This is a genomic window from Neptunomonas sp. XY-337 (assembly GCF_004959845.1).
Classification (GTDB): domain Bacteria; phylum Pseudomonadota; class Gammaproteobacteria; order Pseudomonadales; family Balneatricaceae; genus Neptunomonas; species Neptunomonas marina.
This window is the reverse complement of sequence record NZ_SPLL01000002.1, coordinates 173,015-229,639: the sequence shown is the minus strand read 5'-3', so window position 1 is coordinate 229,639 and position 56,625 is coordinate 173,015. Positions and strand designations below refer to the sequence as shown.

General features: G+C 49.6%; 64 protein-coding genes (2 of these 64 only partly in view). 28 read left to right on the top strand and 36 right to left on the bottom strand.

What is annotated here, in order from left to right:
* The 5 genes from E4L36_RS04735 to E4L36_RS04715 all read right to left on the bottom strand — a co-directional run.
* Positions 1-1,225: the 5' portion of an FdhF/YdeP family oxidoreductase gene (locus E4L36_RS04735; RefSeq protein ID WP_136679443.1), read on the bottom strand. The gene continues 1,052 nt to the left of window position 1, outside the view; 1,225 of the gene's 2,277 nt are visible here — the first part of the coding sequence; it begins with the start codon at positions 1,223-1,225; its stop codon lies beyond the left edge, outside the window.
* 238 nt (positions 1,226-1,463) lie between these two features.
* A complete protein-coding gene (locus tag E4L36_RS04730) occupies positions 1,464-1,847 on the bottom strand; it encodes a RidA family protein (protein WP_136679442.1) in 384 nt (127 codons plus the stop codon).
* 64 nt (positions 1,848-1,911) lie between these two features.
* Entirely contained in the window at positions 1,912-3,453 is a 1,542-nt protein-coding gene (locus E4L36_RS04725) for a BCCT family transporter (RefSeq protein ID WP_240770689.1), read from the bottom strand.
* A gap of 135 nt (positions 3,454-3,588) precedes the next feature.
* Positions 3,589-4,587, bottom strand: a complete 999-nt coding sequence (locus tag E4L36_RS04720; protein ID WP_206064509.1) for a dipeptidase — start codon at positions 4,585-4,587, stop codon at positions 3,589-3,591.
* 30 nt (positions 4,588-4,617) lie between these two features.
* Entirely contained in the window at positions 4,618-6,063 is a 1,446-nt protein-coding gene (locus E4L36_RS04715; protein ID WP_136679440.1) for an aldehyde dehydrogenase family protein, read from the bottom strand.
* A 120-nt stretch (positions 6,064-6,183) separates the two neighbouring features.
* On the opposite strand from E4L36_RS04715, the gene E4L36_RS04710 reads away from it, so the two are divergent.
* From E4L36_RS04710 to E4L36_RS04695, 4 genes are all read left to right on the top strand, one after another.
* Positions 6,184-7,074 carry a LysR family transcriptional regulator gene (locus E4L36_RS04710; RefSeq protein WP_136680027.1) on the top strand — a complete coding sequence of 297 codons (891 nt, stop codon included), beginning with the start codon at positions 6,184-6,186 and terminating at the stop codon, positions 7,072-7,074.
* Between the two features lie 326 nt (positions 7,075-7,400).
* Positions 7,401-9,134: a hypothetical protein gene (locus E4L36_RS04705; RefSeq protein WP_136679439.1), complete on the top strand. Its 1,734-nt coding sequence runs from the start codon at positions 7,401-7,403 to the stop codon at positions 9,132-9,134.
* Positions 9,131-9,871 (top strand): DUF3726 domain-containing protein, encoded by a 741-nt coding sequence (locus E4L36_RS04700; protein ID WP_346763625.1) that lies wholly within the window; start codon positions 9,131-9,133, stop codon positions 9,869-9,871. The genes E4L36_RS04705 and E4L36_RS04700 overlap by 4 nt, the downstream gene beginning before the upstream one ends.
* A 58-nt stretch (positions 9,872-9,929) precedes the next feature.
* Complete coding sequence (locus E4L36_RS04695) at positions 9,930-10,655, top strand: sulfite exporter TauE/SafE family protein (protein ID WP_136679438.1); 726 nt, start codon at positions 9,930-9,932, stop codon at positions 10,653-10,655.
* 50 nt (positions 10,656-10,705) lie between these two features.
* On the opposite strand, the gene torD is transcribed toward E4L36_RS04695, so the two are convergent.
* The 14 genes from torD to E4L36_RS04625 all read right to left on the bottom strand — a co-directional run bounded on the left by torD (position 10,706) and on the right by E4L36_RS04625 (position 23,534).
* Complete coding sequence (gene torD, locus E4L36_RS04690; protein WP_136679437.1) at positions 10,706-11,401, bottom strand: molecular chaperone TorD; 696 nt, start codon at positions 11,399-11,401, stop codon at positions 10,706-10,708.
* Between the two features lie 24 nt (positions 11,402-11,425).
* Positions 11,426-13,888 carry a trimethylamine-N-oxide reductase TorA gene (gene torA, locus E4L36_RS04685; protein WP_136679436.1) on the bottom strand — a complete coding sequence of 821 codons (2,463 nt, stop codon included), beginning with the start codon at positions 13,886-13,888 and terminating at the stop codon, positions 11,426-11,428.
* A gap of 55 nt (positions 13,889-13,943) precedes the next feature.
* Complete coding sequence (gene torC, locus E4L36_RS04680; protein WP_136679435.1) at positions 13,944-15,128, bottom strand: pentaheme c-type cytochrome TorC; 1,185 nt, start codon at positions 15,126-15,128, stop codon at positions 13,944-13,946.
* Between the two features lie 47 nt (positions 15,129-15,175).
* Complete coding sequence (locus tag E4L36_RS04675) at positions 15,176-15,343, bottom strand: periplasmic nitrate reductase, NapE protein (protein ID WP_136679434.1); 168 nt, start codon at positions 15,341-15,343, stop codon at positions 15,176-15,178.
* A gap of 623 nt (positions 15,344-15,966) precedes the next feature.
* Complete coding sequence (gene dbpA / locus E4L36_RS04670) at positions 15,967-17,352, bottom strand: ATP-dependent RNA helicase DbpA (RefSeq protein WP_136679433.1); 1,386 nt, start codon at positions 17,350-17,352, stop codon at positions 15,967-15,969.
* A gap of 109 nt (positions 17,353-17,461) precedes the next feature.
* Positions 17,462-18,289: a hypothetical protein gene (locus E4L36_RS04665; RefSeq protein ID WP_136679432.1), complete on the bottom strand. Its 828-nt coding sequence runs from the start codon at positions 18,287-18,289 to the stop codon at positions 17,462-17,464.
* Complete coding sequence (locus E4L36_RS04660; RefSeq protein ID WP_136679431.1) at positions 18,286-19,164, bottom strand: metal ABC transporter permease; 879 nt, start codon at positions 19,162-19,164, stop codon at positions 18,286-18,288. Before E4L36_RS04660 ends, E4L36_RS04665 begins: the two co-directional genes overlap by 4 nt.
* Complete coding sequence (locus tag E4L36_RS04655; RefSeq protein ID WP_136679430.1) at positions 19,152-19,853, bottom strand: metal ABC transporter ATP-binding protein; 702 nt, start codon at positions 19,851-19,853, stop codon at positions 19,152-19,154. The genes E4L36_RS04660 and E4L36_RS04655 overlap by 13 nt, the downstream gene beginning before the upstream one ends.
* Positions 19,850-20,785 carry a zinc ABC transporter substrate-binding protein gene (locus tag E4L36_RS04650; RefSeq protein WP_136679429.1) on the bottom strand — a complete coding sequence of 312 codons (936 nt, stop codon included), beginning with the start codon at positions 20,783-20,785 and terminating at the stop codon, positions 19,850-19,852. Before E4L36_RS04650 ends, E4L36_RS04655 begins: the two co-directional genes overlap by 4 nt.
* Entirely contained in the window at positions 20,778-21,272 is a 495-nt protein-coding gene (locus E4L36_RS04645; protein WP_136679428.1) for a hypothetical protein, read from the bottom strand. The genes E4L36_RS04650 and E4L36_RS04645 overlap by 8 nt, the downstream gene beginning before the upstream one ends.
* On the bottom strand, positions 21,262-21,549 hold the full coding sequence (locus E4L36_RS04640) for a hypothetical protein (protein WP_127694365.1): 288 nt from the start codon (positions 21,547-21,549) through the stop codon (positions 21,262-21,264). The genes E4L36_RS04645 and E4L36_RS04640 overlap by 11 nt, the downstream gene beginning before the upstream one ends.
* The gene (locus E4L36_RS04635; RefSeq protein WP_136679427.1) at positions 21,549-22,397 is read right to left on the bottom strand and encodes a DUF4198 domain-containing protein; all 849 of its coding nucleotides are present in this window, start codon (positions 22,395-22,397) and stop codon (positions 21,549-21,551) included. Before E4L36_RS04635 ends, E4L36_RS04640 begins: the two co-directional genes overlap by 1 nt.
* A 2-nt stretch (positions 22,398-22,399) precedes the next feature.
* Positions 22,400-22,894 carry a DUF2271 domain-containing protein gene (locus tag E4L36_RS04630; RefSeq protein WP_136679426.1) on the bottom strand — a complete coding sequence of 165 codons (495 nt, stop codon included), beginning with the start codon at positions 22,892-22,894 and terminating at the stop codon, positions 22,400-22,402.
* Between the two features lie 4 nt (positions 22,895-22,898).
* Entirely contained in the window at positions 22,899-23,534 is a 636-nt protein-coding gene (locus E4L36_RS04625) for a PepSY-associated TM helix domain-containing protein (RefSeq protein WP_136679425.1), read from the bottom strand.
* 206 nt (positions 23,535-23,740) lie between these two features.
* On the opposite strand from E4L36_RS04625, the gene E4L36_RS04620 reads away from it, so the two are divergent.
* The 3 genes from E4L36_RS04620 to E4L36_RS04610 are packed head-to-tail and all read left to right on the top strand — an operon-like array spanning position 23,741 to position 27,787.
* Positions 23,741-24,454, top strand: a complete 714-nt coding sequence (locus E4L36_RS04620) for a response regulator transcription factor (protein WP_136679424.1) — start codon at positions 23,741-23,743, stop codon at positions 24,452-24,454.
* A 47-nt stretch (positions 24,455-24,501) separates the two neighbouring features.
* Positions 24,502-25,803, top strand: coding sequence for an ATP-binding protein (locus E4L36_RS04615; protein WP_169051471.1), 1,302 nt, complete (start codon positions 24,502-24,504; stop codon positions 25,801-25,803).
* Between the two features lie 55 nt (positions 25,804-25,858).
* Positions 25,859-27,787 carry a TonB-dependent receptor gene (locus tag E4L36_RS04610; RefSeq protein ID WP_136679422.1) on the top strand — a complete coding sequence of 643 codons (1,929 nt, stop codon included), beginning with the start codon at positions 25,859-25,861 and terminating at the stop codon, positions 27,785-27,787.
* A gap of 59 nt (positions 27,788-27,846) precedes the next feature.
* On the opposite strand, the gene E4L36_RS04605 is transcribed toward E4L36_RS04610, so the two are convergent.
* Complete coding sequence (locus E4L36_RS04605) at positions 27,847-28,731, bottom strand: LysR family transcriptional regulator (protein ID WP_127694179.1); 885 nt, start codon at positions 28,729-28,731, stop codon at positions 27,847-27,849.
* 113 nt (positions 28,732-28,844) lie between these two features.
* On the opposite strand from E4L36_RS04605, the gene E4L36_RS04600 reads away from it, so the two are divergent.
* The 4 genes from E4L36_RS04600 (at position 28,845) to E4L36_RS04585 (ending at position 32,883) form a co-directional block, all read left to right on the top strand.
* Entirely contained in the window at positions 28,845-29,498 is a 654-nt protein-coding gene (locus E4L36_RS04600) for a glutathione S-transferase family protein (RefSeq protein ID WP_136679421.1), read from the top strand.
* A 113-nt stretch (positions 29,499-29,611) separates the two neighbouring features.
* A complete protein-coding gene (locus E4L36_RS04595; protein ID WP_136679420.1) occupies positions 29,612-30,457 on the top strand; it encodes a MoxR family ATPase in 846 nt (281 codons plus the stop codon).
* Positions 30,457-31,632, top strand: a complete 1,176-nt coding sequence (locus tag E4L36_RS04590) for a VWA domain-containing protein (protein WP_136679419.1) — start codon at positions 30,457-30,459, stop codon at positions 31,630-31,632. Before E4L36_RS04595 ends, E4L36_RS04590 begins: the two co-directional genes overlap by 1 nt.
* Positions 31,633-31,779: 147 nt before the next feature.
* The gene (locus tag E4L36_RS04585) at positions 31,780-32,883 is read left to right on the top strand and encodes a branched-chain amino acid ABC transporter substrate-binding protein (RefSeq protein WP_136679418.1); all 1,104 of its coding nucleotides are present in this window, start codon (positions 31,780-31,782) and stop codon (positions 32,881-32,883) included.
* 71 nt (positions 32,884-32,954) lie between these two features.
* Here E4L36_RS04585 and E4L36_RS04580 read toward each other — a convergent pair whose 3' ends face one another.
* From E4L36_RS04580 to E4L36_RS17790, 5 genes are all read right to left on the bottom strand, one after another.
* Complete coding sequence (locus E4L36_RS04580; RefSeq protein ID WP_127694184.1) at positions 32,955-33,365, bottom strand: OsmC family protein; 411 nt, start codon at positions 33,363-33,365, stop codon at positions 32,955-32,957.
* 19 nt (positions 33,366-33,384) lie between these two features.
* Positions 33,385-34,200 (bottom strand): indole-3-glycerol phosphate synthase TrpC, encoded by an 816-nt coding sequence (trpC, locus tag E4L36_RS04575; protein WP_127694185.1) that lies wholly within the window; start codon positions 34,198-34,200, stop codon positions 33,385-33,387.
* A 13-nt stretch (positions 34,201-34,213) separates the two neighbouring features.
* Complete coding sequence (trpD, locus tag E4L36_RS04570) at positions 34,214-35,230, bottom strand: anthranilate phosphoribosyltransferase (protein ID WP_136679417.1); 1,017 nt, start codon at positions 35,228-35,230, stop codon at positions 34,214-34,216.
* An 18-nt stretch (positions 35,231-35,248) separates the two neighbouring features.
* Positions 35,249-35,830 carry an aminodeoxychorismate/anthranilate synthase component II gene (locus tag E4L36_RS04565; RefSeq protein WP_127694187.1) on the bottom strand — a complete coding sequence of 194 codons (582 nt, stop codon included), beginning with the start codon at positions 35,828-35,830 and terminating at the stop codon, positions 35,249-35,251.
* 202 nt (positions 35,831-36,032) lie between these two features.
* Entirely contained in the window at positions 36,033-36,200 is a 168-nt protein-coding gene (locus E4L36_RS17790; RefSeq protein ID WP_164847075.1) for a hypothetical protein, read from the bottom strand.
* A 94-nt stretch (positions 36,201-36,294) separates the two neighbouring features.
* On the opposite strand from E4L36_RS17790, the gene E4L36_RS04560 reads away from it, so the two are divergent.
* From E4L36_RS04560 to E4L36_RS04550, 3 genes are read left to right on the top strand one after another with little or no spacing between them, the layout of a single operon-like run.
* Positions 36,295-36,747: a hypothetical protein gene (locus E4L36_RS04560; protein WP_136679416.1), complete on the top strand. Its 453-nt coding sequence runs from the start codon at positions 36,295-36,297 to the stop codon at positions 36,745-36,747.
* Entirely contained in the window at positions 36,744-37,244 is a 501-nt protein-coding gene (gene sodN, locus E4L36_RS04555; protein WP_136679415.1) for a superoxide dismutase, Ni, read from the top strand. The genes E4L36_RS04560 and sodN overlap by 4 nt, the downstream gene beginning before the upstream one ends.
* Before the next feature lie 5 nt (positions 37,245-37,249).
* The gene (locus tag E4L36_RS04550) at positions 37,250-37,561 is read left to right on the top strand and encodes a S24/S26 family peptidase (protein ID WP_346763624.1); all 312 of its coding nucleotides are present in this window, start codon (positions 37,250-37,252) and stop codon (positions 37,559-37,561) included.
* Positions 37,562-37,584: 23 nt separating this feature from the next.
* Here E4L36_RS04550 and E4L36_RS04545 read toward each other — a convergent pair whose 3' ends face one another.
* The gene (locus tag E4L36_RS04545) at positions 37,585-37,836 is read right to left on the bottom strand and encodes a hypothetical protein (RefSeq protein ID WP_136679413.1); all 252 of its coding nucleotides are present in this window, start codon (positions 37,834-37,836) and stop codon (positions 37,585-37,587) included.
* A gap of 260 nt (positions 37,837-38,096) precedes the next feature.
* Between E4L36_RS04545 and E4L36_RS04540 the strand changes: the two genes are divergently transcribed.
* The gene (locus tag E4L36_RS04540) at positions 38,097-38,627 is read left to right on the top strand and encodes a DUF1043 family protein (protein ID WP_136679412.1); all 531 of its coding nucleotides are present in this window, start codon (positions 38,097-38,099) and stop codon (positions 38,625-38,627) included.
* Positions 38,628-38,669: 42 nt separating this feature from the next.
* Here E4L36_RS04540 and E4L36_RS04535 read toward each other — a convergent pair whose 3' ends face one another.
* Positions 38,670-39,431 carry a Nif3-like dinuclear metal center hexameric protein gene (locus E4L36_RS04535; RefSeq protein WP_136679411.1) on the bottom strand — a complete coding sequence of 254 codons (762 nt, stop codon included), beginning with the start codon at positions 39,429-39,431 and terminating at the stop codon, positions 38,670-38,672.
* A gap of 90 nt (positions 39,432-39,521) precedes the next feature.
* On the opposite strand from E4L36_RS04535, the gene E4L36_RS04530 reads away from it, so the two are divergent.
* The gene (locus tag E4L36_RS04530; RefSeq protein WP_276606060.1) at positions 39,522-40,664 is read left to right on the top strand and encodes a trypsin-like peptidase domain-containing protein; all 1,143 of its coding nucleotides are present in this window, start codon (positions 39,522-39,524) and stop codon (positions 40,662-40,664) included.
* 61 nt (positions 40,665-40,725) lie between these two features.
* Here E4L36_RS04530 and hisD read toward each other — a convergent pair whose 3' ends face one another.
* The 9 genes from hisD to E4L36_RS04485 all read right to left on the bottom strand — a co-directional run bounded on the left by hisD (position 40,726) and on the right by E4L36_RS04485 (position 47,285).
* The gene (gene hisD, locus E4L36_RS04525) at positions 40,726-42,033 is read right to left on the bottom strand and encodes a histidinol dehydrogenase (RefSeq protein ID WP_136679409.1); all 1,308 of its coding nucleotides are present in this window, start codon (positions 42,031-42,033) and stop codon (positions 40,726-40,728) included.
* A 4-nt stretch (positions 42,034-42,037) separates the two neighbouring features.
* Positions 42,038-42,688, bottom strand: coding sequence for an ATP phosphoribosyltransferase (hisG, locus tag E4L36_RS04520; RefSeq protein WP_136679408.1), 651 nt, complete (start codon positions 42,686-42,688; stop codon positions 42,038-42,040).
* An 11-nt stretch (positions 42,689-42,699) separates the two neighbouring features.
* Positions 42,700-43,962 carry a UDP-N-acetylglucosamine 1-carboxyvinyltransferase gene (gene murA, locus E4L36_RS04515; RefSeq protein WP_136679407.1) on the bottom strand — a complete coding sequence of 421 codons (1,263 nt, stop codon included), beginning with the start codon at positions 43,960-43,962 and terminating at the stop codon, positions 42,700-42,702.
* Positions 43,963-43,987: 25 nt separating this feature from the next.
* Complete coding sequence (locus E4L36_RS04510) at positions 43,988-44,230, bottom strand: BolA family protein (protein WP_127694198.1); 243 nt, start codon at positions 44,228-44,230, stop codon at positions 43,988-43,990.
* 81 nt (positions 44,231-44,311) lie between these two features.
* Positions 44,312-44,581, bottom strand: a complete 270-nt coding sequence (locus E4L36_RS04505; protein WP_136679406.1) for an STAS domain-containing protein — start codon at positions 44,579-44,581, stop codon at positions 44,312-44,314.
* Between the two features lie 2 nt (positions 44,582-44,583).
* Positions 44,584-45,204 carry an ABC transporter substrate-binding protein gene (locus tag E4L36_RS04500; protein WP_136679405.1) on the bottom strand — a complete coding sequence of 207 codons (621 nt, stop codon included), beginning with the start codon at positions 45,202-45,204 and terminating at the stop codon, positions 44,584-44,586.
* A gap of 17 nt (positions 45,205-45,221) precedes the next feature.
* Positions 45,222-45,680 (bottom strand): outer membrane lipid asymmetry maintenance protein MlaD, encoded by a 459-nt coding sequence (gene mlaD / locus E4L36_RS04495; protein WP_127694201.1) that lies wholly within the window; start codon positions 45,678-45,680, stop codon positions 45,222-45,224.
* 1 nt (position 45,681) lies between these two features.
* On the bottom strand, positions 45,682-46,464 hold the full coding sequence (mlaE, locus tag E4L36_RS04490; RefSeq protein ID WP_136679404.1) for a lipid asymmetry maintenance ABC transporter permease subunit MlaE: 783 nt from the start codon (positions 46,462-46,464) through the stop codon (positions 45,682-45,684).
* The gene (locus E4L36_RS04485) at positions 46,461-47,285 is read right to left on the bottom strand and encodes an ATP-binding cassette domain-containing protein (protein ID WP_136679403.1); all 825 of its coding nucleotides are present in this window, start codon (positions 47,283-47,285) and stop codon (positions 46,461-46,463) included. Before E4L36_RS04485 ends, mlaE begins: the two co-directional genes overlap by 4 nt.
* Before the next feature lie 325 nt (positions 47,286-47,610).
* Here E4L36_RS04485 and E4L36_RS04480 point away from each other — a divergent pair, with 325 nt between their 5' ends.
* From E4L36_RS04480 to mgtE, 12 genes are all read left to right on the top strand, one after another.
* Positions 47,611-48,588: a calcium/sodium antiporter gene (locus E4L36_RS04480; RefSeq protein WP_240770673.1), complete on the top strand. Its 978-nt coding sequence runs from the start codon at positions 47,611-47,613 to the stop codon at positions 48,586-48,588.
* 16 nt (positions 48,589-48,604) lie between these two features.
* Positions 48,605-49,579, top strand: a complete 975-nt coding sequence (locus tag E4L36_RS04475) for a KpsF/GutQ family sugar-phosphate isomerase (protein ID WP_136679402.1) — start codon at positions 48,605-48,607, stop codon at positions 49,577-49,579.
* Positions 49,579-50,115: an HAD hydrolase family protein gene (locus E4L36_RS04470; protein WP_136679401.1), complete on the top strand. Its 537-nt coding sequence runs from the start codon at positions 49,579-49,581 to the stop codon at positions 50,113-50,115. Before E4L36_RS04475 ends, E4L36_RS04470 begins: the two co-directional genes overlap by 1 nt.
* Positions 50,116-50,691 (top strand): LPS export ABC transporter periplasmic protein LptC, encoded by a 576-nt coding sequence (lptC, locus tag E4L36_RS04465; RefSeq protein ID WP_136679400.1) that lies wholly within the window; start codon positions 50,116-50,118, stop codon positions 50,689-50,691. It begins immediately after the preceding gene.
* Complete coding sequence (lptA, locus tag E4L36_RS04460) at positions 50,675-51,166, top strand: lipopolysaccharide transport periplasmic protein LptA (protein WP_136679399.1); 492 nt, start codon at positions 50,675-50,677, stop codon at positions 51,164-51,166. The genes lptC and lptA overlap by 17 nt, the downstream gene beginning before the upstream one ends.
* 3 nt (positions 51,167-51,169) lie before the next feature.
* Positions 51,170-51,898: an LPS export ABC transporter ATP-binding protein gene (gene lptB / locus E4L36_RS04455; RefSeq protein ID WP_127694208.1), complete on the top strand. Its 729-nt coding sequence runs from the start codon at positions 51,170-51,172 to the stop codon at positions 51,896-51,898.
* Positions 51,899-51,936: 38 nt separating this feature from the next.
* Entirely contained in the window at positions 51,937-53,448 is a 1,512-nt protein-coding gene (locus tag E4L36_RS04450) for an RNA polymerase factor sigma-54 (RefSeq protein ID WP_136679398.1), read from the top strand.
* 46 nt (positions 53,449-53,494) lie between these two features.
* On the top strand, positions 53,495-53,785 hold the full coding sequence (gene hpf, locus E4L36_RS04445) for a ribosome hibernation promoting factor (RefSeq protein WP_127694210.1): 291 nt from the start codon (positions 53,495-53,497) through the stop codon (positions 53,783-53,785).
* Between the two features lie 18 nt (positions 53,786-53,803).
* Positions 53,804-54,259 carry a PTS IIA-like nitrogen regulatory protein PtsN gene (gene ptsN, locus E4L36_RS04440; protein ID WP_136679397.1) on the top strand — a complete coding sequence of 152 codons (456 nt, stop codon included), beginning with the start codon at positions 53,804-53,806 and terminating at the stop codon, positions 54,257-54,259.
* Positions 54,260-54,272: 13 nt separating this feature from the next.
* Positions 54,273-55,130, top strand: coding sequence for an RNase adapter RapZ (gene rapZ / locus E4L36_RS04435; protein ID WP_127694212.1), 858 nt, complete (start codon positions 54,273-54,275; stop codon positions 55,128-55,130).
* A 28-nt stretch (positions 55,131-55,158) separates the two neighbouring features.
* Positions 55,159-55,428, top strand: coding sequence for an HPr family phosphocarrier protein (locus tag E4L36_RS04430; RefSeq protein ID WP_127694213.1), 270 nt, complete (start codon positions 55,159-55,161; stop codon positions 55,426-55,428).
* An 89-nt stretch (positions 55,429-55,517) separates the two neighbouring features.
* Positions 55,518-56,625: the 5' portion of a magnesium transporter gene (gene mgtE, locus E4L36_RS04425; protein ID WP_127694214.1), read on the top strand. 242 nt of this gene lie beyond the right edge of the window; 1,108 of the gene's 1,350 nt are visible here — the first part of the coding sequence; it begins with the start codon at positions 55,518-55,520; its stop codon lies beyond the right edge, outside the window.

Genomic DNA, 56,625 nt, shown 5'->3' with positions numbered 1-56,625 from the left:
GGCGCTCGTTGATGCCCATGGTACGATCACCTTGTACGTTGCTATGTCCGCGCACTGGGCATAAGCCCGAACCGGGCTTGCCTATGTGCCCCCCAAGCGCCATAAAATTAACGATTTCATGGATCGTCGCAACCGAATGGTAATGCTGTGTAATCCCCATCGCCCATGTACTGATGACATGCTTGGACTCAGCAAATAAACGCGCAGCCAGCTCGATCTCGTCATGAGAGAGGCCTGATTGTTCATAGATTTGCTGCCACTCGGTATTTTGGACTCGTGTTAGGTAGCCCTCTAACCCGGTGGTGTGTTGATCAAGAAAGTTCTGATCAATACTTTCTTGGTGCTTTTCGAGTAACACTTTCACAATGCCGCGAACAGCCGCCATATCACCTCCCAGTTTTGGGGTGAAGTAGTAGCTATGCATCGTGGTAGAACTGTTGGACAACATCTCTATGGGATTTTGCGGATGCTGAAACTTCTCCAGCCCTCGCTCTTTCAGGGTGTTAAAGATAACAACGTTGCAGCCACGCTTCATCGCACTGCGCAGCGTATCTAGCATGCGGGGGTGATTCGTGCCGGGGTTTTGACCAAACACAAAGATCGTATCGGCTTTGTCAAAATCGTGAAGGGTAACAGTACCCTTACCAATACCGATACTGTCTCCAAGTGCTACGCCGCTCGCTTCGTGGCACATATTGGAACAATCAGGAAAATTATTAGTACCGAAAGCGCGGCCAAACAACTGATACAGAAAAGCCGCTTCATTACTTGCCCGACCAGAGGTATACAACTCAAGTTGGTTTGGATCGTTCAACTGCTGCAAGTGCTGCGCAATCAATGAAAAAGCGCTTTCCCAACTGATCGGCAGATACTTATCTGTCGCGGCGTTATAGCGCATGGGCTCTGTTAAACGCCCCTGAAACTCAAGGAAGTAGTCCGTCTGTTCATTTAACCAACGAACCGTATGCTCGGCAAAAAACTCACGGCCAACACCTTTCGATGTCGCTTCCCAGTTGATTGCCTTAGCGCCGTTCTCACAAAAGCGTATACGAGAAGGATCTTGCTCCTCCCCCCACGCACAGCCAGGGCAGTCAAAGCCCTGACTTTGGTTAGCACGCAATAAAGACTTTATGTTTTTAAAAACATTCTTACTTTTGATGAGATGTTCGGTTGTGCTCTTTAGAGCCCCCCAACCACCAGCAGGCGCAGTGTAGTTATTCTTCATCAGTGACTCAGGCTATGTTGCATGTGATTGGCGGCGCGGAAGAGGTGTGTAGTATTGCCCTATCGAGCTGGAGCTAAATGCGCAATTATCATAAGTACGCCACCTCGCAACTTAATCGCGTTGGAATTCAGCAAGCCTGTTCTAGCTAGTTTCAATACCGGCGTAGCCTAACTCCAAGCGGAAAACACAACAGGCCCCCTGCCAAAATCAGCAGGGACCCTGTGGCTTTAGGCTTTGGTTACGCACTTTTAGGAACGGCTGCATACGCAACAATTTCACAAAGCATCTCTTCACGTGCTAATCCGGCAACCACCATTGCAGCACGGTTCGGGTAAGGCGCTTCGAAGTATTCCGCATACACTTTATTGAATACAGGTAGCTGATCGCGGTCTGTTACGTAGATCAGTACTTGGGTTACGTCAGCCATGGTGAGTTCAGCCGCTTCAATCGTGTGCTTAAAATTATCCATCGTTTGACGAGCTTGCGCTTCAATACCGCCTTCAACTACTTTGCCCTCGGTATCAATTGGGATCTGAGCAGTAGAAAGTTGACCATTTGCAATAATCGCCCACTCCAGTGGAGCCTTAGAGGCAAAGAGATCCGTTTTAACAGCTTTTTTCATATTAAATATTTCTCTAAAAAGGTCGGGAAGATTACTCCTCCCGACAGACTAGGTTGATGAGAGATTAAAGGCCTTGGTCATCGGCCATCTTGCGAGCGATCTGCGGAGCGGTCCATAACGATGGGAGTAGTACCAAAGACACCGGAACCGCCGTCACAACAATGAACGACTGCAACGCTGAAATGCCACCCGACCCGATAGAGATCAGCAATGCTGCAACAACCCCCATCATAATGCCCCAGAATACGCGCACAGAGGTCTGGGGGTGATCCGTACCCGTCATTACCATCGAAACGGCATAGGTCATCGAATCGCCTGTGGTGGCAACAAAAATCGTGGTTAAGATTAAGAACATTACCGAGATAACAAAGCCCATCGGCAGTTGTTCAGTGATGGCTAACAGTGCAGCCGGCAGGTTAAAACCTGTGAACGGCTCGGAGATCACTCCCGGATTCGCCAATTCAAACGCGAGACCACTTCCGCCAACAATCGTGAACCAGAAACACGTGATAATGGGAGCGACAACAGAGATCAGCAGCACCATCTCACGAATCGTACGACCCTTAGAGATACGCGCCACAAACATCGCCATCAGTGGACCGTAGCCTAAAAACCAGCCCCAGAAGAACACCGTCCACCAGTCCAACCAACCTGGGCTCGCTCGGAACGTAGCCATTGGAATAAACTGATCAAGGTAAATACCGAAGCTATGTAGATAGCTATCCATGATGAAGGCTGTTGGACCAAAGAAAAGAATAAATGCCATCAGAATAAACGCGAGAATAACGTTGGCTTTACTCAGAATCTGGATACCTTTCGTCACACCGCTCACAGCCGATAGCGTGTAAATACAGATTAAGCCCACTAAGATCGTCAACTGGGTTGTGTAAGTATTGGGAATACCAAACAGCTTCTCCAAACCAAAGCTCACCTGCAGACCCAAAAATCCAATTGGCCCTACCGTCCCAGCAACAACTGCCAGCACACAGCTTGCATCAACAATGACGCCTAACGGCCCAGTCATTACTTTGTCGCCAAAAACAGGGTACAACAGTGTACGCGGCTTCAGCGGCAGACCTTTTTCGTAGTGCAGGTACATAAAAACAATACCCGTCAAGCTACCCAAGATCGCCCACGCGAGGAAACCCCAGTGCATAAAGCTCTGCGCCAATGCGTTGTATGCCGCCTGCACCGTGCCCGCTTCGGCCTGCGCAAACAACGGTGGTGCCGAAGTAAAGTGAGCCATCGGTTCAGCAGCTGCCCAAAATACGCCACCGCCCGCAAGCAGTGTGCACATAATCACAGAGATCCACTGAAACGCTGGCATTTCTGGCGTTTTAATGCCGCCTAAAACAACAGAGCCTGTGCGGCCCAATGTTAGAAATAAACCGATCAAGAACGTGAGCAGCAGCAATACCTGCCAGTATGCTCCAAAGTATTTGGTCGACGTAGCAAAGGCTGCATTCACCCAACCAGACATCATATCGATATCGTATAGCGCGAGCGCTGCAAACAGCACTAAAACGCCACCGCTGACTAAAAGTACCGGAAGATCGATCCCTGATGCTGGCTTTTTGAGGGACGCTCCTGCCACGCTCGACACCATCGGCTCTGCAACAGAAGCCTGAATTGTATTACTCATGTTAGTCTCCTGATGGATCTTTATATTTATTGGTTATCAGGCAAAAGCTGCAATCTCACGCATTTTTGAGGCGAAATTGCAGACGCTAAGAACAATTTACTATTGTGGCTGGAGACCCTCTTCTAGGAATGCCAGCCAGTTTCTACCCATGATTTTCATAACATCCTCGTGACTAAAGCCTCGCGCTAACAAGCCCTCAGTTAGATTCGGAAAATCACGACTATCGCGGAACCAAGACAACGGACGAGGCCAATCGGCGTTTGACTTAGAGCCCTCGCCATAGTCCATAGCTTTCGACCAACGCCCGTTACGCATCCACTCCAAAACAGACAACGGCTGCTCTTGGCACAGGTCCGTACCGATACCGATATGGTCAATACCCATCAAGTCCGCAGTACTGGCCACCATGTCGCAGAAGTCTTCCAACGTGCAATCCGGGCCGTTCTTCAAGTGGAAGGGGTAGAGGCTGAAACCTAGCAAGCCACCCGACTCACCTAACGCTTTCAAAACGGTATCTGACTTATTGCGTTTAGCCTCGTGGAAGCTCAGCGGGTTGGCATGTGAGATCACGATGGGACGCTCAGATATCTCAATGGCATCCAGCGTGCTGCGCTCGCCGCTATGGCTCATATCCACAATCATGCCAACCCGATTCATCTCCTGAATAGCTTGGCGACCAAAGCGGGTAACACCGCTATCTTCAGATTCATAACAACCACAGGCCAACAAGCTCTGGTTGTTATAGGTCAACTGCATAATCATCAGATTCAGCTCGCGCATCACCTCGATCATGCCGATATCATCTTCGATAGGTGAGCAGTTCTGCGCTCCGAACATGATGCCAACCTTGCCTAGCTCTTTGGCGCGACGAATATCAGCCGCACTTTTAACAGGCATTATCAGATCAGCGTTCATCTCGAAATGGCGGTTCCACTCAGCGATACGCAACAAAGTCTCTCGAATCTGCTCGTGATAAACGATGGTGGCATGCACCATCGTTACCCCACCTTCGCGCAGCTGTTCGAAGATCTGGCGGTTCCAGTTGGAGTACTGGAGCCCGTCAATCACGATCATATTGCTGTGTAGTTCGTTATGCATAGCCTTACCTCCAGCTCTGAGTTTTCAGGTTCAGGCGCTGATATAGGTTGTCTTCACAACGGTATAAAACTCTTTCGCATACGTACCTTGTTCGCGTGGGCCGAAGCTGGAATCTTTGCGGCCCCCAAATGGCACGTGGTAGTCGGTTCCGGCCGTTGGCAAGTTCACCATGACACAGCCCGTTTTAGCGTTACGCTTGAAGTCAGACGCGTACTTCAAAGATTGCGTGCAGATACCACCGGTCAAGCCAAAGTTAGTATCATTCAGAGTCGCAAGTGCTTCGTCGTAGTCTTTAACCTTGATCACGCATGCAATCGGCGCGAACGCCTCTTCACGGTTGATGGTCATATCGTTGGTCGTCTCAGTGAACAGTGCAGGCTGCATGTAATAGCCCTCTGTATCTTCGGTTAGAACTTCACCGCCGCAGACCAGATTTCCGCCCTCTTTCTTGGCCAATTCCAGATATTCCAAGTTCTGTTCCATCTGTCGCGCATCTGCTACAGCACCGATATTGACGCCTTCCTTTAGAGGATGTCCGACTACCAGCTTCTTCATGCGCTCTACCATCGCTTCAACAAAGCGATCATGAATACCTTCCGTCACAATAAGGCGTGAAGATGCTGTACACTTCTGGCCTGTACCGCCGTAAGCACCACCGACCGCGCACTCAACAGCGTTTTCTAGATCCGCATCATCCAAAACGACCAATGCGTTCTTACTGCCCATCTCCAACTGACACTTCACCAAATTAACTGCCGTTGCAGCAGCCACTTTACGGCCCGTTTCAAGAGACCCTGTGAACGTAAGCGCGTTGATATTGCGGGAGTTGATCAGTACATCACCCACCTCAGCACCCGGCCCCATAACGAGGTTGAACGTACCAGCAGGCAAACCCTGACGAGAGATAATTTCAGTTAGCGCCCAAGCGGATGCCGGCACCTGATTAGCGGGTTTCCACACAATCGCATTACCGAAAGCCAGAGCCGGGGCAATCTTCCATGCACCCGTTGCTGTTGGGAAGTTCCAAGGTGTGATGATACCCACAACACCCACTGGCTCGCGGCGGGTTTCAATCTCAATACCTGGGCGCACAGAATCGGCCGTTTCACCCATCTGACGCAGCACTTCTGCCGCATAGTAGTGAAAGAACTGCCCAGAACGGTAAGTTTCACCAACACCTTCAGCGAGCGTTTTACCCTCTTCACGTGCCAAAATCTCACCTAGCTCATCTTTGCGTGCAATCAGTTCATCACCGATGGCCATCAGCACAGAATAACGCTGTTCAAGGCCGCTCTTTTGCCACTCTTGTTGGCCTTGCCGAGCCGCTGCAATCGCAGCTTCAGTCTGAGCCTTATCGGCCTGAGCATATTGACCAATAACGTCGCTAGTATCAGCAGGGCTGATGTTCGCCACGCTGCCGTTGTTGCCTTCAACCCACTCACCAGCAATGTAATTACGAAAAACTGAATCAGACATACAAACCTCCCGAATATAGATGGATCCATCTTAAGCCCCGTGTTTTAATAATAAAAATTAATAAATAATATCTAGCGATAAGGCTTACTTATCGAATGAGAATTCATGAGGGGAAGTAAGGTGCTGCCAGAGTTTAAGATCGCTCAACTACGCCACTTTATTTGGGTTGCAGAGCTGAAGGGGTTCCACGCGGCAGCAGAGAAAGCACACCGAACCCAACCGGCCATCTCGCTTTCAATCAGAGACCTAGAAAATAAGTTAGGTGAAGCTTTGTTTGAAAAGCGGAATGCGAAAACAACCAAAGCCGAGCTAACACCCTTTGGCCAACTATTCCTACCCAAAGCCAAAGAGCTGATTGATCACCACGATCGAGTCTCGGAAGATATGGCACTACTGGCTGACAACAAAACCGGCCACTTACGGTTAGCCTCGGTCCCCTCTATCGCGAGCCAAGTGTTGCCTGAACTTCTTCAGCAGTTCATTACTAAAAGCCCTGAATTGCATATTAGCTTTTATGACGACAACTCCGATGCTGTGCTAAAAATGGTCGAGAACCAAAAAGTCGACTTCGGAATAAGCCATCTTTTCCATGAGTTCGAGCACCCTGATAAAACCTTCACCCAAATATGGGAGGACCAAATAGGCGTGGTTTGCCCCGTTGACCACCCACTAGCAAAGGAACAAGCACTCCACTGGAAAGCTCTACGCCAACATAGACTGATCGGCAACGGCACCTCCCGGCTGCTCGAGGATAGCGAGGCGAACCCTCTTTTAGGCCAGTCTCAATTCTATGTGTCCAACATGATTTCTCTGATTGCACTACTGGAGGCAGGTTTTGGAGTCACCACTCTGCCCTACTACGCATTCCCGCGCGATAGCCAAACCCTGAAATTCATCCCTTTTATGACGCCCAACGTTATCCGAAGAATTGGTATCGTCCGCTTAAAAGAGAAGTCACTCACGCCACCCGCCCAAGCATTAGTCGACTTTATTTTGGAAAACGGCTGCTAAATTTCGCAGCCTCAAAACCTCTAAAACCATAGAAAATATAATAGTTTCACACGTCCTGATAAGCTCTGCTTATCAAACGATATAACCTTCTGATTTGTACGCAATCTGCGTTTTATTGATGATGTATTCAGATCAAGTCAGCTGGTGCTCGTTGTTATTGATAACTCACCTCACCATTAAACGTGACTTGATTGCTCAATCTGCAAAAGACTATAAAAGAAGTAACCGGCAGAAACTTGAGTATGAAACCCGCATTAGCGGCCCAGGTTACCGACATCTCTGTGCTGTAAATCAAGATTGTGCTGATTAGTATGAGGATAAAAATAATGACGACGCCAGCTGCTATCAAAGCCGCTTTAAGAGGTGACAACGCGCTCCCGCTTCGCCCGGTTAATCAAGTCATGGATTTAGAGCGCCTAGGCTCGATCCACCAAAGCCGATTGAGTTTTATGCGCACGCTAGTACGCCGAATTATGAGAGAGCGCTGGCAAATTGAGCCTGTACGCTTTGATCTCGACAATCAGGGTTACGGTACCGTCGTTTACGAAATCAATACGCCCAACAAACGCTATAACTTCGTCCTTTTCTCTAGCTACCTCTCGCCTAACGAGCGCAATGATCGCGTCATAGCGACAAAGTGGGATCTCACCATGGCATTAGTAGACGGCGAAGTTGATGAGCTCTACTTAGAAAAGCTACGCCAGAATGTGCCACTGCAGGAAGCGGGCCGTGTTGACGCACGGGTATTTGTGCTGTCTCGCGCCAACCGAAGCGCGCGTAATTTCGATTATGTTGTCGATCAGCTTGCCCACGGTAAGCAACCCGATATCAATCAAATTGCAAAAGTTGGCTATTTGTACCGGACAACCGCCGTCTATGGGAGTGGTAAGTTGGGCATGGCTGACTGGGAAAAAGTATCCTCCCGTCATGCTGACTTCGCACGCCCGTTCGCAGCCGAAATGTTTGTCTGCCTGATGTTAAGAAACTTTAGCCTGTTGCAGGCAGAGCATATCGCTAAGCACCAGTCTCCAGAGACCTTCAAACCGATGAAGCCCGAAATCAAACGTTTTTTCGGGATTGGTAACTCCACAGGTTTAGGTATGGCGCCCTACCTTATTAACCACCCTCTTCTTATCAATCAATGGGTTGAGATGCGGGAGCTAGCGCTCGCACGGATACGTGTATTGGGCAACATTAACGCTCGTATTGAGCAACAGTTTCCAGAGTTGCTGAATCGCTGTGCCGTTCATACCGCAGAGACCGTAACAGAAGACGCGTGGCAAACAGCTAACAACCAACAAGTTCTCAAAGACCTAGACGCTATCAAAGCCTTTACAGAGGCAGGCTTTAATAGCTGGAACGAGCTCATCGAATGGAGCGAGGCAAACTGCTCATTGCAGGGGCAAGAGATGTTGGTGTCGATCATGTTAGAGCTTTATCCAGAGCTCGTGGATGATTTAGAGGACTACCACGCCGCAGAAGAGTTTCTCGACCTTGACCCTATCATGCCACTTGGTGAGCTGAAGCAAGTGATAGAACAACGCTATGAGTGGGCACTGAGTTACGACTTCGATGTAGCAGGTGCAAAAGATACGTTCTGGTACCGCTCTGAAGAAAAAATGGAACCGCGCCTTGGTGATGCCCGTGAAGAGCCGGGTAAAGATAGGGAGATGGCATTAGGTGTCGCGTATGCCGTAAGGCGTTGTTACGACCAGTTATCCGAGTACATGGAAGAGCACCCAGAGCATACAACCGCTCGTTTTATGGTGGCTCAGCCCAAACTACGCGGCATCGTGCGTCGCATCCAAAGCATGAACCGTTGTATCTACGGCGATATACAAGCCAACTTGCTAGATCGTGAGATCCTTCCGATGCACCTATTGCGTGCCAAGCTTGCCTTCTTCGGCGTTGGAAAGTTTGACCCTCGATCAAAGCTATGGGTGCGCAACACTATGTTTCAGGGGGCTCCATTACTGGAAGATATTGGCCATACATTTAACGATGATTGGTTTATGCCACTTGCGCCTTCACAAGACGCTCAGCAAGAAGGAGAAGTATGATGCACGTATCCATGATCGAGCTAAAAGCTGCGCTACGTCGTTGCTTCGAAGCAACAGGTTACTTTGTCGGTAACTACGAAGACGCGGCAAATATGATCCTTTGGCTGGAAAAGCATGGCCTGAATGGGCTGGGTGAACTGGAACGCGCGCTTCCCTATATCAATGAAGACCAAGACAAGCCATTAAGTACGGTGATCTATGAAGATAGTACCTCGGCCATCATTGATAGCCACGGGCGCAGCGCTTTGAATTGCATTGCTGCATCGGTCGACTTGGCGCATGCCAAAGCCTTGGAGAACGGCATTGCAACCGTCACAGTTCATAACTGCCATAACCGGATGTTTATCCTGAAAGCGTTAACGGACTGCGGCCGCCGAGGTATCAGCGTAGCCGCCTACTGGCAAAATGGCAGCCAGAAGATTACTGAACATACTGCTGCTATCAAAGCAGGAGAGCGCTACCCGAGTTACAGCATGGCGAACACCTGCCTTGATGTTCAAGAGGATGACAAGCAGGCGTTGACTATTGTTTGCAGCTCTCGCGTCAATCTCACATCGTCTTTGCAGCACCGAAATGCACACTACCTCAGCGCTACGCAGGTGGAGTTAAACAAAGACCACAGTGTTGATAACGGTATCGATATCGACGAGAGCCTCTGGGCGCAAATCAATAAGATTGGGGAAGGTATTTTGGTTGAAAATACTGAACGTTCGCGACAAGGAGCAGGAGGACGCTAACTAGGTAACGTGATCCGCTTATATCGCTATCGGCTCTGCCGGTAGCGATAGACTCATTATGCCAATCGCTTTTGAATTCAGCGTTTTTCTTATTACGTTCTGCGCGGTGCTGGTGCAGAGCTCTATCGGTATCGGCCTTGCTTTAGTGGCAGCTCCCTTGCTGTTTCTTCTGGATCCGAGATTTGTGCCGGGCCCTATCCTACTCACCGGCTTTTTCCTGTCTTGTATGATGGTGATCCGAGATCGCCAGTCGCTGCAATATAAACGCGTACTTCCCGCAGTATTGGGGAGAATCCCCGGATCATTTATCGCCGCTGGGATATTGCTGTTGCTACCCCTCGCGTGGCTGCAAGTGATCTTTGGTGCAACATTATTGGTCGCTGTTGCGCTCTGCGTTCGCACCATAAAAATACGCCTCACAAGAGTAACATTGGCCATAGCCGGGTTCGTATCCGGCGTACTGGGAACCGCCACATCCATAGGCGGCCCTCCAATAGCCATCGTTTACGCAAAAGAACATCCGATAAAAGCACGCAGTGAGATCGCCTTTTACTTCCTACTCAGTACCCCCATATCCATCGCAACACTGAGCGTCACCGGCTATATGAGCAGCACCGATTACCAACTCACTCTGCAAATGCTTCCCGGCGCGTTAAGCGGGTTCTTAGTATCGCAGTACGTTGAACCCTACCTGAGAGGAAGCCGCTTCAAAAAAATCATTTTATCTATGAGTGCCGCATCGGCGGTTTTGCTGCTGATCAAGGGAATAGCGAACCTATCCTAACGAAAGCCCGCGGATAGGCTTCTCGCCTTTGTTCGAGCCTCAACGCATCATCAGTGCACGAGAAGCTCATGAAGGTAGACTTGCTCAGCCTTAATAAAACTCACCAGATATTCTGTTATCGCGGGATAGAAACCGCATCCTGGAACACGCTCGCACTGCTGCCTAAACGGCACCATCCAAGTCATGATTTTTTGCTCAAGGAAGGCCAATTGACGCCGGTACTGCTCTTGGCATTGCTCTTCTGATTCGGCTTCGATCACCCTTAGGACCTGATTGCCCATAAAATCCAACATAATCGCAAGATGATCAGCAGGCTCATTAAAGTCTGTATTTACGACAAGCCCCTCAGCTTTGAGCAACGCCAGCATTTCATCATGAGGCTGCTGAAAAAGCAGGCCATCAGCCGATAGATAAACAGAAGCGTACGGCGGCGCTGATGTACGTATATCCCCCAAAAAAGTCTGGGTGAAGTCAGCAGCTAACTCAAGTTCAGGAAACTCCAGTTGCTGTAAACGCTTGATCGAACACCTCAGCTTGTCAACGGCGAGGGTGCCTTCTTCTGAGCGCCCTCCCTCCCTTAAAGACGTCAAAAATGCCTGACCCTCAGCACTAAAATAATGCCTAAGTGATTCTCGCTTTATCTCTTGGGCATAAACGGTGGCTAACCACCAATACACCGAAGCGCGCGCTTCTGCATCTTGCGCTGATATCGCTATCACCTCTTCACGCCTCTTTTCTTTTCCCATCGACTCAAAGCCTCACTGTCTGCATCACGACACCTCTGTTGGTCCACCAAATGCCGTCACGGCAGGCGCTTTACCCGTGAACTTTTCTACCTCTACTAAACAGGTATTCGCACTTGTTGCTTGTGCCAACTGAGACGTGCCAATATCTTGCGTCAAGGTATTGGGATCACCGTAGGTATCTAGCGCCCCGTCTGTTTCATCAACTGGGCCATACCATGCCCCCTCTGAAATACGAATAACGCCCGGTGCGTAGTTCTCAGATACATGTGCTCCTGCTAGCAGTTGCCCGCGATCATTGAACACCCTAACAAGATCACCATGAACAATCCCACGCATCTTCGCGTCTTGCGGGCTTAGATAGACCGGTTCACGGCCTTGAATTGTATAGGTCGCTCTGAACTCTTCGGAATCGCAGAGCTGAGAATGTAATCGTTTATCGGGGTGACAAGATTGCATCCATAACGGGTAGCGGCTAGAACCCGGACCTCCGTGGGAGCGTTCACTCTTCTCTAACCAAACGGGGTGCCCTGGACAATCTTTATAGCCAAACCGGTCAATTTTACGACTAAAGATTTCGATAAAGCCCGAAGGCGTCCCTAATGGGCTCACCTCTGGATCGGCACGGAAATCGGCATGGCGCACCCAAGGCTTGCCTTTGGCAAACTCCACAAACCCTTCGCGCCAAAACTCACGAAATGGCGGCATAGGAAACTTAGGTGTGTTTGCCTCTCGGCAACCTTCATACAGCTCCTCTAACCATTCCATCTCATTTTTTTTGCGCGCATATTCTTTATCTCGGCCAAAGCGTCGGCATAACAAGGTAAAGATTTCGAAGTCTGTTTTCGACTGGAATAGCGGATCAACAAGCTTTTTCATCGCCAGTACACCACGGCCACTATAAGAGCCGTAGTAATCTAGATCGTTGCGCTCAAACTGCGTGCATGCGGGGAGTACAATATCGGAGAAACGGCAGGTTGCCGTCCACGTGAAATCAACAGATACGACCGTTTCAAGTTTTCTAAACGCATTTTTCATACGGTTCTTATCTTGATGGTGATGCCAAGGGTTGCAGCCACTCATGACCAGCATTTTGATATCGGGGTACACCACCTTACTACCGTTATATTCAACCTCTTTACCCGGCTCCAACAGCGCATCCACCCAGCGAGCAACGGGGATGGTGCTGCTATATCCTTTGAAATCACTGTTTTCATGGCGAGGCTTCGAAAACTTATCAACATTACGGGGAAAACCACCAGGTGCTGCCGCACCCGATGATGGTACACCGATCGAGCTATAGTGGTGCGCATAACTCACCCCCCCCCCCGGAAGACCAATTTGCCCCAACATGGCTGCCAATACCGCTCCCATCCAGTAGGGCTGTTCACCATGCTGCTGACGTTGGATACTCCAGCCAAATAACAGTTGGGAACGATGTTTAGCTAACGACCGCGCCAACGACCGAATCTCATCGGCTGGCACGCCGCAAATACCCTCGGCCCACTCCGCTGTTTTCTCAGTTGCATCGTCACCTTTACCCAATAAATAGGGTAAAAACTCTTCAAAGCCTAAGCAGTACGTATCTAAGAACGCTTGATCATGTAAACTTTCAGAATAAAGCGTATGGGCTAGCGCCAACATCAGCGCAACGTCAGTTTGCGGATTAATATAGAGCTGTTCGCATCCTAAGAAATTTTGCGTTTTGGAGCGCACAGGATCGATACTAATCACCCTGATGGTGCCAGCCGCCACCTTCTCTTTTAATTGATCAAGATAGGCGTACGCCTCATGGGTTTCGCAGTTCCAGCCCACCTGCAAATTTTTTACCGGGTCCGATGCCCACAGCAAAATGACTTGGCTGTGCTCTAGAATATGTGACCATGATGTACCTTGAGCATACACCTCAGTTGAACCCAGTACGTAGGGCAAAATAGTTTGCCCAGCACCCGTTGAGTAATCCCCAACCTTTTTAACCGAATTACCATGCATCGCGATAGCACGCTGCATGTGGTTACCACAACTATGTAATTGCCCGGTTTGGCGCCAACCACTTTGGCCTGCAAACAAAGCCCAAGGGCCATAATTGGTTTGGACACGTTCTAGCTCTTCATAAAAGAGATCCAGTGCCTCATCCCACGTCACCCGAATAAAACGGTTATCACCTCGCTGGCTGGTATCGCTTTTATGGCGCTTTAGATACCAATCGTAACGTACCATCGGATAACGGATCCGCGAAGGGCTATAGATTAACCCTTTAATCCCGTTGAGCATATTGGTGGGATGGGTATCCATTTCAAACGGCTTCACTTCAACAACCTTGCCGCCATACACTCGCGCCCTAAACGCGCCCCAGTGGGAGCCGGTTATTTTCCAGCGTCCCGTTTGCTCACTGGCATGAGCACCGGCGGAAAGCAGGCTAGGGCCGATCATTGCAACAGCACCAGTCGTCAGCATCCCGCTTAAAAATCTGCGTCGAGAAACAAGCATATTGGCCTCCAAAATCTTCAAATCCTACCGCCTCATCAAAACCAGCCAAGCATGCTCAGTGGCTTTTATCCGAAAAGTCAGAAGAGTGCTTCTGCAGATATTTCAGTACTAGCGCCTGTGTATCACCATCAAGGTTCACGAACGACAGCATGCCGTTAAACATGCCAGGCCACGTATTGGCATCGAAGTGATCTTCATCTGGTTGTGTATGGCATACACTGCAACTGCTCTGGTAGGTCTCTTTTGCGTAATCCCACAAAGGCTCCGTCGATGCAGCTAACGCATTCGGCTTCATCCAAAGACGAACATTGACCCGTTGCCATGTCAGCCCCGTCAATTCATCCACTTGGCTTTCGAAGGTTTCCATACGCTCATCGTTTTGGGCGGCCTCTTTAGTCAACAACCCAGACACAATATTGAAGCCAAAATCTTCGTTGATCACTCGTCCAAAGCCTTTGGTTTTACGCCAACCGCTAAGCTCTACCAATAATTTTTCGTCATGTACCTCAATCACTTTCACCGCCGTAACAGGGTTTAAATGACCAGCATCTGTTTGCAATGCGTCATCCTCAAACAGTGGCAACTGACGTACCGAAAAATATGTTTTTCCCACTTCAAAGCTCGATACCGAAGCCCCTTGCTCTAATTGGGCAAACGCATCTGACGCGCCACCGAGCATATCAGGCAACTGGTGAGCAATTCCCTTATGGCAGTCGATACAACTCTGGTCACGCTCAGCCGCGCGGCGCATTTGGATTTTTGCTTTCTCCGACATGAGATCAAAATTCATGCTCTTATAATCATGGCAATTTCGGCACTCTAAGGAGTTGTTCGCGGAAAAACGTTGCCACTCGTGTTGTGCCAGTTCTAGGCGCTTTTCCAGAAACTTCTCACGAGTCGAGATGGTCCCAAACATAGCTCCCCAAACCTCTTTGCTGGCCTGCATTTTACGAGCAATTTTATCCGTCCATTTATGAGGTACATGGCAGTCAGGGCAGGTAGCACGAACACCTGAATGGTTCGACCAGTGAACCGTATCCTGCAATTCGACGTAAACATTGTCAGCCATCTCGTGGCATCCAATACAAAACTCTTCCGTGTTAGTTGCTTCCAATCCCGTGTTGAAGGCACCCCAGAAAATAACACCGGCAGCAAAGCCGCCTAAGGTGAGCACGCCCAAACTCATGTGAGCGCTGGGTGAGCGGATGACCTTCCACGCTTTTTTCATGAAACGCTTCATGACTCCATTTCCTCCCGATTGAGTTAATGGTTACGGTGAGAAACTACTTAATGACCCGGAGGTCCGAGAAAGAGCTGAGACATCCATATAACAAAACCATACCCCGCAATAAGGGCGACAGTTAGCAATGGAATGGCAACCGCTGCAATAAGAATAAACGCTTGCAGCTCATCGCCGAAGGACACGACATCGTCGTTATCGGAATGATCGTTCATAAGAAGCCTCCTGACAGTAATGCTAAGGCTTAATAGGCAAGTCCAGCTTTTGAGGTCTGAACAAATAGTCTTACTTTTTGTATGAGTATAGCAATCGTTTACAAAATAACCACAAATTTATGAACGAAGACTCAACATCTCTTGCCTTGCCCTCTTTAAAAGCCGAAACATCCCTTTTCACGCCCTCTTAAAACACACTGAAAAACGAACCTTGAGAGGACAGAACAAACCGCGTAATCGAACCATCAGCTCAAATGGCTAAGCGCTTCGAAACAGGCAACATGAGGGATCAGGAGGTTGAGTGTTTGTTTTAGGCCTACAGTGCTATAGACCAATCGACAGCCAGCCTTATGGCTCAAGCACAGTCGACACCAAAGGCAGGAACACGTTTGGCTCCTTTAGGAGCTAGCATGGGAGATCTTTACTGAATTACCGCCCTAAGCCTTCAAAGCCCAGAGCGATGATAATAATTGGAACCCGTTACTCAGTAGATCGGCATGCGGCCTCGCTTAAGCGGGCTTTGTAGACAACGGGAAAAGACAATAGACTCTGCCAAAAACGCTAGGTACAGCGCAGCCGCCGCGCCATTAGCGGTTTAAGCACATGGCCCACCTATCGGACGATTACAAACGACGCACTCGAACGCTTCGCCCTTTGATTTTGCCGTTTTGCAGCTTATCCAGCGCATCTCGCGCGATCTCGTTCGCAACGGAAACATACGCCCATGTCGAGCCAACTTTGATCTTACCAATCTGCTGTGCGCTCAGCTGCTTATCGCCGGTTAGCGCCCCTAAAATATCACCCGGACGAATCTTCTGTTTCTTACCGGCAGCAAGTTGCAGCGTGGTCATCGATGGGATCAAACGAAATCCGCTAGTAAGGTCAGATGAAGGCAGTACATCGGGGCTAGCCACGGGATCAAAGCCATCCGGCAGCTCTAGCTGAGCGATACGGTGCGCCTCTTTTTCACTAAACAGCGTACAAGCCTCCCCACTGCTATCAGCACGGCCGGTACGTCCGACGCGGTGGGTATGCACCTCAGGATCGAACGCCACTTGGTAGTTAATCACCAGATCAATATCATCGATATCAAGCCCACGTGCAGCCACATCGGTAGCGATTAACACCGACAAACTGCGGCTGGCAAAACGTACCAGAACCTGGTCACGATCTTTCTGTTCAAGATCGCCGTGAATCGCCATCGCACTGATACGGCGCTCACTCAAATACTCACACAGCTGCTGCGTCTCTTTTTTGGTATTACAGAAGATAATGCAGCTAGTTGGTTTATGTTTAGCCAGCAGCACATGCGTGGCTGCAACCCGTGCTTGGTCATCCGCAACGCGATAAAACGACTGGGAGATGCTGCTTTGCTCATGCAAAGATTCAACCTTTACCATCACAGGGTTATGCAGCACCCGTTCGGCAATCTTTTGAATCTGCTCTGGGAATGTTGCACTAAACAGCAAATTTTGGCGCTGTGCCGGTAGCTGATCAACGATACGATCTAGGGTGTCTTGAAAGCCCATATCGAGCATTCGATCGGCCTCGTCTAATACCAAGGTGTTCAGCTCACTTAGGTCAAGGCGGCCCTTATCTAGGTGGTCTTCGATACGCCCCGGCGTACCCACAATAATGTGAGCACCATGCTCTAACGATCCAATCTGTGGGCCCATAGGCATACCGCCACACAAAGTCAGCACCTTAATATTGTGGATACCGCGCGCTAATCGGCGCACCTCCACCGCAACCTGATCTGCCAACTCACGCGTAGGACACAACACCAAGGTCTGAATACGAAAGCGCTTGTCGTTCAGGTTGTTTAGCAGCCCTAAACCAAACGCTGCTGTTTTACCTGAGCCAGTTTTACCTTGGCCAATCAGGTCTTTACCAGCGAGCATCTGCGGCAAGCTTTGCGCCTGAATCGGCGTCATAGAGGCATAGCCCAGCGTGGACAAATTGCTGATTAGTTCAGCACGAAGAGGAAGCGAAGCGAAAGAAGTGTTCAAGGCAGGTCATCTCAGTTGTGTGAGCCGCGATTATAACGCGTCTACACCACAAATGCTGCGCTCGCCGTTGAGTTTGGTAAACACCCCCGCGTGTTCGGGAAAGATAGAGTTATGGAGATACAGCAGCTTCAAGACTAGCAAGATTTCTATCAAGCCAAGTGTGAAGGTCACTATTGATTGGCTTATCAAGGGCATTGACGGCCCATCTACCCGCAGCAGAACCCTCTTTTTTAGATGCCTTTAGAATACGGATGGAAGCGTCAGCTTCGCAGCTTTCGGTGGCGGCAGTAATCGGCATATTCAATGAGGTTGCCAACGGCAGCAATTTCTCATCTGCAACGCACAGGTTAAACCGCTCTGTTTCTAGAAGCAGCTCATCACGCTTGAGGGTAAACAAGTTCAAAGATGCTTGTACACGCTCCTGATTCTCAACAATCTGGTTGGCGATCTCCGGCCAGATTGTTGCGTAGTCGCGGGCCAGAATCTGGGACATCGTGATCAGGTTATTGTTATCCAGCCAAAAGAATGCCTGATTAGCCTGCGCTGCTGTGGGCAACGTGATTTTTGAGCCGGTGGGTGACAGCTCATTCGCAGCATCAACAGGAATCACTTTGATATTGGTACTTCTAATAAGCGAGTAGAAAGACAGATCCGGTCTGACAGACTCGATAGTCGCAACGGCTGTATAAAGAGTGCCTGATTTAACGGCTTGGTCTCCCTTGCGTTTGATCCAGTTACCGATACGAGATATCGGCAAACGCTTAGGTGGCAGATAAGCAGCCTCGATACCGGTGTTCTTCAATAGCTCCTGATTCAACAGATGCAGTACCGGTATGGCTGATGCAACCCGAGGCTTGCTTTGAATAGGATCATTGGCGCAAGCGAGCCCTCCCAACATAAGATGCGAAAGTAGCAAACAGATAAGAACGGGCTTCATGTGAGACCTACGATACGATTGAAACTAACGGAGCAGACGAAGCAAATGGCCGCTAACAAAACGATGGCAGCACCGGAGGGGATCGGTAATTCAAGCCACATGGGCAGCAAAATCCCCAACAGACAGCAGGCTGTTGAAATGCCGACATTCAGCCAGAAAAAACTACGTACTTCTGTGGTGACAAGTCGGGCTGCGGTTGCCGGGATAAGTAGCATTGCACCTACCAGTATCGCCCCCGCAATCTTTACCGCAGCGACCGTTATCAAGGCGATAAAAACGATAAATACGTAGTCGTATAACTTAATATTGATACCGCGCACTTGAGCAAGCTCAGGATTTAGCGTGGCTATGAGCGCTTTATTACCAAAGAGCAGAGCGGCGGCCGTACACACAAGCCCAATCACTCCTAGAATGAGCAAGTCTTGATCCTGAACGGTTAAAATGGACCCAAAGAGAACATTTTCTAGAATATGGATGTTCACCATGCGCGCCACATAGAGTAAGAGCGCCGCCCCCATCGCAATAGCAACCGCGAGGAACACGCCCACCAACGCATCATAGGGAACTGCAGTTCGGCTTTTAATCCAATGCAGCAGTAATGCAAAGATTAAGCAGAAACTAAACAGTGACGCGATAGGATGGGCGGGCGGCTCTCCTAATAGAATCCCAATCGCGATCCCTGTGAGTGCCGCATGGCCGACAGCTTCAGAAAAGAACGCCAAGCGTTTAATAACGACTAAACTCCCCATACCGCCAAGTAATGGCCCTATGATCAAAGCCGCGACCAGCGCATTGGTAAGAAAAGCATACTGGAACATTTCCGGCAGCATGCCTTGCTGCTCTAGCGCAAACACCCAACTTCTCAATGCGTCCATACGGGTGCCTCCTGACGCGTTCTACCAGAGAAAATCTCATCGGGAGTCCCTACGCTCTTCAAGCCACCGTCGATTATCAGAATGTTATCCGCCCAGCTTTTTACAAACTCCATATCATGGTGAACCATAATGAGCGTCTTCTGCTCCTCTTTGAGGCGGGCCAAAAAGTCGGTGAAAAACTCGATGCCTTGCGTATCCAAACCTGTGGTCGGCTCATCCAAAAACCACAAGGGAGAGTTAAGGCTGAGGGCCTGAGCAAACATCAGTCTTTGGCGCTCTCCGCCGGACAGTTTGCCAAGTTGCAGATGTTCTTTCCCAGCAAGACCGACTGTTTCTAGCAAAGGCGCAATCATTTTGAGCAGCTGTTTGGTCGGTTTGAAAATCAGTGAGCGGTTACTCAGGCAGCCGATCAGATAGTCCCGCACGGTCACTGGAAGAACCGTATCAAACCGCGGCTGTTGCGGAATATAGGCGGCAGGAACAGGTTTGCCGGGCCAAGCGCGCTCAATGTTGCCCTGGTGAGGGAAAAGCCCAAGCATCGTTTTAAGAAGAGACGTTTTTCCAGCCCCATTTGGCCCTATAAGTACGTGTAACCGCCCGGCTTCAAGGGTGCAGGTGACGTCGTCTAAGATCTGGTTTCCTGCCATATTCAAGCTGACATTTTGCAGCTTGATCGAAGGAGCCGTCATTCTTTTGCCCCTGCGGTTGTGTCTGATGTAGCAACAACAGCGCTAGGGTTGCTCAAAGCCTTTACCAACGTTTCAAGGTTTAACTGCATCTCCCTGAAAACCATCTCTGCATCGTATTGACCATGCGTCATATGGGAGAAGTGGTAGAGCTTAATGCCTGTCGCTTTTTCTATCGTTGTTACATAACGGTTGCCCATGTTCAGCTCGGTGAACATGATATTGATATTGGCAGCCTTGATTCGATCAATAGTGCCCTGTAGCTGGCTGGCGCTCGGCTCAACGCCATGAGCAGGCTCGATAACGGTATCTATCCCAATACCAAACTCCTGCAGAAAATAGCCGTAGGCATTGTGAGTACTAGCAATCTTGACGCCTTTCAAATCAGTGTTTAGCAACGCTTTGGAGTACTGGTGTTTTAGCTTACGCAGTTTGCGAGCATAGATGACCGCATTCTGTTTAAAGAAAGCGGCATTGGCGTTATCTAAATCACCCAGTTTCTCGGCAATCGTATAAATTTGTCGAATAGCGGAATTAATCGAAACAAAGGTGTGAGGACTCCATGCTTGCTGGCTGTTTGCCGCAGCGAGCAGGGGGACATCTTGATTCGCATAGATAATGGTTAAAGGGTTCTTGCGCCCTGCCAGCTGAGGACGCATAGATTCAACGGCTTTAACTGCAAACTCATCATGGCCTATGCCGTTGAGAACCAAAGCATCCATCGTCATGAGACGTGTTAAATCAGCCGGTTGCAGTTCGTAGCTGTGAGGATTGAATCCTGCATCGACCAACGGAACAATATCTGCCCTATCTTTGACGATATTGGCAACATAGCTGTAATACGGATGAAGTGTGATGCCTACCTTAAGGCGATCTGTTGCAGAGCTAATAGCAGAAGCGCAGAGCAACAGTATAAAGCAGCTGAATCTAAGCACGGGGTTTATCTTTAATCCAATCTAAGTTCTGATGGCAATCTGTTACTGGAGCTGTGTCCGTACTCCAATAGATATGAGGTTCACCGTCTAGCAGCAGCATAAAGTGCGGGCTTCCCTCTTGTTGGGATACGCCTAGATAGCAGTCGTGCTCAACCTTATCCCACACGTACTGGCTGATGACCCCCGGTGTTTTCGCGAACGGGGGAAGCGCCCAACGCTGTAACTCGGTAATACTTGGGTAGTTTGTACCCTCAGCTGAAAACTGGATTTCATCGGCGGCATTACGTAGATCTGTCAGCACTCGCTTCGCCTCGATAGAGAGGCCGATATGTTGTGCCTGCGCTGCAGGAGCCGCACGGTTGAGTTTGATACCTATAAAGGCCAGTATCACCATCAAGACAATAGTCAGCGTTACCCAGAGGGTTTCACGCCCGCCGTTGTCAGGCGCGATAACCTCGATGGTCAGCTGTGGTGAATCAGAGCTCACCGTAGTCAACCTCGACCGGGAATTCATGGCCAGAATCGTAATGGATGTAATATTCGCCCTCTGGCTTCTTGAAGCTAACCCGCGAAAACTTATCAGCGACCTGAACAGCAAGCACTTCGTCTTCGTAGGTGATCAGTTGCACTTTTTTCCCAATGGCTTTACTACCATCGCTAAAGCCGACTTCACAGAGGATTTGATCACCATCCAGTTCACAGGTCATGACTGGGTAATGAGCCCACACAGGCAGGCTCACTAGCATGAGTAGCAAAAAACGCATCACTCAGGTTGAACCTCAAATGTCATGTACAGCGATGCATAATTTTCATCAGCCAGTTTGGACTCAGCCGGTGCGGTGTGGTTGGCATAAAACACCCAAGGTCCAGCTTGTTCAGGTGTAAAACGGATCTTCCCTTCAGCGTCGGCCTTGAATTCCAGAACACCGCGCTCGTCGCGATATTTTGTTCCACCTGGGGTCACTTCGACTTTAGCGCCTTCCTTCGGTTGACCATCCACCAGCACAGTCACTTCGACTTCGTCACCTTGAACAATGTCATTGGGGTGTACATTCAGTTTAATTTCTAGCCCTTTTCCTTTTGGCTCAACCTGATCATTCGTTGGCTTGTTGTTGGTGACAAAGGTCATGCTGGTCATTGAGATCAAGTACGTTTTAACGTCACGAGCATCTTTTGGCAGCTGTTGCGCTGCGGTCACCTTGTCAGCTCTCATGCGCTTTACGGTGTCTCTCTTACCTACTTTGTATTCAGTAAAGTAATAAGGCGGACGCTTACCCTCGATACGGTAAGTACCGTCTTGGGTAAGTTGTAGGTCAAAAACACTTCTACGGTGGCCTTTGAAGTAACTGCCCACACGCTGTTTATCACCATCAGGCAGGTGGATAGATACCGTATGAAGAGGTAGGCCCTTATCGTAGTTAAAGTAAGTGTGAGACGCGGTTACATCAAAGGTGACCCACTCAGGTCTTTCACTTGATACAACAAACTCATGTGGCAGTACCCATACAGGGTGAGCGTTGGTGTAGGTACTGACACTAGCAAGCAACAATGACCCAAGCGTTAATGATTTTTTTAACGTAGATGAAACAGACAACAAGCTAGAGCGGCGCATTCTTAGTCTCCAAGACGAATGTTAATGGGGCCAATTTCCTTACCTGCTTCCAGCTCGAAAGACTGTGGCAGAGGATTTGAAAGATCAATGGGTTGCTTTAGTAGTGTGCGGTTGCCGTGTTCGCGAACGGCCTCAATGTACAAGGTATATTTCCCTCCGGACTCCAGTAGCTCCTTAGGAAAGGTATATTTGCGGGTGTAGGTACCGGGTGGCTTAGTGGCGCTGGTAATAGCGTCAATATCCTCTTGGTAGCGGCCTGATTTGCGCCACCAACGGCGTAAATCCTTGAGCCACTTTTTATCCTCGTACCATACTTCAAACGTACGTATCGCCTGTTTTTGTCCGCGCTTTTCAAGCCATATGGCAACATAGGGACGCTGCTTTGGACCATCTGAAAACTCGGGCACAGAGAAGCTCACAACCACATCGCTCGCCGGAGCTAGTGGCGCTGCCAACATCAGAAGAAACGCCACTACACTGATACTTTTTTGTCTCATTGCTTTACACCAATACCGTGAAATAAAACGCTGCCATCAACGCGCAGCCACCCCCGCTCAACATAAATAGACGGGCGCGTTTGCGGCGTTGACCAAGCACCAACCAAAAACCGCTGAGCGTAAACACCAGCAACATGAGAACTGAGAGATCGATAAAGAGGCCCCATATCGGGCCGCTATAGCGCCCCATATGCAGATCGTTAAGCGCGGCGACCACGCCAAACTGGCTATGCTCTAACAACACAGCACCGCTGTGCACATCAACCTCTGCGATGCTCATACCACCGGGCCTGCGTACATCAACCACCAGCCATTGCTCTTCACCATCCCAGTCGTAACCCACTTGGTGGCCGTAAAACTGGTGCTCGTCGCGTAACCAGCGCCTCACATCTGCCGCGGCATCTAACGGCTCGCTTTGCCAGTCCTGCAGGACAAGCCGATCAGGCAACTGCAGTTCGCGCTGAGCAGGCTGTGTTTTACCTTCAAACCAATCGCGATGATTCAGAGTAAGCCCTGTGATGGTGAAGAAGAGCATCACAACCAGCATGAACATGGAGGTGTAAAGGTGAATAGCGCGAGCTAACCGCGCACTGGTTCCTTTGCGAGCAGCGGCAGCCGAACGCGAATTACGGTGTGTCATTGATACGAACTAATTATTAATAATTATTCTCATTATCAATAAAGACACGCGAGTTACTTTCGGTTTTACAACTTTTACATACGCACCCAACAGATGAGCAGCAACCAAAACAAATACAAATGATAATAAAAGTCATTTTCATATTTGTTAATATTATTTAACATAGCACTCCTGTTTTAGTCCCTCAGGAGTATTGGAAGCTATTCATGAATGCCGCTGTTATCCCCGCTATCGAATCACCCCGAATATTGGTGATTGAAGATGACCCAACCCTCAGTGCCCTAGTACGTGAACAGCTTGACCACCACGGTTTCTGCACGACGCAAGCATTTGACGGACTAAGCGGTCTGCAAGAGGCACTGAAAGAGCCCTACCACCTTATTCTGCTCGATGTGCTGCTCCCAAAAATGGACGGCTTTGAGGTCCTTAGTAAGTTGCGTCAACACACCGATACACCCGTGGTAATGCTCAGTGCTCGTGGTGCCGAAGAGGATAGAATTTGTGGGTTTCGCAGTGGCGCTGACGACTACCTACCCAAGCCATTTAACGTCACAGAGTTGTTACTTCGCATCAACGCGATTATGCGCCGCAGCCATGAAGCCCAGCCGCAGAAAAGGTCTAATAAGTTAACGGTGGGAGATGGTTTAGCGCTCTTTGCTCGCGAGCAAGTTGCGATGCTGCAGAGTGAACCGATGCCACTCACAGCCATGGAGTTTCGCCTGCTATGGTTGCTCGCCGAGCAACAGGGCGAAACCCTATCAAAGCCATATTTATATCAGACGCTAATGGATCGGCCCTATAGCCGTTATGACCGCAGCTTAGATATGCATATCAGTAAACTACGCCGCAAACTGCAAGATGTTGGCTTTGATAGTGCGCGTTTGGTTACGCGTCATGGTAAGGGCTATAGCCTGACATGAATCACAAACTCTTCTGGAAGCTCTGCATCTCCCTAGGGATTGGGTGCATGGCGTTGGTTTATCTGATTGCAGAATTAAGCCTACATGTTGAGCGCAAAATGAGCCTCATAGCGCCTGAATACAAGGCCGAAATACGCGCCTACCAGCAACAAGCAAAAGCGTACCTGAATGACGAAGAAGCGCTATTTAACTGGCTAACCAATCTACAAACTGAAGAGCAAACCTTTGCGACCGTCATATCGATCCAACACTCCTCCATTGGCGGGCGCATCGATAACAACGAGATCGCTATCCAAGCAGGTCGCAATCTCGATTATGCGATCCATCTCTACCACGACAACCCGACCATTCACCTGCCTCTCGATAGCAACGGAACAGTGTTCCTATTTCGGCTTCCCGATAGAATGATGCCGGGTGAACTCTGGCCGGCAGTGCACCTTGGTATGCATCTGGCCCTACCGATGATCATTATGGTGATCTTTAGTGTGCTGCTGTATCGCCATGTGATGGCTCCCATTCGCCAGCTAGAGCATGCCACTCAGCGTTTTTCAGCGGGAGATTATGCCACTCGCCTGACACCAGAGATGCGCGGCCGCGATGATGAGTTAGGCCGGCTCGCCACAACGTTTGATCAAATGGCCAGCCGTGTGGGCGAGCTCATTCAAAGCCAACGCCATCTTATTCACGATCTATCGCATGAGCTACGCACGCCGCTACAGCGCCTAGAGCTAAGCTTGCCAACCTTACCTGCGCAGCATGAATCACGCGTACGCCACGAAGTTGAACTGATGCGTAAACTCACCGAGGACACATTGACGCTCGCGTGGATGCAGAATGAGACACGCAGCTCGCTGGAGGATCATCTTGACCTCTGCACCCTGATTGAAGTGATCGCAGATGACTGCCGCTTCGAGTTTCCAAACCATAAGCTCTCACTGCAACTGCCACGCATACTCTGCCTTCAACACACCAGTGAACGGGCTTTGAGCCAAGCGATTGAGAACATTTTACGCAACGCATTGCGTTACACCCCTGAGGGTAAGCGCGTCAGCGTGACACTCCATCACCATTTAGCTCATTGTGAACTCATGATTGCCGACCAAGGCCCCGGTGTGCCGGATGATTTGCTCGGGCAGATCTTCGCCCCCTTCTTCCGAGTCGATAAAGCCCGCGGCCGCTCAGCAGGAGGTTTTGGCTTAGGGCTTGCGTTGGCCAAGCGACATATCGAGTCAGTGGGCGGCACGATCGCAGCATACAATGCCGCTAGTGGCGGCTTGACTGTCGGTATTGAGCTACCCATCAGCAACACAAGTTGTAAAACATGTAAATCTACTGCACCAAATCAATAAAGTTATTGATAATCGTTACCATTATTAATAACCACTAAGATTTAAGAGAACAACCATGACACTACCCACGCATCAACGCCTACTTTACTTGGCTATTGCGACTGCCGTTGCATCTACTGCTCACGCGGACAGCAATGCCGTCAATGCCGAAAAAGTAACCGTCACTGGTAGCGCAAACCCTGCTGAACAGCAGGTCGAGCAAGTGACACTAGAGCGCTACCAAGCGACTGATCTAGAAGATATTTTCCGCCAGACACCTGAAGTATCTGTGGGCGGTGGTTTTAGCACAGCACAGAAAGTGTACGTGCGTGGCGTTGAGGACATTAACCTAAACATCTCTGTTGATGGTGCTCAGCAAGCCGGTTATATGTTCCACCACCAAGGCCAGCTCAACATCGAGCCTGAGCTGATCAAGCGTGTTGAAGTCAATGCTGGTGCTGGCTTAGCTACAGATGGCCCCGGTGCGTTGGGCGGTGCTATTCGTTTCATTACGAAAGACCCAGAAGATCTGCTGCGTGATGGCGAAAAAGCGGGCATGTTGCTAAAAGCAGGCTACTACGACAACGCTGATGGTTACAAAGTGAGTGCCAATGCGTTTGGCCGCGTTAACGATAATATCTCTGTTCTAGCGGCACTCACCCGCCAAGACACGGATAACATTGTCGACGGACGTGGTAACGAGCTAACGAACACAAAATCAGAGATCGATAGCGGCTTATTCAAAGTTGTTGGCCACATCACCCCTGATCAAACTGTACGTTTGAGCCATGAAATTCGTAACGACGATGGCCGCCGTAATGTACGTCCGCACTTCATCAGCGCTGGCTGGAACCAAGACAACCAACAACAGAGCCGCCGTAAAACAACCAACGTGCAGTATGAGTTAACGCCCAACAATCCAAACGTTAACGTACGCGCCAACGTCTACCACACCGATGCGTATATTACGCAGCAACCCGATGGCGAAGCTGAGTACGGAGCGGGCGTAGAATCTTTCGGTTATGACCTGCGTAACACCATGGATCTTGGCCAGCACCGCGTAACGGTGGGTACGGACTACCGCAACGATACCGGCTACTACATCAACCCAGAGGCTGATGGCCCGCAGCTTGATGAAGAACTCGATGTAATCGGTGTATACGTGCAGGATGAGTTCGCACTCAACGCCAAAACAACGCTACATGCAGGTGTACGCTACGACCACTATGATCTGGACGATAACATCGGCCAGAACTTCTCCCACAGCGGCTTTAGCCCGAATGTTGGCGTTGACTATGCTGTTAACGACGCGCTGACACTGCGTGCCGGTTATGCACAAGCGCTGCGCGGTGCTAACGTCAAAGAAGCGTTCCTGCTGAACTGGGCAACAAATGACCCGAACCGTAAAGCAGAAGAAGCTGAAAACTTTGAAGTTGGCTTTGACTACCAGATGGATGCGCTAAGCTTCGGTTCTACTGCTTACGTTATGAGCATTGATAACGCTATCTCGCGTATTTCTCGCAGCGTGGTTGGTAACGCAGGCGACGTTAAAGTGAAAGGTATCAGCGCATACCTTGGTTACCGCTTAGATAATACTGAGTTCAACCTCGGCTACAGCCATAACCGCCCTGAACTGGATGGCGAACCGCTGGACGATGGCAACATGGGTATCGGTACGTCTATTGGCGATACACTGACTGCATCTTTAACGCACGAAATGCCAGCACTGAACCTAGAACTGGGTTGGTCAACGGAGCTGGTTAAGCGCCTGACACGCCTCGATGCAGAGCGTGCTGAAAAGCCAGGCTACGGTGTGCATGACGTTTACGCTAAGTGGTTACCAACAGGCAGCGAAGACCTATCGCTGACGCTAACGGTGAAGAACTTGTTTGATAAGCAGTACTTGAACCATGCAAGCTACGGCGTGTCGACAAGCTCGGGCAACATCATCGGTCTACCAGAGCCAGGCCGCGATATTCGCCTAACACTAGCAACTCGCTTTTAAGTAGGTCTGCAAAGAAGCCGCGCTCCCCTTCCGCGGCTTTTTTGCTTTTATATTTTCGGCTAAACCGCCTGTTGGATCACCACCTGTTGCGCTTCTAGCGTTTGTTGCTGCAACACAACTTTGGCCACACTGGCCACCTCTGATGCGCTGAGTAACGGATGCGTCAGCGAAGAGAGTGCCAGCACAATATCCACTGCGGGTAGTTCAGGTAATTCAGGGCGCTCGACAATAAACATATCAGGGCTGAGGCTTGAAACAGCCATCGCACTGACCGCTAAACCTTCGCGCAGTAGGGCTTTAATCGCCGTAGCACTGGATGATGCTGCTAACAGATGATAGGGCCGCAGCGCCTTCTCTAACCCATCAATGGCAGTGGTATGAAATTTACACTGGGCTTCATACAACGCCAGCGGCAGCACTTCTCGATCAAATAACTCAGCATGACCACCATGCACCCAAACGCCGCGTTCGTGGTGCAAAAGGTAGCCCTCATCATGCTCTGGGGCACGGGTAAGAATCGCCGCATGGATCTCGCCATTGTCTAGCATACGTCGCAGGTTCGTACTGTTATCACACAGGAGCTTAAACGTTTGCGTTGGATGCCGAGCGACCAACTGGGCCATCACTTTCGGCAACACAGATTCTGCGTAGTCATCGGGGCTGGCAATGATGATAGGAGGGTGCTCATGCCCCCGTTGCAGATCGCCCAGCGCATCATCGTGCATGGCCACAATACGCCGCGCATAACTGACTAACTTACGCCCATGTTCGGTCAACGCTAACTGACGTCCCTCTTTAATAAACAAAGACTTACCCGCCTCCTCTTCGAGCCGTTTCATCTGCATACTGATCGCACCTTGAGTACGATGTAGCTGCTTTGCCGCACGCGTAAAACTGCCCGTATCAACAAACGCTAGAAAGCTGCGTAACGCCTCAATATCCATTTTCGGGGGTCCTCTATCTATCAACAAAACCAATATCTGCCATCAAAACTATTCGTTAGTCACAGGCGGGAATCTCCATAAGAATAACGGAAAGTCATTTAGGAGGAACCCCAATGGATCTGTATATCGGTAACAAAAACTACTCTTCTTGGTCACTGCGCGGCTGGCTGATGCTGAAAGCATTTGACGTCCCCTTCCAAGAGCATCAATTAGCGCTCTTCAGTGAAGAGTTCTACGCCACACTGAAGGCCTTTAACTGTGCGGATAAAGTCCCGTTGCTAAAAGATGGTGACGTGATTGTTTGGGAGTCACTGGCGATCTGTGAGTATATCAACGAGCGCTATCTGGAGGGCGCAGGTTGGCCTAGCGATGTTGCAGCCCGAGCACATGCACGCGCTATCGCCAATGAGATGCACGCGGGCTTCAACGCATTGCGTAACGAGATGCCGATGAACTGCCGAGCACTGCGCAAAATCGAGGCATCTGAGCAGGCACAAAACGACGTTCGCCGTATTGAGGCATTGTGGGCATCCCTACGTAGCCAATACGCTAGCCAAGGTGACTATCTGTTTGGCGCGTTTAGTATTGTCGATGCGATGTTTGCTCCAGTGGTGCTGCGCTTCCGCACTTATGGTGTCTCGCTTTCGCCTGCTGCGCAGAGCTATGCAGATGCAATGATTGCACACCCTGCCATGCAAGCGTGGCTCGACGCGGCCCTACAAGAGACCGATATCGTTCCAGAAGATGAAGCAGGCGAACCTGTTTAACCCATCAACGCCTGCTGAGAAAGCCGTTGGCAACAGAGTGTTCAACGGCTTCTCCTGCTCAGAAAATCTGCTAAGATCAGGGAATTTACTTAGCTTTACAGGATTTTCTCACTATGGCCTTTACTGGTACCGAACGTTATGTTGCAACCGATGAGCTACGTATGGCAGTTAACGCTGCTGTTACGCTGGAACGCCCGCTGTTAGTTAAAGGGGAACCCGGCACCGGTAAAACCATGCTCGCCGAAGAGGTGGCCGCATCTCTTGGTAAGCGCTTACTGCGCTGGCATGTAAAGTCCACAACGAAGGCACAGCAAGGTCTTTATGAGTACGATGCAGTTTCGCGTCTGCGTGACTCCCAGTTAGGTGATGAGAAAGTTTACGACATCAAAAACTACATCAAGAAAGGGATGCTCTGGGAAGCGTTTGATGCTGATGAGCAGGTCGTGCTGCTGATCGATGAGATCGATAAAGCCGATATTGAATTCCCCAATGACCTGCTAGTCGAACTCGATAAGATGGAGTTCTTTGTCTACGAAACGGGCGAGCGCATCCAAGCGAAACATCGCCCGATCATCATTATCACCAGTAACAACGAGAAAGAACTGCCCGATGCGTTCCTACGCCGCTGCTTCTTCCACTACATTAACTTCCCTGATCGCGACACCATGCAGCAGATCATCGATGTCCACTACCCAGGTATTCGCGATGACCTTGTGCATGAAGCGCTGGAAGTGTTCTTCAAGGTGCGCGAGCTTAACAGCCTGAAGAAAAAGCCCTCCACTTCAGAGTTGATCGACTGGCTCAAGCTACTCGTAGCCGACGATATTCCAGCAGAACTGCTGCAAAACCCCAATGCCAAAGACGCTTTACCGCCACTCTATGGTGCGTTATTGAAAAATGAGCAAGATGTTCACATGCTGCAGCGTTTGGCATTTATGGCACGCCGAGATAACCGCTGATGTTGATCGATTTTTTCAACACCTTACGCCGGGCTCAGATACCCGTCTCGCTAAACGAACTGCTGGTGCTACTCGAAGCACTCAAGCAGCGCGTTGCATTTTGCAGCATTGACGATTTTTATCTGCTCGCGCGGGTATGTCTGATCAAAGACGAGAAACATTTTGATCGCTTCGATCGCGCGTTTGGCCACTATTTCAAAGGGGTCGAAGCGCTAAACCTATTCCCGGATAACGTGATCCCCGAGGACTGGTTAGCCGCTGAGTTCTTAAAACACCTCAGCGATGAAGAGAAAGCGCAGATTGAAGCACTCGGCGGCTTAGATAAGCTGCTCGAAACACTCAAAGAGCGCTTAGAGGAACAAGAGAAACGCCATGCCGGTGGTAACAAATGGATCGGCACCGGCGGAACATCGCCGTTTGGACACTCCGGCTACAACCCAGAAGGGATGCGTATCGGCGGCCAAAGCCGCCATAAAAGAGCAGTCAAGGTGTGGGAAAAGCGCGAATTTAAGAACCTTGATGATAGCGTTGAACTGGGTACGCGTAATATCAAAGTTGCGCTGCGCAAGTTACGTAAGTTTGCTCGGACAGGCTCTGCCAATGAGCTGGACCTGCCCGATACCATTAAGTCCACGGCCGACAATGCAGGCCTACTAGATATCAAGATGGTTCCTGAGCGTCACAACGCCGCAAAGGTACTGCTGTTTCTTGATATTGGCGGCTCGATGGACCCTTACATCCATCTGTGTGAGCAGTTGTTCTCTGCCGCGCGCTCTGAGTTCAAGCACCTCGAGTACTTCTACTTCCATAACATGGTGTATGAAAAGCTATGGCGTGATAACAGCCGTCGCTTTGACGATACGGTTTCGACGTTAGATGTCTTGCATACCTACGGTAAAGATTACCGCGTGATCTTTGTCGGTGATGCGGCGATGTCGCCCTACGAGCTGTTCCATCGCTACGGTAGTGTTGAGCATATGAATGAAGAGGCCGGACAAGTCTGGATGCAGCGCATTCTTGAGGTGTGGGAACGCGCAATCTGGCTTAACCCAACCCAAGAGCGCTACTGGCAATACACCCACACCACCGGTGCAATACAGGAGATGATGGAAGGCCACATGTACCCGCTGACACTGGCAGGTTTAGAAGCCGGTATCCGCCACCTTTCCAAGTAGCTAGCGGCCGCTAGCTACACCCCCATTTGCCTAGATTCCCCCACGAAATTTACTGACTTTAAAGACAGGAAGCTCTGTGATAGCTTTGATGGCTGCATGAGCACACCTGCTCACAAGGCAACTCAATAATAATAAAGGATCACAATAATGAATCTTCTGAAGAAGTCCTTTGGTGTACTGTCATTATCATTGGCAGTCAGTCTTGCGAATGCCGCCGACACACTCAAGATCGGTATTGCTGGGCCACAAACTGGCACGGTTTCGCAATATGGAGATATGCAATTCCAAGGCACACATGCTGCCATCGAGCTCATCAACAAAGCGGGCGGTATCAACGGTATGATGCTTGAAGCGATCGAATATGATGACGCTTGCGACCCTAAACAAGCAGTAGCGGTTGCTAACAAAGTGGTTAACGATGGCGTTCAATTCGTTGTTGGTCACCTGTGCTCAAGTTCGACGCAACCTGCCACAGACGTTTACGAAGAGGAAGGTGTCCTCGCTATCACCTGCTCCACCAACCCATCAATCACCGAGCGCGGCCACGAGCTTATTTTCCGCACTATCGGTCTTGATTCAGACCAAGGCCCGACCGCTGCCAAGTACGTACTTGCGAATCTGAAGCCTAAAAACGTTGCCATCGTGCACGATAAGCAGCAGTACGGCGAAGGGATTGCAATGTCAGTTCATGACGAGCTGAAGAGAGCGGGTATCAACATCGTCATGACTGAAGGCATCACCGCAGGCGATAAAGACTTCTCTTCCTTAATCACGAAGATGAAAAAGAACAACGTCGACTTCGTCTACTACGGTGGCTACCACCCAGAGCTAGGCTTAATCCTACGCCAAAGCCACGAGACAGGCTTCAAAGCACAATTTATGGGCCCTGAAGCGGTTGGTAACAAAGAGATTTCCTCTATCGCTGGTGAAGGCGCTGAGGGCTTACTCGTGACATTGCCATCACGCTATGACCTCTTAGAGAAAAACAAGCCTATCGTTGATCTTATGAAGTCGAAAAGCCAAGACCCAACCGGTCCATTCGTATGGACGAGTGTTGCCGCTGTGCAGTCGATGGTAAAAGCGATTGAGAAGACCGGTGCACAAGATCCTGCAGAAGTCGCAGACTTCTTGCGTGCCAACACGGTAGATACTGCGATGGGGCCACTGACCTGGGATAAGAAAGGCGATTTGATCGGCTTTGAGTTTGGCATCTACCAGTGGCATGCAGATGGCACGGGTTCCCCGCTGTAAATAACGCTTTCTTGCGACAAAAAAATACCCGCACAAAGCGGGTATTTTTTCTGGCGCTACGCTTACAACGTTTATGAATCCGCTTCTACCAGCTCAAAGCTATGCGTGATCTCTACACCACCGCGCTCTAGCATCAAAGAGGCGGAGCAGTATTTCTCTGCTGAGAGCTTCACTGCATTCGCCACATGCTTCTCTTTCAGATCGCGGCCTGTCACAACAAAGTTGATGTGAATTTTGGTAAATACTGCTGGCACTTCGTCCGAGCGCTCCGAGGTGATCTGTGCGACACAGTCAACGACATCCTGACGGGTTTTTTTAAGAATACCCACTACATCGTAGCTCGTGCACCCTCCTAGTCCCAGCAGAATCAGTTCCATAGGACGCGGGCCCGCTTTTTGTTCACCATCAATGGTTACGTTAAATCCTGAACCAGTTGTGGACTGAAAGCGAACATCGCCATCCCACTTAACCTCTACATTCATCGACTTGTCACCCTATCTATTATGAATCAAACAACTCTTTCAGTTTTTGGCCTGGGTCTTCAGCACGCATAAACGCCTCCCCTACCAAGAAACTATGTACTTCGCGCGCACGCATCGCAGCAACATCTTCACGGCTCAGAATACCGCTCTCTGTTACCACAATCTTATTCGAAGGAATGTGATTGAGCAGCTCGAACGTTGTGTCGAGTGTCACATCGAAGGTGTGCAGATTGCGGTTGTTTATCCCAACTAATGGATTATCCAAACGCAGAGCCCGTTCTAGCTCATCACCATCATGCACTTCGATTAACACATCCATACCCAAGCGAATCGCAAGATCGTTCAGCTCTTTCATTTGAGCATCTTCAAGCGCCGAAACAATCAGCAGAATACAGTCAGCGGCGATAGCTCGCGCTTCAAACACTTGGTACGGATCAACCAGAAAGTCTTTGCGGATAACCGGTAACGAGCACGCTTCCCGCGCGGCTTGTAAATATGACTCATGACCTTGGAAAAAATCAGCATCCGTAAGCACCGACAGGCAGCTCGCTCCACCCTTGGCATAGGATTGAGCAATCTCCGCCGGATGAAAAGGATCACGCAACACGCCTTTCGAGGGGCTAGCTTTTTTGACCTCAGCAATAACCGCCGGCAGACCCGCTGCTACGGAGTGTGCCAGTACATTTGTGAAGCCGCGTGGCTGCATCTCGGAATTGCTGGACTGGGCTTTAATCTGACGCTCCAAATCAGCCAAGCTCTTAGTTGCTGAACGCTCAGCAACCTCTTCATGTTTTCGCTCTAAAATCCGTTTTAAAATCGTAGGTATATCTGACATGTTTATACTCTTCTTATAGTCCTTGACTGAAAGCCGCAACCTCCGCCATTTTCCGTGCAGCGGCACCGCTTAACATAACTTCTTTTGCTTTTTCGACGCCCTCTCGGAGGCTCTCTACTGTATCGGCCACATAAAGCGCTGCGCCAGCATTTAACGCAATGATCGCCATTGCTTTATCATTCTCTCCGGCAAAAGCACTGTTGATCAACGCTAGGCTGGCTGCGGTGCTTTCAACCTGCAACCCCTCTAACGTGCTGCTTTTTAGGCCAACGGTTTCAGGCGAGATGACATACTCAGACACCACGCCATCCTTTAGCTCCGCTACATAGGTTTCACCGGACAAGCTAATCTCATCAAGACCATCTTGTGCATGTACAACCATAGCATGCTTCGCACCCAGCGTTTGTAGGGCTTGCGCTAGCGGTAGGCATAGTGCTTTATCAAACACTCCCAGCAAATAGTGTTTCACACCCGCGGGGTTCGTCAGCGGACCAAGTACGTTAAAGATCGTGCGCATCGCCATCTCTTTGCGTGGGCCGATGGCATGTTTCATCGCACTATGGTGCTGTGGCGCAAACATAAAGCCTAGTCCAACTTCGTCGATTGAACGGGCAATTTGCTCCGGCGTCAGGTCTAGCTTCAAGCCTGCAGCCTCAAGTAGATCAGCAGACCCTGAACTTGAAGAGACAGAGCGATTGCCGTGCTTAGCCACCGTGCCGCCGGCAGCGGCAACAACAAACGCGCACGCGGACGAGACATTAAATAGATTGGCACCATCGCCACCCGTTCCTACGATATCCACCGCATTGCTCGCAGTGATATCGACTGGTGTCGCAAGCTCGCGCATAACGCTGGCCGCAGCAGATATCTCATCGACCGTTTCGCCCTTCATACGCAGCCCAACCAATAGACCACCAATTTGCGCATCTGTCGCTTGGCCGGTCATGATCTGCCGCATCACCGCTTGCATCTGACTAGACGAAAGGTTCTGTCCACCAACAACCGCTGTCAGTGCTTCTTTAATATTCATCAAACTCTCCAATCACATTCAACGTTTTGGGTGGACGAAGTTCTCGAGCAACTCGTACCCTTGCTCCGTCATGATCGCCTCAGGGTGGAACTGCACCCCTTCAATAGGCATCTCTTTATGGCGTAACCCCATGATCTCTCTCCCACCGTCCGCTCGTTCAGCCCATGCTGTGGCTTCCAAACAGTCAGGAAGGCTATCAGGGTCAACTAATAGCGAATGATATCGAGTAACGCTTAGTGGGTTGTTCAAGCCTTGAAAAACTCCGGTATTTTCATGATAAATCAACGAGTTCTTACCATGCATTACTTGCTCTGCACGCACAACCTTGGCACCAAACACTTGACCAATACTTTGATGCCCTAAACAAATGCCCAAGATCGGAACTCGGCCTGCAAAGTGTTCAATCGCCGCCATTGAGATGCCAGCTCCTGCGGGGGTACCTGGGCCTGGTGAAATCACCAGCTTCTCTGGCTGCATGGCTGAGAGTTCTTCCAGAGATTTTTCATCATTGCGCACGATCTCTATTTCGGCGCCTAACTCCCCTAAATACCGGACAATATTGTGTGTAAAAGAATCGAAATTATCGATCATCAATAGCATGTAAACGGTAACCTATAACTGTAACTGATCGACGCTATCTATAGAAATGTACAGCCGCCAGACCTTCGCAAGCTGTTATCGCTAAGGGGTGGAAAGTAGTGATCTACAGCGCAGCTAACTTTACCACAGCTTTCTGTAGAACTACCAAGATTAGACACGACGGAACAGATCGCCGCATAGAGACAAGGAGGGGGATGGAAGATTAACGCTTGAGTGCGAACGCCATCATCATAGCGATGCCACAACCCAAGCCAACGGCAGTAGCAGTGCTTCCTGTCGCAATGCCCACGCCAACACCAATGGATGTGCCAACTCCCATACCCACACCGACAGCTTCTTTATTCGAGTAGCGCTTCTCTGATTTCATCATTCCCCAGTTACTCCGTTCTCTGGTTTTATAGACTTCGGAAAAAATTATAATATAATGATAATTATTATTAATTACATTTTCTTTAAATACACCAATGAATGAATGGAAGCAACTCATTACTGCTGGCAATCGAAATTATCCAGCTGATTTGGATCTATCCGAACGCAACTATCAGGAGGCAAAAGCTCGCGCCAGCCACCTGTTTCAACATTGGTTTGATGAGGATGAAGCCGTGGCTGCACTGGTGGTCAGCTACCTCAACTTGGCGGATCTCTACTGCTTCAAGGACCAGCCAGCCAAGGCCGAGAAAGAGATTCAAGCACTTTATGGGTATTTAACCCAGCACTTTATGCAGACTTCCTCTCAAGCACGTAAAGCCGCTATTTATCGAGGCCTCAAACAAACTTATTCCGCTTATCTCATTCACGCTCAGAGCTACGACGTATTCAATGATCCACTCAGTTGCCCAACTAACTGGCTAGAGAACGAGCGCGACGTATCTTGCACAACGACCCAAACAACCCAACACAATGGAGCTTCAAAGTGATCTACTCCCTGTTAAATACAATCAACCGTATCAAGCCGTTCAGCACTGCAGACGCTCACTGCGACATCCCGTGCAAAATCTATGATCCCCAAATCGCTCAGATTGCTGCATTGAGCGTGATTCGCTTCATCGACCTAATCCAAGAGCTTGAGCAGAAAGAGCAACTAACCTTGGCCGACCACGCGACACTTAGCCGCCTGGTGCGTGAAAAAGAGATTCACGCCGCCAAAGTCAAAGAGGAAGTACGCACCATTTGGGGAGATTATTTCAAGCAGCCGCAATTCGAACAGTTCCCTGACACGCATGAGCTGGTCCATCAAATCATGCTGACAGCTTCGGCTTGCAAGCAAGGCATCGGCAGAGAGAGTGGCGAAAAGCTACTTACATTAGTCAACGAGTTTGCGGCGAGTTTTTGGCAAACGAAAGGCGTTGACACTTATACAGCTGATTGCCCATACCCGCCACAGATGCAAACTGTTTACCCTAAACTGGGCTAATCGGTTTGTTGTCTATCCACCGTGTCCGGGGCGATAGTATGTCACCGTCGTTATGCGACGGTGATTTTATTGTCTCTTTCAAAGGGCGACTACGCCGATATAAAGTGGATGATATTGTTGTTGTGCAGCACTCGCTTTACGGCGTGATCGTTAAGCGGATCAAAGAGGTTTACCCGACGGATAGCTTTGCGCTCATAGGTGATAACCCAACCAGCACATCAACGGAGCAGATGGGCACGATCGAAAAAAACGCTATTATCGGGCGCGTGGTGTTGCATATACGCCGCCCTCATCTACCGGCGCGAAACGCACCATAACCGCGAAACGCGATCTAATCGATCTAGTGGCGAATACGCTCTACTTCAAAGTGCCGCCCTTCCCGCCATAACACAAGGCACTGCTTCGCTTGCAAAGGCCCTAATAACCGCCAATTCTGCAACGTTCGTAACCAGCGTAAACGTAAAAGCGTTGCGCTAACAAAGGCGATGAAGCCTAGCGTCAGCGTTACCGAGCTTTGCAGCATAAATGCCAAGAAAAACGCGTAGCTGCCGTAAAGTTTTAGCAACCAAACCAGTAAAGATGTTGAGAGCATACTCGAACCTTCGTTGCTGACTTCAACTTAGTTTAGCCGATAAAACGCAGTTCTTCTGTTGCCACAAATTTGGGCGTGGGCCGCCAACACAACAACAGAGCTGAACACTGACCCTGACATCGCGCCAAGCAAAATCGAGTGTCGCAATTTACCACCCCTAAAACTTCACTACCTTTGACATCAGTTAATAGGAAAATAGGCCGCATTGAATTATGCTACTGCTCTTACAAATATGCAGATTGGACGAGTGAGGGCATACTGTGGAAGAGAGTAATATCTGGGTTATCAGTGTTATCGCGTTGGCTGTTGGCGGTCTGATAGGTTACCTGATGGGGCGCTCTGGCAATGCAAATAACGCAGAGCAAGAAGCCGAGTTGGCAGCCGCTAAAAAAGAGCTGCAGAGCTATAAAGAGCAAGTTGCGCATCATTTTGAAGATACTGCCAGCCTCGTTAATAAAATGACTGAATCCTACCGCGATGTGTTTCAGCATCTTTCAAGTAGCGCACAACAACTGTGCGATGAGAAAACAGCTCAGAGTATTGAGGCCACCATGGTGCCTCAACTTACAAAAGAGAAGCCGGTCAGCGCAGAAGAAGAGAGCACTGAAGCAGATACCGAGGCACCGGTGACAAGCATGGAGCCTCCACGCGACTACGCGCCAAAGAAGCCAAATGAAGAGGGAACGCTGTCTGAAACCTACAGCGTAAATACAGATACCCAAGAAGCACCTGCGCCCTCAGAAGAGACAAAAGAGAGCGCCGATAAACAAGAGGATGAGAAAGCTAAGTAGAGATTAGCTTAACATCCGACAGGCCTCTAAGTGAGGCCTTTTTTATACCGGGTTATCAATATCAACAAAGGTATGTTCAAGATTAAACTTCTCAGCTAACAGCTCACCGAGTGCTTTAGCGCCGTAGCGTTCTGTTGCATGATGCCCTGCTGCAAAGTAATCGATACCAGCCTCACGCGAAAAGTGAACCGTAGGCTCTGATATTTCGCCAGATATGTAAGCATCAACGCCAGCAGAAAATGCCTTTTCAATATAGCTTTGCGCTCCACCGGTACACCAAGCAACACGCTTAATTTCCCGATCTATGCCTGCTATATGCAATGGCTCACGCCCCAAAGCAGACGCTATTTGCTGGCTAAATTCTGCCCCACTCATAGACTCAGGCAGATAACCTACCATACCGATTGCGCGCCCTAGTTCACCATCCAGACCGGATTCAACAACTAAGCCTAGCTGCCGCGCCAACTGGGCGTTGTTGCCGACTTCCGGATGGGCATCTAGCGGCAAGTGATATGCCAATAAACTCATCTCATGCTGTAAAAGTGTATTCACACGGCGCTTTTTGATACCTGTGACGGTTTGGTCTTCGCCTTTCCAAAAATAGCCATGATGAACCAACACAAGGTCCGCCTCTAGCTCTACCGCCTGATCCAAGAGTGCTTGGCAGGCCGTTACACCAGAGACAATGCGCTGAACCTCTGGTTTACCCTCTACTTGCAGACCATTGGGACAGTAGTCTTTGAACAGGTGTGTATTCAGCAAACCATCACAATAATTCACCAACTCACGCAAAGGTAACGCCATAAAGTAGCCCTCGTATTAGCAACCAGATTGATCAAGACGTATAATTCTACGACGTTATACTCTTTTCACCAGCACTTCTGGGTTATATTGATGCGGAACATGAATTTCCTCGGCTGGCCCATCGTCACGGGTGTGCTAATAGCCGTTATCATTTTGCAGTTTTTCCCGAATATGTTTGCACCTCCCGTCACTACGGTAGAGATTCGCGAGACAACTGCCGATACGCCTCACTTAGGTAATGGCCCTATATCCTATGCCGATGCGGTGGAAACGGCCTCCCCCGCCGTTGTAAACATCTACACTCAGCATGTGGTGAAACTGACACAGCACCCGATGGTTGATGACCCGACGTTTAAGCGCTTCTTTGATTTGGGTGATATGCCACAGCGCGAGCGCATTCAATCAAGCCTTGGATCAGGAGTTATTCTTAACCAGCAAGGTTATATCATTACCAATAATCACGTGATCGCCGGAGCAGATCGAATTGTTGTGGCGTTAAAAGATGGCCGCGAAGCACCAGCCAAGATTGTTGGAACAGACCCAGAAACAGATCTTGCCATCCTTAAAACTGAGCTAAAACAACTACCGAGCATCACACTATCAAGCTCTGATAGCTTACGCGTCGGTGACGTTGTGCTCGCAATCGGTAACCCATTTGGAGTCGGCCAAACGGTTACGATGGGCATTGTCAGTGCAACCGGCCGTAACGGGTTGGGTCTCAATACGTATGAAGACTTTCTGCAAACCGATGCTGCTATCAACCCCGGTAACTCGGGTGGCGCATTGGTTGATGCTATAGGTAACCTTGTTGGTATCAACACCGCGATCTTCTCTAAATCTGGTGGATCTCAGGGTATCGGCTTTGCCATACCTTCTAGCCTTGCTAAAAAGGTGATGACGGACCTGATCGAGCACGGCCGAGTTATCCGTGGTTGGTTAGGCATTGAAATTCAAGAGCTGACACCGCGCCTTGCGGAGTCATTCGGCCTTGAGGATGTTAACGGCCTTATCATTGCCGGTATCTATAAGGATGGCCCCTCCCATCAAGCAGGGTTACAACCGGGAGATATTATGCTGACGATTGATGGCAAACCCGTTGAAGGGCGTAAGTCGATGATTGAGATCGCTGATGTCAAACCCGGTACCAAGCTCCCTATCGAATTTATTCGCAACGGCAAACGCTACAACACCAACATTATCGTCGGCGAGCGCCCACTGACTCGTCCCGGTTAAAAGTGCCACACCTATCAATAAAAAAGGCCTCTTTTCGAGGCCTTTTTTAATCGTTACGCATTTACTTCTTGATGCGATATTCAGCGGAGCGCGCATGAGCTGTTAGGCTCTCCCCGCGCGCTAACACCGACGCGACCTTACCCATTTCGGAGGCACCATCTGCTGAGAACATAATAAGCGACGAGCGCTTTTGGAAGTCGTATACACCTAGCGGTGACGAGAAACGTGCAGTGCCAGAGGTGGGCAGTACGTGGTTTGGCCCGGCACAGTAATCACCTAACGCTTCTGCGGTGTAACGTCCCATAAAGATTGCACCGGCGTGGCGAATCTTCGGCAAAATAGCTTCTGGGTCTTCAACCGATAACTCCAAGTGCTCTGGCGCAATACGATTACTGATCGCAATAGCATCATCCATATCACATGCAAGGATAAAAGCAGCGCGATCTTGTAATGATGTTTGGATAATATCGCGGCGTTCCATCGTCGGCAGCAGTTTAGCAATGCTAGCTATAACGGCCTCAATGTGCTCAGCACTGTCAGTTACAAGGATCGACTGCGCCAGCTCATCGTGCTCCGCTTGCGAAAAGAGATCCATCGCCACCCAATCAGGATTTGTCTGGCCATCGCTGATCACAAGAATTTCAGACGGCCCTGCTATCATATCGATGCCAACCGTTCCAAAAACAGCTCGCTTGGCTGTCGCTACAAAAATGTTACCCGGCCCGACAATCTTATCTACCTTAGGCACCGTTTGTGTGCCATATGCCAACGCGGCTACGGCCTGAGCACCACCAATCGTAAAGACACGATCCACACCCGCTAAAGACGCAGCCGCCAATACCAGCTCATTAAGCTCGCCGTGTGGCGTTGGCACCACCATGATAATCTCGCCGACACCAGCTACCTTTGCAGGCATAGCGTTCATAATCACCGATGATGGGTAGGCCGCTTTGCCACCTGGCACATAAAGACCAACACGATCCATAGGCGTAACTTTCTGTCCGAGCATCGTGCCATCGGCTTCAGTATAGCTCCAAGAGTCAGTCAACTGCTTTTCGTGGTAGCTACGGACACGCGCAGCGGCCACTTCCAGCGCTTCACGCTGCTCAGCAGGAAGGTTAGCTAATGCTGCAGCGAGGCGTTGTGGGCCGATCTCTAAGTCAGCCATAGACGCCGCACTAGTATGATCAAACCGGTTGGTGAACTCGACAACCGCTTCGTCTCCTCGCGCTCGAACATCAGCCAAGATATCATCAACAATCGCGTTGACCTTCGCATCAGAGACCGACTCCCACGCCAACAGATTGTCTAGCTGCTGATCAAAATCGGCCTGATCAGTGCTTAAACGCGTAATTTCTGGTGCTGACATCTCTTTACTCCTGATCGCGGCGTGCTTTTACAGCTTGTTCCATCATATCGAGAATGGGTTGAATTTGGCGATGCTTCATCTTCATTGCAGGCTGGCCGACAACGAGACGCGAGCTGATATCAGCAATATGATCCATCGGCTCCAAGCCGTTGGCGCGCAAGGTGTTACCGGTATCGACGATATCAACGATACGATCAGCCAACCCCATAATAGGCGCTAGCTCCATCGCACCATAGAGCTTCACGATATCAACCTGACGGCCCTGCTTCGCGAAGTACTGGCGCGCAACATTGACGAACTTAGTAGCGATACGCATCCGCCCTTCGACCGCTTCAGCACCTTTCATGCCGGCAACCATCAGTTTGCACTTCGAGATTTCAAGATCTAGTGGCTCATATAAACCCACACCACCATGCTCCATAAGTACATCTTTACCCGCGATACCCATATCAGCACCGCCGTACTCTACGTAAGTTGGTACGTCGGTTGCCCGAATAACAACGAATTTAATGTTGTCATGGTTAGTATCAAAGATTAGCTTACGGCTCTTAAAGATATTCTCTGCTGGAACGATATCAGCTGCCTCAAGCAGAGGGAGTGTTTCTTCCAGAATGCGCCCTTTTGATAGTGCGATCGTCAACTGCTGCTTTTTCATAACCTGTGTCTTTAACCTGGGATACGACGGATACTTGCGCCGATCATTTCAAATTTCTCTTCTATGCACTCATAGCCACGGTCGATATGGTAAATACGATCGATGACAGTTTCGCCATCAGCCACCAAAGCCGCAATAACCAAGCTTGCAGAAGCCCGCAAATCCGTTGCCATAACAGGTGCACTGCGCAGTTGTTCTACGCCTTCAATCGTTGCAGAGTTACCATCGATGAGAACATTGGCTCCCATCCGGATCATCTCTTGCATGTGCATAAAGCGATTTTCGAAGATCGTCTCTTTAATTCGGCCCACACCTTCTGCCACCGCATTTAGCGCAGCAAACTGTGCCTGCATATCCGTTGGGAAGGCTGGGTGTGGTGCTGTCGTGATATTCACAGCCTTAGGACGACGTCCCTCCATATCCAGCGAAATCCAGTCTTCACCGACTTCAACCTTCGCGCCCGCTTCCTGCAATTTTTGCAACACAGCTTCCATGATATCTGCTCGGGTATTCTTCGTTTTGACGTAACCACGTGTCGCAGCGGCCGCTACCAGATAGGTGCCCGTCTCAATTCGATCCGGCATAACCGAATAACGGCAGGATTTCAATGACTCGACACCTTTAACGATAATCGTATCGGTACCAGCGCCTTGGATATCAGCACCCATGGCAATCAAGCAGTTAGCTAAATCAACTACTTCGGGCTCACGTGCTGCGTTTTCAATGATGGACTGACCTTCTGCCAACGTAGCTGCCATCAAGATGTTTTCGGTGCCTGTTACGGTGACTACATCAAAAAAGATCTTCGCACCTTTTAAACGACCATTCGATTTTGCGCGAATGTAACCGCCTTCTACCTCAATATCTGCGCCCATCGCCTCTAAACCGCGAATGTGCAGATCAACCGGACGGCTTCCAATTGCACAGCCGCCTGGCAACGACACTTGGGCCTCACCGAAGTGAGCCAGTAGCGGGCCTAATACCAAGATAGAAGCACGCATCGTTTTAACGAGTTCGTAAGGCGCATGAAACTCTTTAATTGCGCGAGTATCAATCTCCACACTGAGCTTTTCATCCACCGTCAGCTCAACACCCATACGGCGAATGAGCTCCAGCATGGTGGTAATGTCATGCAGATGCGGCAGATTACAAATTGTGACCGGCTCATCGGCTAGCAGAGTTGCAGCCAAGATAGGCAAAGCAGCGTTCTTTGCACCAGAAATACGGACTTCGCCATTCAAGCGAGCGCCGCCTTGAATCATCAGTTTATCCATTTAAAGGAAGGTCCACCGCAGTTAATTAGTTTTGCAAGTTAGCCCATTGCTCAGGCGTGTATGTTTTGATCGTTAGCGCATGAATGGTGCCGTTGGCGATGTGCTCGTTTAGGCTGGCATAAACCATCTGCTGCTTTTTAACGGGCATCAAACCTGCGAATGCATCACTAATAACGGTTACTTGGAAGTCACATCCTTCACCCGCTGTTATCACTTCAGAACCTTCAAGATGGTTTTCTATGATCTGCTTCACTTCTTGGGCGTTCATGCACTACTCCGCGTGTACTGTAAATAAAAGAGGGATGATACCGAAATCACCCAAAAAAGGCGACGCGACCTATTGCTCGGGTCAGAATAGCGCCAGACCGACAAGCTTGCTCATTGCGAGCATGTCTTCTGGTATGTGTTGGAAAGTCACAGTTTTCCCGGACACCTGTCCAAGCCGACTACAGCAAAGGCACAGGGATAGCGCACTACTATCAACACGCTCAACGCTGGAAAGGTCGATGACGACCTCTCCCTCTGCCCCCTTTATAAAGCTCTCCGCCGTTTGGCGCCGGGCCTCTATGACATCAAACGTTAAAGGGCCTGCTAACTGCAAGGTATTGGCGTTGTCCATTATTAACCTTTGGGCACGTCGATCTGGCTAGACCAGTCATCAATAACTGCTTGCACGTTTTGCTTGTGCGTCTGCATCATATTTGCAAACTGATTTTTAAACGTAATTCGCAGGTTAATGCCATTCAAGACAACATTAACGAGTTTCCACTCATCTGACTTTTTCACCATATAGTTGACGAGTGTATATGCTTGCCCTTGCTCGGACACAACTTCAACGGTCACAATCTGTTTATCTGGGTCTGGGCTTTGAGCCGATGGCGTTAGAATGGTGTAGCTCTTCACATCGAAACCTGCCAACGACTTTGCATAGGTTTTAATCAACGTTTGTTTGAACACCTCTGCAAACTGATCACGCTCTTGAGCTGAGGCTCGGCGATAGTATTTCCCCATCACCCAGTTAGCAATGTAGCGGAAATCGACATCACGATTAACGATAGGCTCAATGTCTTGAATAAGCGCAGTTTGCTCTTCCGTCGTTTGGCCTTCATACCTTTCGATAACTGCGATCATCTCTGTTAAAGAGCGCTCTGTGCTCTCTTTCGCCTCGTCCCATGAGGCACTTACTAACGTTGGAAATAACAACGCCAGCACAAAAAGCAGGGGCTTTTTCAGTGATTTCATCCGATTTTAACTCTTCTTTATTCGCTCACTTTGTTGAAAAGGAACTGGCCGATCAGATCCTCAAGCACCAATGCAGACTGCGTATCTTGGATGTAGTCTCCATTTTTAAGGACATCTTCTTCAAACCCTACACCAATACCGATGTATTGTTCCCCCAAGAGGCCCGCCGTCAAAATCTGCGCCGAACTATCCGCTGACAAGAAGTTGTACTCTGCGTAAATATTTAACGCAGCAACCGCCATCATCCGTTCGGTATCAATTGTGATAGCTCCAACCTCACCAATCTGAACACCCGATAAGGTCACTTTCGCCCGTTCGGTGAGTCCTCCGATATTTTCAAAACGCGCGTAGACCGTATAGGTGTCATCTCCTTGAGACAAATTCAAACCACTAACGTTCAACGCAAGGCCCAGCACTGCAACAGCACCAAGCATCATAAACATTCCGACCAGTACTTCGATCCAACGAGTACGCATCTTATAAATCTCCAAACATCACTGCCGTTAAGACAAAGTCCAACCCTAAAACCGCCAATGACGAATACACCACAGTGCGCGTTGTCGCTTGGCTAATGCCCTCTGACGTTGGGACGCAATCGTAGCCTTGGAATACAGCCACCCAAGTTACAACAACACCAAAGACGAGCGCTTTGATCAATCCATTCAAAACATCTTCGCGAAAATCGACCGCGTTTTGCATGTTCGCCCAAAAAGAGCCTTCAAAAATGCCGAGCCATTCCACACTGACCAGTGCACCGCCCAGTATTCCGACCATTGCAAAAATGGCGGATAAGATAGGCAACGAGATAAAGCCGGCCCAAAACCGCGGCGCTATGATGCGGCGTAACGGATCGACACCTATCATCTCTAAGCTCGAAAGCTGCTCAGTAGCCTTCATCAAGCCTATCTCAGCGGTGAGCGCAGAGCCCGCGCGCCCAGCAAACAACAGGGCTGTTACCACAGGTGCTAACTCTCTCACTAAACTTAAAGCCACCATCTGTCCTACCGCTTGTTCAGAGCCGTAGTCGACAAGAATGGTATAACCTTGCAAGCCCAAGACCATGCCGATGAAGAGGCCGGATACCAAAATAATGACCAGCGAAAGCACACCTACAAAATAGAGCTGCTTGATAAGTAAGGGCATCATCACTAGCGGCTCTGGTTTAGCCAAAAGCGCGGCAAACAACATTTGCCCAGAGCGCCCCAACGATGCGACACGGTCAATACCTTGACGCCCTAGTCGAGCCAAAAAGCCGATCATTGGCCACCTCGCTCAATACCCAGTTCGGTCACAAGCTCAGCCTTGTCAAAATGGAACGGTACTGGGCCATCTGGCAACCCCTTCATGAACTGCTGTACTTGCTCCGATTGGTTCGCGCGCAAGGACTCCACGTCTCCTTCAGCGATTACACAACCATCGGCGATAATAAATATATAGTCTGCAATCCCCAACGTTTCTTGAATATCATGCGACACAATAATACTCGTATGTCCGAGGGCCTCGTTAATCGAGCGAATCAACTTAACCAACACCCCCATTGCAATCGGGTCTTGCCCGGCAAAGGGCTCGTCATACATGACTAGATCAGGATCTAAGGAAATTGCGCGAGCAAGCGCAACACGGCGCGCCATGCCACCTGACAGCTCACTCGGCATCAGCTCATGAGCGCCCCTCAGCCCTACGGCATTGAGTTTCATTAACACGATGTCACGCACCATATCATCAGGCAGACTCGTGTGGACGCGAATGGGAAAAGCGACGTTCTCGAATACGCTCATATCGGTAAACAAAGCACCGCTTTGGAATAGCATGCCCATATTCTCGCGGATTTCGAATAGTCGGGAGCGACTCACGCGATTAACGTCTTCGCGCTCAACTAAAACGGAGCCTGAATCTGGCTTAAGTTGCCCGCCGATCAACTTCAACAGCGTCGTTTTACCCGTACCAGACGGCCCCATAATCGCCGTCACTTTGCCACGCGGTATACGCATATTGATGCCTTTAAAGATGGCTCTGCGACCCCGGCTGAAGCACAAATCCCGAATTTCGACGATGGCGTCATCATTTTGAATGACGGACATGCAAACTATCCTGTGTATAAAGCAGTGGTTGGTTGCTCGTATGAGAGAAAAAATAACGCGAAATTGTATCACTGCACTGGTTAAACAGGAACTCTGGCGGCATAAAGATACAAAATAACCCTCCTCTCATGACGACTTGCTCCGTTAGGACCACAAAGCGCCGATATAAATTCCAATTTAAGTTAGAATCAATACAGAGCTTTTTCAAAAGCCCATCTATCATGTGCCATTATCAGCGTGTTCAAACTACGGGCAATACGCGACTTGCTTCGAAATTTCGATCTGATTTAATAGGCGCCTTTCATCATTGGAACTCTTCATCACCATGCAACTTTCCTCGTTTCCCCTGTTGATGCCGGCCATATCGATACTGATCGGGCTTGTGATACTCGTCTGGAGTGCCGACCGCTTTGTGGCGGGTGCAGCAGCGACGGCAAAAAACTCCGGTATGTCCCCTCTGCTGATCGGCCTCACCATTGTATCTTTTGGCACATCCGCGCCAGAAATTATCGTATCGCTGATGGCCTCAGTTAATGGCGCAGGCAGCCTAGCCGTTGGCAATGCATTAGGATCAAATATTGCGAATATCGGCCTAGTGTTGGGTATTACAGCATTGATTGCGCCGTTACCTGTTAAGTCAGCAGTGCTGCGAAAAGAGATTCCACTCCTGCTAGTAATCACTTTACTAGCAGGCTATACCCTTTACGATCTGCACCTATCTCTTGTGGATGGCATTCTACTTGCCATAGCGCTTGTGGTTGCTCTGTACCTATTTAACCAATTTCAAAAAGGTGGGACGGCAGAAGACCAAATCGCTGATGACTCAGAAGATATACCTGATATGAGTATGGCTAAATCATTGTTTTGGCTCTTTTTCGGCCTTGCTCTATTGGTTATCAGCTCGCGAATGCTAGTGTGGGGTGCCGTTGAAGTCGCAACCGCGTTTGGCGTATCAGAGCTTGTTATCGGGCTAACTATTGTCGCTATTGGTACCAGCCTACCTGAGCTCGCGGCATCCGTGGCGAGCGCTCTGAAGAACCACCATGATATCGCTTTAGGCAACGTCGTCGGCTCGAATATTTTTAACCTTGCAGCGGTAATGGCCATACCTGGCTTTATTGAACCTATTTCTATTGAAGCGATCGCATTTAATCGGGACTATATGATGATGCTTGGTATCACGATAGCCCTGCTTATCTTCTGTATTATCCAGCGCCCTCCGCGCGTTAGCCGATGGGAGGGGGGATTGCTTACCGTCGCCTATGGAGGCTATATGTATACCTTATACTCTGCGTCGTTATAGGGTTTAAAAGATGACTATGAGCACAACAAAATCGTTTTTAACTTCCGCCCGACGCACGATAGAGCTAGAGGCGGAAGCGGTCAGCAACCTTATCAACTGCCTAGATACGCACTTCGAGCAAGCGTGCGCTGCTATGTTGAACTGCAAGGGCCGAATTATCGTTACGGGCATGGGCAAGTCTGGCCATATCGGTAACAAAATTGCCGCAACGCTCGCCAGCACGGGCACGCCGGCCTTTTTCGTTCACCCGGGTGAAGCTAGCCACGGGGATATGGGAATGTTCACGGCTGATGATGTTGTCATCGCCCTCTCCAATTCAGGGGAGACCAGCGAGATTTTGACGCTACTCCCGCTTTTTAAGCGGATCGCAACGCCACTTATAAGTATCACAGCAAACCCAACGTCAACTTTATCCACGGAAGCTGACTTTAATCTTGATATTGGTGTTGATACTGAAGCCTGCCCACTAGGGCTTGCCCCCACATCCAGCACGACGGCGCAGCTTGTAATAGGCGATGCACTCGCCATCGCTCTGCTCGAAGCAAAAGGCTTTAGTGCTGAAGATTTTGCGTTCTCGCACCCAGGTGGAAGTCTTGGCAGAAAGCTGCTTTTGAAGGTAAAAAACGTTATGCATGGCGGCGACGAAGTCCCCAAAGTGACCGTTGGTACGCCGGTCAACAAAGCGCTGATTGAAGTATCAGAAAAACAACTAGGTATGACGACGGTTGTCGACAGCTCCGGAGCGCTTGTCGGCATCTTCACTGATGGTGATCTGCGTCGTACGCTGGATCAAAGCGTGGATCTAAAATCGACAATGATCGAGAGCGTTATGACGCACCAATGCACCACTGTTTCTGGCGAACTACTCGCAGCTGAAGCACTGCAGATAATGCAGTCGAAAAAAATTAATGCCCTTATTGTCTGCGATGAACAGCAAAAGCCCATTGGGGCTTTAAACATGCACGACATGCTGAAAGCCGGAGTAATCTAATGCAACGCGTGACTCATCCTGCCCTGCGCCAACGCGCCGCTGGCGTAACATTAGCGGTATTTGATGTGGACGGCATCATGACAGATGGCGGCCTACACTTTTTGCCAGATGGCAAAGAGGTCAAAATGTTCAACACGCTCGATGGCTTAGGTATCAAGATGCTACAAAAAGCAGGCATTGAGACCGCCATCATTACTGGTCGAAAGTCCACTCAAGTTGAACTACGCGCTAAGTCGCTTGGCATAACCTACCTCTATCAAGGCAGAGAAGACAAGTTAGTGGCGCTTGAAAGCCTGTGGCAAGAAACGAGCCATACTGCTCAGACGACAGCATACATTGGCGATGACTTACCCGATCTATCGGCCATTCGCGCAGCTGCGTTTGGTGTGACGGTGCCGAATGGGCATCACTTTGTTAAAGACCACGCTGACTGGTGCACAACACGTACCGGCGGCTTTGGCGCTGCACGCGAGTTTTGTGAAGCCATCCTAGAGGCACAGGGCAAACTCGATGCACTTTACGAGGAATTCCTTTAAGTGCTCAGCTCAACGCGTAACCGAATACAGCTGATTGCAGCCGTCGCGCTGCTAACTCCCCTCTTTCTCTACTGGGCATTTAGTGACTCAGACCAAAAGAGCGATCAAGCGGCGACCGTTGTTTCTTCCGGTGTGGACTATTTTATGCGTGACACCACGGCGCGCGAATTTGGCACCGACGGGCGGCTTGTTCAGCGGTTACACGCAACTTCTCTTGAGCACTACCCAAAGCAGCTGCAAGCCCAGCTGGCAAAGCCAGAGATCACGGTTTTCAAAGCGAATGCAAAGATTAGCGCCCAGAGCGAAAAGGGGACGTTATTCGATAACGAAGATAAGCTGCTGCTTGAAGAGGCCGTAACAGTAACGCATAATCCTGCGGACAACGACAGTACACAGCTAGATACCTCTCGCCTGACCTTACACCATAAGCGCGGTATCGCAGAGACCTCTGCGCCTGTCACCTTTCGCTCGGGCCAAAGCATTACTACAGCAACAGGCATGACTGTCGATTACAATACGCAAATTTCCGAGCTACATTCAAACGTAGAAGGTACATTTCATGTTGATAAAAAATAGCGTGGCACTTGTCATCATCGGTTTGCTGCTCACCCAGCAGAGCGTCGCGCTACCAACAGACCGTGATCAACCGATTCATATCAGTGCAGATAGCGCGCAAATGAATGAGCAGAGCGGCACCACAATCTACACAGGCAATGTGGTGATGAAGCAAGGTTCCATGGAGATTCACGCTGCCCGCGTTGAGCTGTTTCGCAAAGATGGGGACGTGAGTCGCATCGTTGCCACCGGAAAACCTGCTAACTTTCGTCAGCAGCCAACACAGGATAAGCCCATCACAGATGCCTTTGGCAACAGCATGGTTTACGAGATAGCGAAGCAAACCGTTACGATCAAAGGGCAAGCACGCGTGGAACAAGCACGTGACAACTTCACCGGCGAGCGGATTGTGTATCAGATGGATAAAGCTGTCGTAAACGCCTATGGCGGCAGCGGTAAGGTTCAGATGGTGATTCAGCCCAAAGGAAAGCAGTAGCGGATGACTAAACAACTCGAAGCGCTGCATCTTGCCAAATCATATAAAAAGCGCCGTGTCGTTATCGATGTATCACTCAACGTAGCAAGCGGCGAAATCGTGGGCTTACTGGGCCCCAACGGGGCTGGTAAAACCACCTGTTTTTACATGATCGTGGGCTTAATTGGTGCCGATAACGGCGCTATTCGTATCGATAACGACGATGTCACAGCGATGCCCATGCACGAGCGCGCACGTCGCGGTGTCGGTTACCTCCCTCAAGAAGCGTCAATATTTCGCAAGCTTAGCGTTCACGACAACCTGATGGGCATTCTCGAGATGCGTCCTGAACTGTCAGCTGCGCAACGGCGTGAAAAGCTCGAGAGCCTTTTAGAAGAGTTCCATATAAGTCATCTGCGCGATAGCCTAGGGATGGCACTATCTGGTGGCGAACGTCGACGTGTCGAAATAGCCAGAGCGCTCGCCTCAGAGCCAAGTTTTATATTGCTAGACGAGCCCTTCGCTGGCGTCGACCCTATCTCTGTGAACGATATCAAGCAGACAATTAAACACCTGCAATCCAGAGGCATCGGCGTACTCATTACCGATCACAATGTACGAGAAACATTGGATATCTGCGAAAAGGCCTATATTGTTAGTGAAGGAGTGATTCTTGCTCACGGTTCACCGCAAGACATTCTCGCCAACGAACAGGTAAAAGCTGCTTACCTTGGGGATACCTTTAGACTCTAAGTGACGATCTTGCTGTTTCGGAGTAGTTCTACAAAATTATGAAGCAATCTTTACAGCTTAAAATGGGGCAACATCTCACGATGACCCCCCAGTTGCAGCAAGCGATCAAACTGCTACAACTATCAACCCTGGACCTACAGCACGAAATCCAAGAAGCATTGGAGAGTAATCCGATGCTAGAAACAGGCGAAGAAAGCGACGCCTCAGCGGCAGAAACAGAATCTAAAGAGCTCACCACCCCCAGTGAAGATGCGACCACTCAAGCAACAGCAGAAGCTAGCGCCAAGAGTGAAGACGCTGAACCTGCCTTTGAGGAGGAGTGGAGCAACGATATTCCTGAGGAGCTGGCCACCGATTCATCGTGGGACGACACTTATCAAATAAGCAGCGGTTCCAGCAGCGCGGCTAGTCGTGACGATGATTTCATGGAGTCTAACGACACCTCCGAAGAGACGTTACAAGATCATTTGGAATGGCAACTCAACCTGACACCAATGAGCCAAACGGATGTCGCGATTGCCGAAGTCATCATTGATGGTATCGATAGCGCTGGTTATCTGCGCGTCTCCACCGAAGATATTTTAGAGCATCTACAAAAAGCGCAACCCGAGCAATTTGCGGAAAGTGAACTCGATGAAGTTGAGGCAGTACTCAAACGCATTCAACAGTTTGATCCTCCCGGTGTTGCAGCAAGGGATTTGGGCGAGTGCCTTGCCATTCAATTGGAGCAATTACCAGAAAAGCCGCCTCTTTTGGCTCAAGCACTAACGCTATGCCGCCAGTATATACACCTACTGGGGACGCATGATTATCGCCAGTTAATGCGTCGTTTGCGCTTGAAAGAGCCACAATTACAAGCCGTAGTCACGCTTATTCAGTCACTCAACCCTCAGCCGGGGGCTTATATCTCCAATACTGCCGCTGAATACGTGATACCCGACGTCTTTGTGGAAAAAGTAAAAGGTGAGTGGACGGTACGGCTCAATAACGATGCCTCGCCGACACTGAAAATCAACACCGAGTACGCAAGCCTTATCAAGCGCGCCGATAGCAGCGCCGATAACACGTATCTCAAGAATCATCTTCAGGAAGCACGTTGGTTTATTAAAAGCCTGCAAAGCCGCAATGAAACCATGCTAAAAGTCTCGCAGCAGATTGTTGAGCGGCAGCTGGACTTTTTCGAGCACGGCGAAGAGGCAATGAAGCCTATGGTGTTGCACGATATTGCCGAAGCGGTCGAGATGCACGAGTCAACCATCTCCCGAGTAACAACCCAAAAGTATATGCATACTCCACGGGGCATTTTTGAGTTGAAATACTTCTTCTCAAGCCACGTGAATACCAGTGACGGAGGTGCAGCCTCCTCTACAGCCATTCGTGCTGTCATCAAAAAGCTAATTGCAGCTGAAAACCCAGCCAAACCTCTAAGCGACAACAAGATTGCCAAACTTCTGGATGAAGAAGGTATTCAAGTAGCGCGCCGAACGATCGCAAAATATAGAGAAGCGATGGGAATCGCGCCTTCTAATGAGCGAAAGCGTTTGGTTTAATGAGTTCTGTTAACAGCACATCTGCTGTTGTGTAAAGGAGATAGCTATGCAAATTAACATTACAGGTCATCACGTAGAACTTACTGAAGCACTGTCTGAGTATGTTCATACAAAGTTTGAAAAATTGGAGCGCCATTTTGATAACATCACCAACGTACAGGTGACCCTGAGTGTCGATAAGCAGAGCCAAAAGGCCGAAGCGAATATGCACGTTGCTGGCGGTGAAATTTTTGCTGCGAATGAGCACGAAGATATGTATGCTGCGCTGGATGGTTTAACGGACAAACTTGACCGTCAAATCATTAAGCACAAAGAAAAAATGAAAAGTCACAAATAACGAATAGATCTGCCTAACATGTCAATTTTATCCCTGCTGTCATCTGATCGAGTCTTTAACAACTTAGAGGGTGGCAGCAAAAAAAGGACGCTTGAGATTATCAGCGAGCATCTCGCCCAATCGCACAGCGACCTAGCTGAAGAAGCAGTATTTTCAGGATTAATTAACAGGGAAAGGTTAGGCAGTACCGGCATCGGCGATGGGGTAGCGATACCCCACTGCCGTTTCCCCGGTCTGCAAGAAGCCGTCGGTGTGTTCGTCCGCTTAGCAACTCCGGTGGACTTTGATGCGATTGACAACCGCCCAGTGGACCTGATGTTTTTTTTGTTGGTTCCCGAGGATGCGTGTGATCAGCACCTTGCCACCCTTGGCGCACTCGCCGAAGCGTTCAGCAAAGAGGATAATCGTAACAAAATGCGCAGCGCCGCAAGCGATTCGGAATTGATGCAGATTTTGGAGTCCACCTTCAACTAATTGAGCAAAGACCATGAAACTGGTAATCATCAGTGGCCGCTCAGGCTCAGGAAAAAGTACCGCATTACAGGCACTAGAAGATGTTGGTTTTTATTGCATTGACAACCTTCCAGCCAAGTTACTCCCGGAACTGATCTCTCACATCACTGATGATGATGCTCAACTCAAGCGGGTTGCCGTCTGTATCGACGCCCGTAACCTGTCCAGCAACCTAGAAAAACTGCCCGATATCTGGCATCAAGTTAAGCGTAATAACGAGATCAGTGTTGAGATGGTCTACCTTGACGCCTCTCACGAAACACTCCTACGTCGATACAGCTCAACGCGCCGCCGCCATCCGCTGGCTGACCGTGTTGATAACTTATCAGATGCAATCAATTTTGAGCACAACCTGCTCTCCCCAATAGCCGATTTGGCAGATATACGTGTTGATACAACGCGTCTATCGCTATACGAACTCAGAGACACTGTTAAGCTGCGCGTTGCGCAACGTAAAGATCAGGCGCTCTCATTACAATTTGAATCCTTCGGTTTCAAGCATGGCGTCCCTATGGATGTAGACGTTGTTTATGATATGCGTATTCTGCCGAACCCTTATTGGGTGCCAGAGCTTCGCCAACACACGGGTCGCGATAAGCCAGTACAACTGTTTTTACAAGACTCCGACGACGTTAACGCTATGATTGACGATATCAAAGCTTATCTCGAGAAGTGGCTGCCTAGCTTTACCCAAAACAACCGCTCTTACGTTACTATTGGGATCGGCTGTACCGGCGGGCAGCACCGGTCCGTCTACGTTGCAGAGCAACTCTATAGCCACTTCAGTGGCATAATGGATAATGTCAGCATTCGTCACCGCGAACTCAACTAAGTGACGACAACCCAAAGAGGAACTTCGGTTGGTTGAAAAACAGATTACGATTATCAATAAACTCGGTCTTCACGCACGCGCGGCAGCCAAACTGATCAATACCACATCGCGTTTTTCTGCTGATATCCGCCTCAATAAAGACGGTAGAGAGGTCGACGGTAAAAGCATCATGGCCGTTATGATGTTAGCAGCAAGCAAAGGCACCACGTTGCTCGTCAGCGCCGAAGGCAGTGATGAGCTTCAAGCGCTAGAAGCAATCGAGACATTGATCAACAATCGCTTCGATGAAGAAGAGTAATACTCGTCTTCGCGAATACTGAAGCTTGCTTTTCAATAGGTTATACTTGCACATCTTGATGGACTGACTCGTCAACCGAGGGTGTGCGGATGCGCGAAGATACAACAGCAGCATTAGATAAACTAAACAAAGCGCTTGAAAGCGGTGCCTTTCAGCAGGTTCGCTTCACACTCAACACAACCCTGCGCCCTGTTGAAGTTGCTCATCTACTCGAAAAGTCTCCTCCAAAGGAGCGCCAAATTTTATGGAATCTGGTACATCACGAGAATGAAGCCAAAGTCCTTCAACACCTCGCCGACGATATACAAGCCGATATCCTAGCCACAATGGATACTGATCGGGTTCTCGAGATCTCTGAATCTTTGGAAACCGATGACCTCGCCGACATGCTGCAGCAGCTTCCTGAAACGGTAACTCGTGAGCTGCTAAAAATCATGGACGAGCAAAACCGTGAGCGTATCGAAGAGATTCTCGCCTACCCCGAGGATACTGCTGGCGGCTTGATGAACACCGATACCGTCACTGTCAGACCAGATATCACGGTTGAGACAGTGCTTCGCTATATCCGTCGTCACGATGAGATTCCAGATATGACCGATAGCTTGTTTGTCATCAGTCGTAAAAAAGAGTCCTACATCGGTATCCTCCCGCTCACAAAACTTCTGGTTTCAGACCCTGATATCACCGTTCGTGAAATCATGAACACCGATATCGAGCCGATACCTGCCGATATGCCTGATGACGAGGTTGCTAAACTCTTTGAGCAGCAAGACCTTGTATCCGCTCCCGTGGTCAACACCAAGGGCAAGCTCGTAGGCCGTATCACCATCGATGACGTGGTAGACGTTATTCGTGAAGATGCCGACCACTCACTCATGAGCATGGCGGGTCTTGATGAAGATGAAGACACCTTTGCACCCTTAATGAAAACAACGCGTCGCCGCGCCGTTTGGTTAGGTATCAACCTCATCACTGCTCTCCTCGCTTCAGCGGTGATTGGCATGTTCCAAGCTACTATCGACCAAGTGGTGGCCCTCGCTGTACTTATGCCGATCGTTGCATCAATGGGCGGCATCGCCGGTAGCCAAACACTCACACTGGTGATACGTGGCCAAGCACTCGGCCATGTCGAGCGTTCAAACGCCGGATGGCTGCTAAATCGAGAGCTTTTAGTCGGTGGGTTAAATGGCATACTGT

Bases quoted from the DNA above. Each gene is read 5' to 3' on its own strand.
- E4L36_RS04730 (WP_136679442.1), bottom strand. From the start codon at position 1,847: ATGAAAAAAGCTGTTAAAACGGATCTCTTTGCCTCTAAGGCTCCACTG.
- E4L36_RS04725 (WP_240770689.1), bottom strand. From the start codon at position 3,453: ATGGTGTCGAGCGTGGCAGGAGCGTCCCTCAAAAAGCCAGCATCAGGG.
- E4L36_RS04720 (WP_206064509.1), bottom strand. From the start codon at position 4,587: ATGCATAACGAACTACACAGCAATATGATCGTGATTGACGGGCTCCAG.
- E4L36_RS04715 (WP_136679440.1), bottom strand. From the start codon at position 6,063: ATGTCTGATTCAGTTTTTCGTAATTACATTGCTGGTGAGTGGGTTGAA.
- E4L36_RS04705 (WP_136679439.1), top strand. From the start codon at position 7,401: ATGACGACGCCAGCTGCTATCAAAGCCGCTTTAAGAGGTGACAACGCG.
- E4L36_RS04700 (WP_346763625.1), top strand. From the start codon at position 9,131: ATGATGCACGTATCCATGATCGAGCTAAAAGCTGCGCTACGTCGTTGC.
- E4L36_RS04695 (WP_136679438.1), top strand. From the start codon at position 9,930: ATGCCAATCGCTTTTGAATTCAGCGTTTTTCTTATTACGTTCTGCGCG.
- torD (WP_136679437.1), bottom strand. From the start codon at position 11,401: ATGGGAAAAGAAAAGAGGCGTGAAGAGGTGATAGCGATATCAGCGCAA.
- torA (WP_136679436.1), bottom strand. From the start codon at position 13,888: ATGCTTGTTTCTCGACGCAGATTTTTAAGCGGGATGCTGACGACTGGT.
- torC (WP_136679435.1), bottom strand. From the start codon at position 15,128: ATGAAGCGTTTCATGAAAAAAGCGTGGAAGGTCATCCGCTCACCCAGC.
- E4L36_RS04675 (WP_136679434.1), bottom strand. From the start codon at position 15,343: ATGAACGATCATTCCGATAACGACGATGTCGTGTCCTTCGGCGATGAG.
- E4L36_RS04665 (WP_136679432.1), bottom strand. From the start codon at position 18,289: ATGAAGCCCGTTCTTATCTGTTTGCTACTTTCGCATCTTATGTTGGGA.
- E4L36_RS04660 (WP_136679431.1), bottom strand. From the start codon at position 19,164: ATGGACGCATTGAGAAGTTGGGTGTTTGCGCTAGAGCAGCAAGGCATG.
- E4L36_RS04655 (WP_136679430.1), bottom strand. From the start codon at position 19,853: ATGACGGCTCCTTCGATCAAGCTGCAAAATGTCAGCTTGAATATGGCA.
- E4L36_RS04640 (WP_127694365.1), bottom strand. From the start codon at position 21,549: ATGCGTTTTTTGCTACTCATGCTAGTGAGCCTGCCTGTGTGGGCTCAT.
- E4L36_RS04635 (WP_136679427.1), bottom strand. From the start codon at position 22,397: ATGCGCCGCTCTAGCTTGTTGTCTGTTTCATCTACGTTAAAAAAATCA.
- E4L36_RS04630 (WP_136679426.1), bottom strand. From the start codon at position 22,894: ATGAGACAAAAAAGTATCAGTGTAGTGGCGTTTCTTCTGATGTTGGCA.
- E4L36_RS04625 (WP_136679425.1), bottom strand. From the start codon at position 23,534: ATGACACACCGTAATTCGCGTTCGGCTGCCGCTGCTCGCAAAGGAACC.
- E4L36_RS04620 (WP_136679424.1), top strand. From the start codon at position 23,741: ATGAATGCCGCTGTTATCCCCGCTATCGAATCACCCCGAATATTGGTG.
- E4L36_RS04615 (WP_169051471.1), top strand. From the start codon at position 24,502: ATGGCGTTGGTTTATCTGATTGCAGAATTAAGCCTACATGTTGAGCGC.
- E4L36_RS04610 (WP_136679422.1), top strand. From the start codon at position 25,859: ATGACACTACCCACGCATCAACGCCTACTTTACTTGGCTATTGCGACT.
- E4L36_RS04605 (WP_127694179.1), bottom strand. From the start codon at position 28,731: ATGGATATTGAGGCGTTACGCAGCTTTCTAGCGTTTGTTGATACGGGC.
- E4L36_RS04600 (WP_136679421.1), top strand. From the start codon at position 28,845: ATGGATCTGTATATCGGTAACAAAAACTACTCTTCTTGGTCACTGCGC.
- E4L36_RS04595 (WP_136679420.1), top strand. From the start codon at position 29,612: ATGGCCTTTACTGGTACCGAACGTTATGTTGCAACCGATGAGCTACGT.
- E4L36_RS04590 (WP_136679419.1), top strand. From the start codon at position 30,457: ATGTTGATCGATTTTTTCAACACCTTACGCCGGGCTCAGATACCCGTC.
- E4L36_RS04585 (WP_136679418.1), top strand. From the start codon at position 31,780: ATGAATCTTCTGAAGAAGTCCTTTGGTGTACTGTCATTATCATTGGCA.
- E4L36_RS04580 (WP_127694184.1), bottom strand. From the start codon at position 33,365: ATGAATGTAGAGGTTAAGTGGGATGGCGATGTTCGCTTTCAGTCCACA.
- trpC (WP_127694185.1), bottom strand. From the start codon at position 34,200: ATGTCAGATATACCTACGATTTTAAAACGGATTTTAGAGCGAAAACAT.
- trpD (WP_136679417.1), bottom strand. From the start codon at position 35,230: ATGAATATTAAAGAAGCACTGACAGCGGTTGTTGGTGGACAGAACCTT.
- E4L36_RS04565 (WP_127694187.1), bottom strand. From the start codon at position 35,830: ATGCTATTGATGATCGATAATTTCGATTCTTTTACACACAATATTGTC.
- E4L36_RS17790 (WP_164847075.1), bottom strand. From the start codon at position 36,200: ATGATGAAATCAGAGAAGCGCTACTCGAATAAAGAAGCTGTCGGTGTG.
- E4L36_RS04560 (WP_136679416.1), top strand. From the start codon at position 36,295: ATGAATGAATGGAAGCAACTCATTACTGCTGGCAATCGAAATTATCCA.
- E4L36_RS04545 (WP_136679413.1), bottom strand. From the start codon at position 37,836: ATGCTCTCAACATCTTTACTGGTTTGGTTGCTAAAACTTTACGGCAGC.
- E4L36_RS04535 (WP_136679411.1), bottom strand. From the start codon at position 39,431: ATGGCGTTACCTTTGCGTGAGTTGGTGAATTATTGTGATGGTTTGCTG.
- E4L36_RS04530 (WP_276606060.1), top strand. From the start codon at position 39,522: ATGCGGAACATGAATTTCCTCGGCTGGCCCATCGTCACGGGTGTGCTA.
- hisD (WP_136679409.1), bottom strand. From the start codon at position 42,033: ATGTCAGCACCAGAAATTACGCGTTTAAGCACTGATCAGGCCGATTTT.
- hisG (WP_136679408.1), bottom strand. From the start codon at position 42,688: ATGAAAAAGCAGCAGTTGACGATCGCACTATCAAAAGGGCGCATTCTG.
- murA (WP_136679407.1), bottom strand. From the start codon at position 43,962: ATGGATAAACTGATGATTCAAGGCGGCGCTCGCTTGAATGGCGAAGTC.
- E4L36_RS04510 (WP_127694198.1), bottom strand. From the start codon at position 44,230: ATGAACGCCCAAGAAGTGAAGCAGATCATAGAAAACCATCTTGAAGGT.
- E4L36_RS04505 (WP_136679406.1), bottom strand. From the start codon at position 44,581: ATGGACAACGCCAATACCTTGCAGTTAGCAGGCCCTTTAACGTTTGAT.
- E4L36_RS04500 (WP_136679405.1), bottom strand. From the start codon at position 45,204: ATGAAATCACTGAAAAAGCCCCTGCTTTTTGTGCTGGCGTTGTTATTT.
- mlaD (WP_127694201.1), bottom strand. From the start codon at position 45,680: ATGCGTACTCGTTGGATCGAAGTACTGGTCGGAATGTTTATGATGCTT.
- mlaE (WP_136679404.1), bottom strand. From the start codon at position 46,464: ATGATCGGCTTTTTGGCTCGACTAGGGCGTCAAGGTATTGACCGTGTC.
- E4L36_RS04485 (WP_136679403.1), bottom strand. From the start codon at position 47,285: ATGTCCGTCATTCAAAATGATGACGCCATCGTCGAAATTCGGGATTTG.
- E4L36_RS04480 (WP_240770673.1), top strand. From the start codon at position 47,611: ATGCAACTTTCCTCGTTTCCCCTGTTGATGCCGGCCATATCGATACTG.
- E4L36_RS04475 (WP_136679402.1), top strand. From the start codon at position 48,605: ATGAGCACAACAAAATCGTTTTTAACTTCCGCCCGACGCACGATAGAG.
- E4L36_RS04470 (WP_136679401.1), top strand. From the start codon at position 49,579: ATGCAACGCGTGACTCATCCTGCCCTGCGCCAACGCGCCGCTGGCGTA.
- lptA (WP_136679399.1), top strand. From the start codon at position 50,675: ATGTTGATAAAAAATAGCGTGGCACTTGTCATCATCGGTTTGCTGCTC.
- lptB (WP_127694208.1), top strand. From the start codon at position 51,170: ATGACTAAACAACTCGAAGCGCTGCATCTTGCCAAATCATATAAAAAG.
- E4L36_RS04450 (WP_136679398.1), top strand. From the start codon at position 51,937: ATGAAGCAATCTTTACAGCTTAAAATGGGGCAACATCTCACGATGACC.
- hpf (WP_127694210.1), top strand. From the start codon at position 53,495: ATGCAAATTAACATTACAGGTCATCACGTAGAACTTACTGAAGCACTG.
- ptsN (WP_136679397.1), top strand. From the start codon at position 53,804: ATGTCAATTTTATCCCTGCTGTCATCTGATCGAGTCTTTAACAACTTA.
- rapZ (WP_127694212.1), top strand. From the start codon at position 54,273: ATGAAACTGGTAATCATCAGTGGCCGCTCAGGCTCAGGAAAAAGTACC.